The following is a 42,832-nucleotide window of genomic DNA, read 5'->3' as shown; positions in this document are numbered from 1 at the left end:
GCCCGCAGCGTCTGGCGCGTCAACACCGCCCACTCACCAAGAAACCGATTCCGCGCCAGACCGAGGACGGACACCCCCGTCCCGGCCCCGACCCCACCGCAGGCACCCCACCCACCGCCGGAGCCACACGCTATGGTCTCCCCCAAGGGACGTTACTGATCGGTAAGGGGATGCGGCATGCAGCTCGGTATCAACCTCGGTTACTGGGGTGCCGGAATGGACGCGGACAATCTCGCCGTGGCCAAGGAGGCCGACCGCCTCGGCTACGCGGTCTGCTGGGCCGCCGAGGCCTACGGCTCCGACGCGGCCACCGTCCTCACCTGGGTCGCCGCCCAGACCGACCGCATCGACGTGGGCTCGGCCATCTTCCAGATCCCGGCCCGCCAGCCGGCGATGACCGCGATGACCGCCGCCACCCTCGACTCCCTCTCCGGCGGCCGCTTCCGCCTGGGCCTCGGTGTCTCCGGCCCGCAGGTCTCCGAGGGCTGGTACGGCGTCAAGTTCGACAAGCCGCTCTCCCGCACCCGCGAGTACGTGGAGATCGTCCGCAAGGCGATGACCCGCGAGCGCCTCTCCTACGAGGGCGCGCACTGGACCCTCCCCCTCCCCGACGGCCCCGGCAAGCCCCTCAAGCTCACCGTGCACCCGGAGCGCGAGCACATCCCGCTGTACATCGCCGCCATCGGCCCGAAGAACCTTGAGCAGACCGGCGAGATCGCCGACGGCGCCCTGCTCATTTTCCCCTCCGCCGACCACATCGAGGACACGGCGATCAAGTACCTGCGGGCCGGCCGGGAGAAGGCCGGGAAGACCCTGGAAGGCTTCGACGTGTGCCCGACCCTGCCGCTCGCCCTCGGCGACGACAAGGACGTCAGTACGCTCGCCGACACCTTCCGCCCGTACACCGCGCTGTACGTCGGCGGCATGGGCAGCCGCAAGCAGAACTTCTACAACCAGCTCGCCCAGCGCATGGGCTACGAGAAGGAGGCCGCCGAGATCCAGGACAAGTACCTGGCCGGCGACAAGCAGGGCGCGGCGGCCGCGATTCCGCACGACCTGATCGACAAAACGACCCTGCTGGGCTCCGTGGACCGCATCGCGGACCGGATGAAGGCCTACGCCGAGGCCGGTGTCACCACCCTCACCCTGGCTCCCGCGGGTTTCTCACTCGACGAGCGGCTCGCCGCACTCCGCGCCGGAACCGAGGCCCTGGAACACGCCGGACTCGCGTGACACCCGCACGCACCTGAACCGGCGCAACCACCGGAGGTTTCCGCAGCCGTGGTGGGGGCTCGGGGGCCCACCCCGCCACGGCCGTCACGGGGGACAACGCGCCGAAGCCCGCGCGGTTACGCTCCCCACGCGACCCCCGGGTCCTCCTTTCGGCGCATTTGTCGGACACAGCTGTTGCCGCACCTCTCGTACCGCACTTGACTCGTTCTTTGCGGGAACCCTGCAGAGAGGTGCCTTCGATGCTTTCGGCCAAGAGTCTGTTCAAGGAGATCGTCGACAACGACGAGTCGTTCCGACTGTTCTGCTCCATCGCCGCCAGCGGGGAATCGCAGGGCGGTTGGGAGAACGCCCGCATCGCGGCGCTCGTGCCGGAGAGCGAGCGCGCTCTCGCCCCCAAGATCACCCGGCACGGAGCGGACGAGGACAAGCACGGGCGAATCTTCGACGCCCTGCTGAGGAAGCGCGGCCTGCGGCACACCGAGGTCCCGTCCGAGACCGACTACACGATGCTCCTGGAGAGGCACGGCATCGGTCTGGCGCACGCGAGGCTCAAGGCCGACCAGCCGCTCACTGTGGACGACGTCATCACGTACCTGGCGCACAGCCGGGTCACGGAGCAGCGTGCCGCCGACCAGATGGTGATGCTCCGGAAGCACTTCGGGGACCACCCCGAGGTCGGCAAGGCGGTCCGGATGATCTCAACCGACGAGGACAACCATCTCGCGTACACCCACGAGGAGTTGCTGCGCTTCGCCGCCGCCGGGCACGGCCGGTTCATCCAGCGCACGCTGCGCGAGTGCGCCCTAGCCGAGATCGCCGTCTACCGGGACGTCAGCCTGGCGGTCATGGCCCACATGGGCCGCGTCCTCGGCTGGTCGAAGGGCAAGTCGGCGCTCCTCGCGGTGGGTATCCACGCGGTGTACGTGTACGAGCGGCTGGGCGGCTGGCGCCGCATGGTGTCGCTGAGGATGCCGGAACGCCGGAACGCGCTGGGCGGCCCCGCGACGCCCGAGTTCGCCTGACCCCCCAGCACCTCCACCCTGACTTCCCAGCACCTCCACCCTGACTTCCCAGCACCTCCACCCTGACCCCCCAGCACCTCCACCCTGACTTCCCAGCACCTCCACCCTGACTTCCCAGCACCTCCACCCTGACTTCCCAGCACCTCCACCCTGACTTCCCAGCACCTCTACCCTGACTTCCCAGCACCTCTACCCTGACCCCCCAGCACCTCCACCCTGACCCCCAGCACCTCCACCCTGACCCCCAGCACCTCCACCCTGACCCCCAGCACCTCCACCCCAAACGCGTACAGCACCCCCGCCCCCGAACCCCCCTACAACTACAACCACCCCCGGCGCTTGAACAGCCGGTACAGCAGCACCTCGAGGCCGGCCATCAGCGCGATCACCGCCGGATACGACCACACCCAGCGCAACTCCGGCATGTGCTCGAAGTTCATGCCGTAGATCCCCGCGATCATCGTGGGGATCGCCGCCATGGCCGCCCACGCGGAGATCTTCCGCATGTCGTCGTTCTGCCGGACGCTCATCTGCGCGAGATGCGCGGACAGGATGTCCGAGACCAGCCGGTCCAGGCCCTCAACGGACTCGTTCACGCGCGTGAGGTGGTCGTTGACGTCACGGAAGAAGGGCCGTGCCTTCTCGTTGACGAAGGGCACCGCCCCGCCGAACTGCCCCACGTCGGCGAGCCGGGTCAGCGGCACCGCCAGCGGGCCGCAGGCCCGGCGGAACTCCAGCACCTGCCGCTTGAAGGTGTAGATCCGGGAGGCGGTGTGCCGCGAGCCCCCGCTGTCCGGCGAGAACACCTCCGCCTCCAGCTCCTCAAGGTCGGTCTGCAACTCGGTGGCCACGTCGAGGTAGTGGTCGACGACGGCGTCGGCGACCGCGTACAGCACAGCCGTGGGGCCCTTGCCCAACAGTTCGGGCTCGTGCTCCAGCCGTTGCCGGACGGTGCCCAGCGGGGAGCCCTCACCGTGCCGGACGGTCACCACGAAGCAGTCGCCGAGGAAGAGCATCACCTCGCCGGTGGAGACGGCGTCGCTCTCAGGCTCGTACACCACGGGCTTGAGGACCACGAAGAGCGAGTCGTCGTAGACCTCCAACTTGGGCCGCTGGTGGGCATTCAGGGCGTCCTCGACCGCCAGGGGGTGCAGTCCGAACTCCTGGGTGACGTGGTCGAACTCCTTCTCGGACGGTTCGTGCAGTCCGATCCAGACGAACCCGTGTGCCGACCGGGCCTCGGCAAGGGCGTCGGACAGGTCCTCGGGCCCCTCCGTCCGGTGCCCGTCACGGTAGATGGCGCAGTCGACGATCACGGAGCGTATTCTCCCGTCGTCCGCGGCCCGCCGCACACCGGCGTATGCCTACGCTGGGCCGCATGCCCACGCTGATCCTTGTCCGGCACGGACGATCCACCGCCAACACCGAGGGCCTGCTCGCCGGCTGGACGCCCGGCGTCGCCCTGGACGAACGCGGCGCCACGCAGGCCGCCGCGCTGCCGGGGCGGCTCGCCGAGCTGCCGCTCTCCGAGGTCGTCACCAGCCCGCTGCAGCGCTGCGAGGAGACGATCCGGCCGCTGCTTGAGACCCGGCCCGGTCTCACCGCGCACACCGACGAACGGATCGGGGAGTGCCACTACGGGGACTGGTCCGGACGCAAACTCGCCGAGCTCAGCGGGGAGCCGCTGATGGAGGTCGTGCAGGCGCACCCCTCGGCGGCCGCGTTCCCCGGCGGCGAGTCGATGCGGGCGATGCAGACCCGTGCCGCCGAGGCGGTTCGCGAGTGGAACGCGCGGGTGGAGCGCGATCACGGAGCCGACGCTGTCTATCTGATGTGCTCTCACGGCGACGTCATCAAGTCGCTCGTGGCGGACGCACTCGGACTTCATCTCGACCTCTTCCAGCGGATTTCTGTTGAACCGTGTTCCATCACCGCGATCCGTTACACCCGTCTGAGGCCATTTCTCGTCCGCCTCGGCGACACCGGTGACTTCGCGTCTCTGGCGCCGCACGAGGAACCTCCGGCCGGCGATGCCACGGTGGGGGGTGGTGCGGGCGCACCGTGATCGTCGGGCGCAGTAGGGTGAAGCGGTCCACGCACACGGACGTTCCGCACTCACGACCCGCAATCACGACCACGTACTCACGATTTCAATGGAGACAGGACGTGTCCCGTCAGGTGTTCCTCTACGACCCCCCGGACCGCTTCGTGGCCGGTACGGTCGGACTGCCCGGACGCCGTACGTTCTTCCTCCAGGCCACGGCCGGCCCCCGGGTGACCAGCGTGGCGCTGGAGAAGACCCAGGTCGCGGCGCTCGCCGAGCGGATGGACGAGCTGTTGGACGAGGTCGTACGCCGTAGCGGCGGCAGCGCCCCCGTCCCGGCCGTGCCACCCACCGAAGTCGCCGACACCGACCCTCTGGGCGCCCCTGTCGAGGAGGAGTTCCGGGTCGGCACCATGGCCCTCGCCTGGGACGGCGACGAGCAGCGCATGATCGTCGAGGCGCAGGCTCTCGTGGAACTCGACGCCGACTCCGAGGAGGACCTCGCCGAGGCCGAGGAGCGGTTGCTCCAGGACGAGGAGAACGGCCCCCCGATGCTGAGGGTCCGGCTCACCGGCGCGCAGGCGAGAGCCTTCGCCAAGCGTGCCCTGGACGTCGTCAACGCCGGGCGGCCGCCGTGTCCGCTGTGCAGCCTCCCGCTGGACCCGGAAGGACACGTATGTCCGCGCCAGAACGGATACCGGCGCGACGCGTGAGCGCCGGGGCGATGTCGGCCGAGTTGCTCGCCGAGGGCGAGCTGACCGTGCGCGGCCGCATTCGGGAGGCGTCCAACGCGGCGCTGTACTGCACGGTCTCCCACCAGGGCCGGGAGGCCGCCTGCATCTACAAGCCGGTGGCCGGGGAGCGGCCCCTGTGGGACTTCCCCGACGGGACCCTCGCACAGCGCGAGGTCGCCGCGTACGCGGTCTCCGAGGCGACCGGCTGGGGGCTCGTACCGCCCACCGTGCTGCGCGACGGGCCGTACGGCGAGGGCATGTGCCAGCTGTGGATCGAGGTGACGCCCGAGAGCGAACTGCTCGCGCTCGTCGACGCGGAGGAACCGGAGCCCGGCTGGAAGGCGATCGGCTTCGCCGAGGTCGGTGAGGGACGGACCGCGCTGCTCGTACACGCCGACGACGAGCGGCTGCGCCGGATGTCGGTGCTCGACGCCGTGATCAACAACGCGGACCGCAAGGGCGGTCATCTGCTGCCGGCCGCCGAGGGGCGGCTGTACGGCATCGACCACGGGGTCACCTTCAACGCCGAGAACAAGCTGCGGACGCTGCTGTGGGGATGGGCCGGGGAGCCCCTGACGGGCGAGGCGGTCGACGTGCTCAAGGGGCTCAAGGAGTCGCTCGTGGAGTCCGGCACGCTGGCCGCGACACTGACCGCGCTGATCACCGCCGCCGAGCTCGACGCCGTACGCGCGCGTGTCGACGCGCTGCTGTCCTCCGCCAAGCACCCGGAGCCGAGCGGGGAGTGGCCGTCGATCCCCTGGCCGCCGGTCTGAAAGGGTGCTGAGGATCTTGGCCGGGCTCCCGACGCCCGGCACGCACATCTGCCAAGCACAAGTGCCAAGAACGCGCAAGAACGCCCTACCGGCCATCCGACCGGTCCGGTTCGTATACGGATCATCCGTCCGGTTAGGCTCATGACATGCATGCCTGGCCCGCTTCCGAGGTCCCCGCCCTGCCTGGTCAGGGCCGCGACCTGAGGATCCACGACACCGCGACCGGCGGTCTGGTCTCCCTCGACCCCGGTCCCGTCGCCCGTATCTACGTCTGCGGCATCACGCCGTACGACGCCACCCACATAGGTCACGCGGCGACGTACAACGCGTTCGACCTCGTCCAGCGCGTGTGGCTCGACACCAAGCGGCAGGTCCACTACGTCCAGAACGTCACCGATGTCGACGACCCGCTGCTGGAGCGCGCGCAGCGGGACGGTATCGACTGGGTCGCCCTGGCCGAGAAGGAGACCACCCTCTTCCGCGAGGACATGACCGCCCTGCGCATGCTGCCCCCGCGGCACTACATTGGCGCGGTCGAGGCGATACCCGGCATCGTGCCGCTCGTCGAACGCCTGCGGGACGCGGGCGCCGCCTACGAACTCGAGGGGGACGTCTACTTCTCCGTCGAGTCCGACCCGAACTTCGGCAAGGTGTCCAACCTGGACGTCGCCGCCATGCGGCTGCTGTCCGCCGAGCGCGGCGGCGACCCGGAACGGCCGGGCAAGAAGAACCCGCTCGACCCGATGCTGTGGATGACCGCCCGTGAGGGCGAGCCCAGTTGGGACGGCGCCTCGCTCGGACGCGGTCGCCCCGGCTGGCACATCGAGTGCGTGGCCATCGCCCTGGACCACCTCGGGATGGGCTTCGACGTGCAGGGCGGCGGCTCCGACCTCGCCTTCCCGCACCACGAGATGGGCGCCTCGCACGCCCAGGCCCTCACCGGCGAGTTCCCCATGGCCAAGGCGTACGTCCACGCCGGCATGGTCGCTCTCGACGGCGAGAAGATGTCCAAGTCCAAGGGCAACCTGGTCTTCGTGTCGAAGCTGCGGCACGACGGCGTCGACCCGGCCGCCATACGGCTGGCGCTCCTCGCCCACCACTACCGGGCCGACTGGGAGTGGACCGACCAGGTCCTCCAGGACGCCGTGGACCGGCTAGGCCGTTGGCGTGCCGCCGTCTCCCGCCCCGACGGCCCGCCCGCCGAGGCGCTCGTCGACGAGATGCGCGAGGCCCTCGCCGCCGATCTGGACGCCCCGGCCGCCCTGGCCGCCGTGGACCGGTGGGCGGCGCTCCAGGACGAGCGGGGCGGTACGGACGAGGGCGCGCCCGGTGTCGTGTCGCGCGCGGTGGACGCGCTGCTGGGCGTGGCGCTGTAGCCACGGGAGTTCACGGAAGAGGGGCGCTTCCTCCCTGCGGGGGAAGCGCCCCTCTCGTTCTCACCGGTTCAGTCCCGCGAACTGATTCAGTCCTCCGACGACGAGTCCTCGTCGTCCGCCTCAGGTTTCGGCGGTTTCGGCGGCTTGGGACGCCCGCCGGGGTTGTCCCGCAGATAGGACGTGCTGTCGCTGCCGTCCGCCGTGGCGTGCCCGCCGGAGCCGCCCGGACCGGACCCGTCCCGGCGCCGCAGATACCGCTCGAACTCGCGGGCGATCGCCTCGCCCGACGCCTCCGGCAGCTCCGCGGTGTCCCGGGCCTCCTCCAGCGACTGGACGTACTCGGCGACCTCGCTGTCCTCGGCGGCCAACTGGTCCACACCCACCTGCCAGGCGCGCGCGTCCTCCGGCAACTCGCCCAGCGGGATACGGACGTCGATCAGGTCCTCCAGACGGTTCAGGAGAGCCAGCGTCGCCTTCGGGTTCGGCGGCTGCGACACATAATGCGGTACGGCCGCCCACAGCGACACCGCCGGGACCCCCGCGTGCGTGCACGCCTCCTGGAGGATGCCGACGATGCCCGTGGGGCCCTCGTACTTGGTCTCCTCCAGATCCATCCGCTGCGCCAGGTCCGGGTCGGAGGTGACCCCGCTGACCGGGACCGGACGGGTGTGCGGGGTGTCGCCGAGCAGGGCGCCCAGGACCACCACCAGCTCCACGCCCAGCTCGTGGGCGAAGCCCAGCAACTCGTTGCAGAACGAGCGCCACCGCATCGACGGTTCGATACCTCGGACAAGGACCAGGTCGCGGGGCTTGTCACCGCCCACCCGGACCACGGACAATCTGGTCGTCGGCCATGTGATCTTTCGTACGCCGTCGTCCAGCCACACCGTGGGGCGATTCACCTGGAAGTCGTAGTAGTCCTCGGCGTCCAGCGCCGCGAACACCTCGCCCTTCCACTCCCTGTCCAGGTGCGCGACCGCGGTTGAGGCGGCGTCGCCGGCGTCGTTCCAGCCCTCGAACGCGGCCACCATGACCGGGTCGATCAGCTCGGGAACCCCCTCGAGCTCGATCACCCAGCGCCTCCTTCCGACGTGCCCTCGCTTAACGAGCCAACCTTACGGCGTGCGGCGGGGGCGCCCGCAGCCCCCTTGCACGGGGGAGTGAACGGATCACTGCCCCGTTCGCCACCCCCGGACACCCCGCCCCGCCGTCCTCACAGGCTCGACCGCAGCCACTGCTCCACGCTCGCGATGTGCACGGTCGCCCAGGACCGGGCCGCCTCCGCGTCCCGGTCGCGCAGCGCCGCCAGGATCGCCCGGTGTTCACGCAGGGTGCCCACGACCGCGTCCTCCTGGGTGAGTCCGCGCCAGATCCGGGCCCGGGTGGTGGGGCCGGACAGGCCGTCGAGGAGGGAACACAGCACCGAGTTCCCGGAGCTCTGCACGATGCCCCGGTGGAAGTCCAGATCGCAGGCGACGAGCTCCTCCACCGACGGGCTGTCACCGAGCTTGTCCAACTGGGCGGAGAGCGCGTCCAGCTGTTGCTCGCTGATGCGCAGGGCCGCCATCGCGGTCGCGGCCGGCTCCAGGATGCGACGCACCGCGAGGAACTCCAGGACCGTGTCGTCGCGGTGGAAGTCCACGATGAAGCTGAGCGCCTCCAGCAACAGTTGGGGATCCAGGCTGGTGACGTACGTGCCGTCGCCCTGGCGTACGTCCAGGATCCGGATCAGGGACAGGGCACGCACGGCCTCCCGCAGCGAATTGCGGGACAGCCCCAGCTCGGCGGCGAGCTCGCTCTCCTTGGGGAGCCGGTCGCCGGGGCGCAGCGCGCCGGAGACGATCATGCCCTTGATCTTCTCGATCGCCTCGTCGGTGACTGCCATGACCTGGCCTCCCTGTCGTACTCATGCTGTGCCTCATGCTGCTCCGAGACATCGGATGTCTCAGCACATTATGGGGGCAGTTCAGATGAGCGCCTCCAGATCGGGAGAGGGGCGGCTCCATCGGCGTGGAGCCGCCCCTCTCCAGGTCCGGCCCCGGTACGGACGGGACCGTGGGTGCTACTCCTTGTCGAGCAGGTCCTGCACCTTCGCGCGGACGTCGTCCGTGGCCAGGCCCCGGATCGTCAGCGTGGTACGGCGGCGCAGCACGTCGTCCGGAGTCTCGGCCCACTCGTTGTCCCGGGCGTAGACGACCTGCGCCCAGATCTCCGGGGCGTCCGGGTGGACCCGCTCGCCGAGCTCCGGGTTCTCGTTGGCCAGCCGGGCGATGTCGAAGGCCAGCGAACCGTAGTGCGTGGCCAGGTGCCTGGCGGTGTCGGCGGTCATCCGCGGGCCGGCCGCCGGGTGGTCGACCAGCAGACGGTGCGCGACCGCGCGCGGGTTGGCGACACCGGGCAGCGGCAGCTTCTTCGGCAGTGAGGAGATCGGCTCGAAGTTGTCGCCCAGCGGGTGCCCCGGCAGCGCCTCCAGCTTCTGCATGACCGTACGGCCGATGTGCCGGAACGTCGTCCACTTGCCGCCCGCGACGGACAGCATGCCGCCCCTGCCCTCGGTCACCACTGTTTCGCGCTTGGCCTTGGCGGTGCTGCCGGGCCCTCCCGGCAGCACCCGCAGACCCGCGAACGAGTAGGTGATCAGGTCACGGTCGAGCTGCTGGTCGCGGATGGAGAACGCGGCCTCGTCGAGTATCTGGGCGGTGTCCTTCTCGGTGACCGAGACGTCCGCCGGGTCGCCCTCGAACTCCTCGTCGGTCGTGCCGAGCAGCAGCATGTCCTCCCAGGGGAGGGCGAAGGTGATCCGGTACTTGTCGATGGGCGTCGCCAGCGCGGCCTTCCACGGGGAGGTGCGCTTCAGGACCAGGTGCGCGCCCTTGGACAGGCGGATGGACGGAGCCGCGTTCGGGTCCTCCATCTTGCGCAGGTGGTCGACCCAGGGGCCGGTCGCGTTCAGCACCAGCCGGGCGCTCACGCCGAACTCGTCCCCCGAGGTCCGGTCGCGCAGGTCCGCGCCCGTGACTCGGCCCTTGGTGAAGCGCAGGCCGGTGACCTCGGCGTGGTTCAGGACCACCGCGCCCGCCTCGACGGCCCCGCGGACCGTCATCAGCGCCATGCGCGCGTCGTTCATCTGGTCGTCGCCGTACACGGCCACGGCCTTGAGGTTCTCGGTGCGCAGCTCGGGCACGTCCCGCTGCGCCTTCGCCGGGGACAGCAGGTGTCCCACGCCGTCGCCGAACGCCGACAGCATCGAGTACGCGAAGACACCGGCTCCGAGCTTCGCCGCGCCGTGCGGCCCGCCCTTGTACACGGGGAGGTAGAACGTGAGCGGGTTCGCCAGGTGGGGGGCCACCTGGCGGGAGACCGCACGGCGCTCGAAGTGGTTCTCCGCCACCAGCTTCACCGCGCCGGTCTGCAGGTAGCGCAGACCGCCGTGGAGCAGCTTGGAGGAGGCGGAGGAGGTGGCACCGGCGAAGTCGCCGGCGTCGACCAGGGCCACCCTGAGCCCGGACTGCGCGGCGTGCCAGGCGGTGGAGATGCCCAGGATGCCGCCGCCGATCACGAGAAGGTCGTACGACGCCTTGGAAAGCTGCTCCCGGGTCTCGGCTCGGCTCGGGTTCGAGCCGGACGCCGGGCGCGTCCCCAGGGCAGGCACGGACTGCAGGGTGGACTGAGTGGTCATGCGGTTTCTTACTCCTCGTCCTCGAGCCAGCCCATGGTCCGCTCGACGGCCTTGAGCCAGCTCTTGTACTCACGGTCGCGGGTGTCCGCGTCCATGCGGGGGGTCCACTCGGCGGCCCGGCGCCAGTTGGCGCGCAGGTCGTCGGTGCTGGTCCAGAAGCCGACGGCGAGGCCGGCGGCGTAGGCGGCACCGAGGCAGGTCGTCTCGGCGACCATCGGGCGCACCACGGGGGCGTCCACGAAGTCCGAGAGGGTCTGCATCAGCAGGTTGTTGGAGGTCATACCGCCGTCGACCTTGATCGCCGCGAGCTCGACGCCGGAGTCCTTGGTCATGGCGTCGGTGATCTCACGGGTCTGCCAGGCCGTGGCCTCCAGGACGGCGCGCGCGAGGTGCGCCTTGGTGACGTACCGGGTCAGACCGGCGATGACACCACGGGCGTCGGAGCGCCAGTACGGGGCGAACAGGCCGGAGAAGGCCGGCACGAAGTACGCGCCGCCGTTGTCCTCGACCGAGAGCGCGAGCGTCTCGATCTCGGCGGCCGTGGAGATCAGGCCCATCTGGTCGCGCATCCACTGCACCAGCGAACCGGTGACCGCGATCGAGCCCTCGAGGGCGTAGACCGGCTTGGCGTCGCCGATGCGGTAGCCGACCGTGGTCAGCAGGCCGTTGTACGAGTTGACCGGCTTCTCGCCGGTGTTCATCAGCAGGAAGGTGCCGGTGCCGTACGTCGACTTGGCCTCGCCCTCGGCGAAACAGGTCTGGCCGAACAGGGCCGCCTGCTGGTCGCCGAGCGCGGACGCGACGGGGATGCCGCCGAGGATGTCGCCGAGCTTGCCGCCGGTGACCGCCCCGTACACCTCGGCGGAGGAGCGGATCTCGGGCAGCATCGCCAGCGGCACGCCGATCGACTCGGCGATCTTCGTGTCCCACTCCATGGTGTGCAGGTTCATCAGCATGGTGCGGGAGGCGTTGGTGACGTCGGTGACGTGCGTGCCGCCGTTGACACCGCCGGTCAGGTTCCAGATGACCCAGCTGTCCATGGTGCCGAAGAGGATGTCGCCGGCCTCGGCGCGCTCGCGCAGGCCCTCGACGTTGTCCAGCAGCCAGCGGGCCTTGGGGCCGGCGAAGTAGCTGGCCAGCGGCAGGCCGGTCTCGCGGCGGAAGCGGTCCTGGCCGACGTTGCGGCCGAGTTCCTTACAGAGGGCGTCGGTGCGGGTGTCCTGCCAGACGATGGCGTTGTGGACGGGCTCACCGGTGTTCTTGTCCCAGAGGAGAGTCGTCTCGCGCTGGTTGGTGATGCCGATGGCCTTGATGTCGTCGCGGGTGATGCCGGCCTTCTTGATGGCCCCGGCGACGACCTCCTCGACGTTGGTCCAGATCTCGTTGGCGTTGTGCTCGACCCAGCCCGGCTTCGGGAAGATCTGCTCGTGTTCCTTCTGGTCGACGGAGACGATACGGCCGTCCCGGTCGAAGACGATGCAGCGGCTGGAGGTGGTGCCCTGGTCGATCGCGGCGATGAAGGGGCCGGCGGTGTGGGCGTCGGTCACTGTGTGCTCCTGGGAGGTTCCGTGAGTGTGGGACTGGTTCTACTGCTGCTCAGTGCTTCGAAGTCCTGTTTCTAAGCAAAAGCGACGTTGTAGATGCCTGCCGCGATGGCGCCGCCGATCAGCGGACCCACCACCGGGATCCAGGCGTAGCCCCAGTCGGAGCCGCCCTTGTTGGGCAGGGGCAGGAGGGCGTGCACGATGCGCGGGCCGAGGTCACGGGCCGGGTTGATCGCGTAGCCGGTCGGGCCGCCGAGGGACAGACCGATCGAGACGACCACGAGAGCGGTGATCAGAGCACCGAGGGTGCCGAGCCCCTTGCCGCTGTCGTTCAGGCCCTGCGTGAGGACGGCGAGCACCAGCACGGTCGTGCCGATGATCTCCGTGGCGAGGTTCTGCCACACGACCCGGACCTCGGGACCGGTGGAGAAGACACCCAGGACCGGGCCGGCGCCCTTTTCCTGGGCCTCTACGGCCTTGACCCTCGTGTCCTGTGCGCCCGGACCGCCGACGATCTCCTTGTCGGTGAGGTGCGCGTGGAACTGGCCGTAGTAGGCCACCCAGACCAGTGCCGCGCCGATCGCGGCGCCGAGCATCTGGCCGCCCCAGTAGACCGGGACGTTGCTCCAGTCGTCGTCCTTGATGGCGAGCGCGAGCGTCACTGCCGGGTTGAGGTGGGCGCCGGAGAGCGGCGCCGAGGTGTATACGGCCGTCAGAACGGCGAAACCCCACCCGAAGGTGATGGCGAGCCAGCCGGCGTTGCGTGCCTTGGAGGCCTTCAGCGTGACGGCGGCGCACACGCCACCGCCGAGCAGGATGAGTATGGCGGTACCGATGGTCTCGCCGATGAAGATGTCGGAGCTGGACACCCGCGACTCCTTTGTCCTTCGTCCAGGGGAAGAGCTGCCGGCCCTTGGCGTCGTTTTACTGTAACGCCTATTGCCGGTCGGTGTTCGACAATGTCGACCGATGGACGGGAGTCTTGCTCTGGGGTTACGGGCACGTCAAGGGTTCTGTTATCGAAAATACGATCGTTACTGATTGCCGCGTGCTGTCGATCTTGTGACGATCTCGTGCCCGCCCGAGAAACTCGGGGCAGATCGACACACGGCGAGAACCGGAACGTCCTCGCCGTCCCGGTCCTCTCGCGTCCCGCCTCGCTCAGAAGCGCCCGGCGCCCAGGTCCCGCGACACCGCTCGGGCGCAGTCCCGCACCGCCGCGATCAGTTCGGGGCGCAGCTCGCCGTCCCGGCCCAGCCGCTCCACGGCCCCGGTGACGCCGACGGCGCCCACCGGCATGCGACGCCGGTCGTGGATGGGCGCGGCGATGGACGCGACGCCCTCCCAGGTCTCCTCGACGTCGGCGGCGTACCCACGCGCGCGCGTGATGTCCAGGACGTGCTCGAAATCGTCGAGGTCGCAGACGGTCCGGTCGGTGAACGACTTCCGGTCGCTCTCCAGGGCCTCGCTGTGCGCCACCGGGTCGTACGCCGACAGCACCTTGCCCAGGGCGGTGGAGTGCAGCGGTTGCATGGCCCCGATCTCCAGGACCTGCCGGCTGTCGTCGGGCCTGAAGACGTGGTGCACGATCAGCACGCCCTGCTGGTGCAGGACACCCAGGTGGACGCTCTCCCCGCTGGAGCGGGCCAGGTCGTCGGTCCACACCAGGGCGCGTGCCCTGAGCTCGTGCACGTCGAGATAGGTGGTGCCCAGGCGCAGCAGTTCGGCGCCGAGCTGATAGCGCCCGGAGGCGTCGTCCTGCTCGACGAAGCCCTCATGCTGGAGGGTGCGCAGGATGCCGTGCGCGGTGCCTTTGGCGAGGCCCAGTGACGAGGCGATGTCGGAGAGACCGAGTCTCCGCTCGCCGCCCGCGAGAAGCCGCAGCATCGCGGCCGCTCGTTCCAGCGACTGGATGTTCCGTGCCATCGCCGTCCTGCCTCCGTCCCCTTCGACCGTCGACCCGCGACGCCGCTGCCGCCGTTCGGCAATGTCGAACACTACCGGTGCATGCCGACCTCCCGCTAATAGTCGGCGCACATCAGTTGCGCCCTCTCCGTCCCGGAGGCAGCCTGTCGCCATCGTCGTCCGTCCCGTGGACGTTCTGACCACCGGGACCGGGTCCCGGTTACCCTGGCGTGGTGCGCCGAGCGCGGAACGTCGCGCGGGCGCCGCCAAAGCCGACAGCCGTCGCACCTAAGGGAGCCCCTTCATGGCCTCGTTGCCACCGACCCCTTCCGCCGACAGCCGGGCCCGTGTGTCCGCGCTCCGCGAGGCGCTCGCCACCCGAGTGGTGGTAGCCGACGGAGCGATGGGCACGATGCTCCAGGCTCAGGATCCGACCCTGGAGGACTTCGAGAATCTCGAAGGCTGCAACGAGATCCTCAACCTGACCCGCCCCGACATCGTCCGCTCCGTCCATGACGCGTACTTCGCCGTGGGCGTCGACTGCGTGGAGACGAACACCTTCGGGGCCAATCACACGGCCGCGGCGGAGTACGACATCGCCGACCGGGTGCACGAGCTGTCCGAGGCCGGCGCCCGCATCGCCCGAGAGGTGGCCGACGAGTACGCGGCCCGCGACGGCCGCCCCCGCTGGGTCCTCGGCTCCGTCGGCCCCGGCACCAAGCTGCCCACCCTCGGCCACATCGACTTCGCCACGATCCGCGACGGCTACCAGGCCAACGCCGAGGGACTGCTCGCCGGCGGCGCCGACACCCTGATCGTCGAGACCACCCAGGACCTGCTCCAGACGAAGGCCTCCGTCCTGGGCGCCCGCCGCGCTATCGAGGCGACTGGCGCCGATGTGCCGCTGGTGGTCTCGATGGCGTTCGAGACGACCGGCACGATGCTCCTCGGCTCCGAGATCGGCGCCGCGCTGACCGCGCTGGAACCCCTCGGCGTCGACATGATCGGCCTGAACTGCTCCACCGGCCCCGCGGAGATGAGCGAGCACCTGCGCTACCTCACCCGGCACTCCCGCATCCCGCTGCTGTGCATGCCGAACGCGGGCCTGCCGATCCTCACCAAGGACGGCGCGCACTTCCCGCTCGACCCCCAGGGACTGGCCGACGCGCAGGAGAACTTCGTCCGCGACTACGGCCTCTCCCTGATCGGCGGCTGCTGCGGCACCACCCCCGAACACCTGCGTCAGGTCGTCGAACGCGTCCGCGATCTCACTCCCGGCGAGCGCAGCCCCCGCCCGGAGCCGGGTGCCGCCTCCCTCTACCAGACGGTCTCGTTCCGGCAGGACACCTCGTACCTCGCCATCGGTGAGCGCACCAACGCCAACGGCTCGAAGAAGTTCCGCGAGGCCATGCTGGAGGGCCGCTGGGACGACTGTGTGGAGATGGTCCGCGACCAGATCCGCGAGGGCGCCCACATGCTGGACCTGTGTGTGGACTACGTCGGCCGGGACGGCGTCGCCGACATGAAGGAGCTGGCCGGCCGCTTCGCCACCGCCTCCACCCTGCCGATCGTGCTCGACTCCACCGAAGTGCCCGTCATCGAGGCCGGCCTGGAGAAGCTCGGCGGCCGCGCGGTCATCAACTCGGTCAACTACGAGGACGGCGACGGCCCCGAGTCCCGGTTCGCGAAGGTCACCAAGCTGGCGCGGGAGCACGGCGCCGCGCTGATCGCGCTGACCATCGACGAGGAGGGCCAGGCCCGCACGCCGGAGAAGAAGGTCGAGATCGCCGAACGGCTCATCGACGACCTGACCGGCAACTGGGGCATCCACGAGTCGGACATCCTCATCGACACCCTGACCTTCACCATCTGCACCGGTCAGGAGGAGTCCCGCAAGGACGGCGTCGCCACCATCGAGGCGATCCGTGAACTCAAGCGCCGTCACCCCGACGTACAGACCACGCTGGGTCTGTCGAACATCTCCTTCGGTCTCAACCCGGCCGCCCGCATCCTGCTCAACTCCGTCTTCCTGGACGAGTGCGTGAAGGCGGGCCTGGACTCGGCGATCGTGCACGCGTCGAAGATCCTGCCGATCGCCCGCTTCACCGAGGAGGAGGTCCAGACCGCTCTCGACCTCGTCCACGACCGCCGCGCCGAGGGCTACGACCCGCTGCAGAAGCTGATGGCCCTGTTCGAGGGCGCCACCACCAAGTCCCTCAAGGCGGGCCGGGCCGAGGAACTGGCCGCCCTGCCCCTGAACGAGCGCCTCAAGCGGCGCATCATCGACGGCGAGAAGAACGGCCTGGAGGCCGACCTGGCCGCGGCGCTGGAAGAGCGCCCCGCCCTCGACATCGTCAACGAGACACTCCTGGACGGCATGAAGGTCGTCGGCGAACTGTTCGGCTCCGGCCAGATGCAGCTGCCGTTCGTCCTGCAGTCCGCCGAGGTCATGAAGACGGCCGTCGCCTACCTCGAACCGCACATGGAGAAGACCGACGACGACGGCAAGGGCACCATCGTCCTCGCGACCGTCCGCGGCGACGTGCACGACATCGGCAAGAACCTCGTCGACATCATCCTGTCCAACAACGGCTACAACGTCGTCAACCTCGGCATCAAGCAGCCGGTCTCCGCGATCCTGGACGCCGCCACCGAGCACCGCGCCGACGTCATCGGCATGTCCGGCCTCCTGGTCAAATCCACGGTGATCATGAAGGAGAACCTGGAGGAGCTCAACCAGCGCGGCCTGTCCGTCGACTACCCGGTCATCCTCGGCGGCGCGGCCCTGACCCGGGCGTACGTCGAGCAGGACCTGCACGAGATCTACCAGGGCGAGGTCCGCTACGCCCGCGACGCGTTCGAGGGCCTGCGCCTCATGGACGCCCTCATCGGCGTCAAGCGCGGTGTGCCCGGGGCGAAGCTGCCGGAACTCAAGCAGCGCCGGGTCCGCGCTACCGCCGCCGTAGAGGTCGAGGAGCGCCCCGAGGAGGGGCACGTCCGCTCCGACGTCGCCACCGACACCCCGGTCCCCGCCCCGCCGTTCTGGGGCACCCGCGTCATCAAGGGCATCCAGACCAAGGAGTACGCCAACTGGCTCGACGAAGGCGCCCTGTTCAAGGGCCAGTGGGGTCTCAAGCAGGCCCGCACCGGCGAGGGACCGTCGTACGAGGAACTGGTCGAGACCGAGGGCAGGCCCCGGCTGCGCGGCCTGCTGGACATGCTGCAGACCGAGAACCTGCTGGAAGCGGGCGTCGTCTACGGCTACTTCCCGTGCGTGTCCAAGGACGACGACCTGATCATCCTGGACGAGCAGGGCAACGAGCGCACCCGCTTCACGTTCCCGCGCCAGCGCCGCGGCCGCCGGCTGTGTCTGGCCGACTTCTTCCGCCCCGAGGAGTCCGGTGAGAGGGACGTCGTCGGCCTCCAGGTCGTCACCGTCGGCTCCCGGATCGGCGAGGAGACCGCGAAGCTCTTCGCGGCCAACTCCTACCGCGACTACCTCGAACTGCACGGCCTGTCCGTGCAGTTGGCGGAGGCGCTCGCCGAGTACTGGCACGCACGCGTGCGTTCGGAGCTGGGCTACGCGGGCGAGGACCCGAACGACATCGAGGACATGTTCGCCCTGAAATACCGGGGCGCCCGCTTCTCCCTCGGCTACGGCGCCTGCCCGAACCTGGAGGACCGCGCCAAGATCGCCGAACTGCTCCAGCCCGAGCGCATCGGCGTCCAGCTGTCCGAGGAGTTCCAGCTGCACCCGGAGCAGTCCACCGACGCCATCGTGATCCACCACCCGGAGGCGAAGTACTTCAACGCCCGGTGAAGCACGCGCCACCAGGCCGCATCCGCTTCCCCTCCCGGTGCGGCGCGTCTCACCCGGCGCGCTGATCGGATAAGTCGTAGACTGGTCGGTCCACTGCAGGCCGGTTCCCCCAGCGGGAGCCGGCCTGGTCGTCCCTCAAGGAGGTACGTGGATGACCAGCACGATTCCCGCACCAGTGACCCGTACGGCCGAAGGCTCCGCGCTGCAGGCCGTGCTCCTCGACATGGACGGCACCCTGGTGGACACCGAGGGCTTCTGGTGGGACGTCGAGGCCGAGGTCTTCGCCCGTCTCGGACACACCCTCGACGAGTCCTGGCGCCATGTCGTCGTCGGCGGCCCCATGACCCGCAGCGCCGGCTTCCTGATCGAGGCCACCGGCGCCGACATCACCCTCGCCGAACTCACGGTGCTGCTCAACCAGGGCTTCGAGGACCGCATCGACCGGGCACTGCCGGTGATGCCGGGAGCCGCCCGGCTGCTGGCCGAACTGGCCGCGCACGAGATCCCCACGGCGCTGGTCTCCGCCTCGCACCGGCGCATCATCGACCGGGTCCTCACCTCGCTCGGCCCCCAGTACTTCGCGCTCACCGTCGCCGGCGACGAGGTGGGGCGCACCAAGCCGCACCCCGACCCGTATCTGTTCGCCGCCGCCGGACTCGGCGCGGAGCCAGCCAGGTGCGCGGTCGTCGAGGACACCGCGACCGGCGTCGCCGCGGCCGAAGCGGCCGGCTGCCAGGTGGTGGCGGTGCCCTCCGTCGCGCCCATCGCCCCGGCCGCCCGGCGCACCGTCGTGACCTCGCTCGAAGAGGTGGACCTGGCATTTCTGCGCGGTCTGATGCCGCTCTGACGGCGCTTGATGACGGAAATGCGCCGGGGCGTTCACCCAGCGTACGGACCCGATAGCGCGGGAATTCCACGCACTGTGTCCGAAGGAATTCGAACCGCACCGGATGGCTGAATTCCGGTGCCACTCCACACCACTGAGTATGTGACGTTCCCCACGCCGTTCGGGCTCGACAGCGTGATCGAGGTGTGCAGCTCACCCCCGTTTCAGGGGTGCAGGCGCGTCCTTGTGTCCCGATTGGTGAGAGCCTGCACGAATCCTTCCCCCCTCGGGTTTTCGGTCCGTCCACAGCTGGTTTCGCTGCGTGATGACTCCTCAACTACGGTCGCCGCGAACCCTCGTGCTGGTGCGGACTAATCTCCTGATGAGAACATCACCCTTACCCCGTGATCCGCATCGACACCCCTGCATGCCGGGTACACGGACTCGACAGCTCTGGAGAACTTCGAGCATGAACCGCAAGACTTTGGTGCTGCCGGCCGTGATCGGCTTGCTGGTGCCGGTGCTCGCAGCCTGCGGTGGGTCCGACAGCGGGAGCGACAGTGACGGCGCGATCGTCGTCGGCACCACAGACCGGTTCACCGCCACGAAGGACGCCCCGGCGCCGCTCGACCCCGCCTACGCCTACGACGTCGGCACCTGGAACATCCTGCGCCAGACCGTGCAGACCCTGATGATCATGCCGAAGGGCGACGGCGACCCGGTGCCCGAGGCCGCCGAGAAGTGCGGCTTCACCGACAGCGGCAACGAACGCTACGCCTGCACCCTGCGCGACGGCCTCAAGTTCGCCAACGGCGACGCCGTCACGGCGAAGGACGTGAAGTACTCCATCGACCGCGCCCTCGAGCTGAAGGCCGACAGCGGTGTCTTCGCCCTGCTGTCCACGGTCGACACCGTCGAGACCCAGGGCGACAGCGAGGTGATCTTCCACCTCAAGACGGCCGACGCGACCTTCCCGTACAAGCTGTCGACCCCGGTCGCGGGCATCGTCAACCCCGACGACTACGCCGAGGACAAGCTGCGCGACGGCTTCGACGTGGATGGCTCAGGCCCGTACACGCTGCAGGCCAACGTCAAGAACGACGAGCTCGTCGACGTCGTGTTCACCAAGAACCCCAACTACACGGGGACGCTGACGGTGAACAACGACAAGGTCGAGATGCGCTCCTACGCGGACGCCGAGGCCATGGGCGCCGCGCTCGACAAGGGCGACCTCGACCTGATGACCCGCACCATGTCGCCGGAGCAGATCGACAAGCTCGCCGACGGAACGGACAGCAACGTCGACCTGGTCGAGCTCCCCGGCCTGGAGATCCGCTACCTCGGCTTCAACACCGACGCGCCGTCCGTGAAGTCGAAGGCGGTCCGCGAGGCGATGGCCCAGATCATCAACCGCAGCGAACTCGTCGCCAAGGTGTACGGCTCGCAGGCCGAGCCGCTGTTCTCGATGGTCCCGGCCAGCATCACCGGCCACTCCAACTCGTTCTTCAACACCTACGGCGAACCGAACACCGCCAAGGCCAAGTCCGCGCTGAGCCAGGCGAACATCACCACCCCGGTGAAGTTGACCCTGCACTACACGACCGACCACTACGGTCCGGCCACCAAGCAGGAGTTCGAGGTTCTGCAGAAGCAGCTCAACGACACCGGCCTGTTCGACGTCGACATCAAGGGCACGCCCTGGGAGACCTTCCGCCCGGCCGAGCAGAAGGGCGCGTACGACGTCTACGGCATGGGCTGGTTCCCCGACTTCCCGGACGCCGACAACTACCTGGCGCCGTTCCTCGACAAGGACAACACCATCGGTTCGCCCTACGAGAACAGCGTCATCCGCAACACGCTGATCCCGGAGTCGCGCCGCGAGTCGGACCGGCTCACCGCCGCCGACAGCCTGACGGACATCCAGGACATCGTCGCCGACGAGGTCCCCGTCCTGCCGCTGTGGCAGGGCAAGCAGTACGTCGCCGCCCGCGACGACGTCACGGGGACCGCGTACGTGCTCAACTCCTCCTCCACGCTTCAGCTGTGGGAGCTCAGCCGCGGTGTGAGCGACGACTGACACAGCCCGCCCTGTCCGGGGGCCCGGGAGGGCGGCCCGGGGTCCGACGACGACAAGGCACCACGTGAACCTGCGCACCCAGTGGCCGGTCCTGCCCATCCTGGCAGGGCTGGCCTCCGGCCTGTTGACCGCCTGTGGAACGGAGTCCGGTGACTCCGGGGACAGCGGCTCGTCCGTGGTCATGGGGATGTCCGACGACGTCCTGGCCACCGACCCCGCCTCCGGCTACGACCCGGGCTCCTGGCTGTTGTTCAACAACGTGTTCCAGTCGCTGCTCAGCTTCCCCAAGGGGAGCACCGAACCACAGCCGGAGGCCGCCAAGCGCTGCGCCTTCACGGACGAGGCGACCAAGGTCTACGAGTGCACCCTGAAGGACGGCCTCAAGTTCAGCAACGGTGACGCGCTCACCTCGCAGGACGTGAAGTTCTCCTTCGACCGCATGCTGAAGATCAACGACGACGCGGGCCCGGCGATCATGTTCCCCATGCTCTCCAAGGTCGAGACGCCGGACGAGAAGACGGTGGTCTTCCACCTCAACACACCCGACGCCACCTTCCCCAGCAAGATCGCCTCGGGCGCGGGTTCCCTCGTCGACCACACCCAGTACGACGCCGACGGACTGCGCGAGGACGGCGAGGCGGTCGGCTCCGGCCCCTACCAGCTGGACTCCTTCAGCGAGGACGAGGCCGTCTTCTCGGTCAACGAGAACTACAAGGGCACCGCCGACGTCCACAACGACGGCGTGACACTGAAGCTCTTCCACGGCGACCAGTCCGCGCTCAGGCAGGAACTGCTCGACAACAAGATCGACATCGCCTACCGAGGCCTCGGCGCGAGCGACATCGCGGACATCGAGCAGGGCGACGACCAGAAGGTCGAACTCGTCGAGGGCACCAGCGCCGAGGTCCAGCACCTGGTCTTCAACATGGACGACCCGGTCGCCGGACAACTCGGCGTACGCAAGGCCATGGCCTACCTGATCGACCGCGACGCCCTCATCAACGACGTCTACCAGGGCACGGCCACCCCGCTGTACTCGATCATCCCGGCCGGTATCGCCGGCCACAACACGGCCTTCTTCGACACCTACGGCGCCCGCCCCTCCAAGGCCAGGGCCGCCGCCGCGCTGGACGCCGACGGCATCGCCGGCAAGGTGAAGCTGACCCTGTGGTCGACCCCGTCCCGCTACGGTCCGGCCACCGGCTCCCTGCTGAAGGCGATCGCCGCACAGCTCAACGCCAGCGGCCTGTTCGATGCCGACGTGCAGTCCGTCGCCTTCGACCAGTACGAGAAGGACATCGAGGCCGGCAAGTACGGCGTCTATGTGAAGGGCTGGGTCCCCGACTACCCGGACGCCGACAACTTCACGGCCCCCTTCTTCGGCAAGGGCAACGTGCTGGGCAACAACTACAGCAACAACACCATCACCGGCACGCTCATCCCGCGGACCGCCGCCCAGAGCGACCGTTCCGCCACCGACGCGGACTACGGCAAGCTCCAGGACATCGTCGCCGACGAGTTGCCCGTGCTCCCGGTCTGGCAGGCCAAGCAGTACGCCGTCACCCGCGAGGGCGTCTACGGCCTGGAGTACTGCCTCGACGCCTCGACCGTCTTCCGTTTCTGGGAACTCAGCAAGGGCTGACACACGGCCGCACACACATGGCGGGCGCCCCCTGTTCACAGGGAGCGCCCGCCACGTCGTAGGACCGCCGACCGCGATCGCGCACCACCTACTGCGCGCCGGGGCGCACCAGCCCGCTCTCGTAGGCGTACACCGCGGCCTGCACCCGGTCACGCAGCCCCAACTTGGTGAGGACATGGCCGACGTGCGTCTTGACGGTGGTCTCGCTGACGAAGAGATCCGCCGCGATCTCGGCGTTCGACAGCCCCCGCGCCACCAGCTTCAGCACCTCCACCTCACGGTCGGTGAGCGTGTGCAGGGTGTCCGGAACCGGCTCGTCACCGGACGGCAGATGCGTGGCGTACTTGTCGAGCAGCCGACGCGTGATGCTCGGCGCGAGCATCGCCTCACCGGACGCCACCACGCGGATGGCCTGCACCAGCTCATTGGCCGGGGCATCCTTCAACAGGAAGCCACTGGCACCCGCCCGCAGCGCCTCCACCACATACTCGTCGAGGTCGAAGGTGGTCAGCACCAGCACCTTGGCCGGGCCGTCCCGACCCGGTCCGGTGATCTGCCGGGTCGCCTCCACACCGTCCATCCGCGGCATGCGGATGTCCATGAGGACCACGTCGGGCTGCAGCGCCCGCACCTGGTCCAGAGCCTGGAGGCCGTCTCCGGCCTCGCCGACGACCGCGAGGTCCTGCTCGGCCTCCAGGATCATCCGGAAGCCGGTGCGCAGCAGGGGCTGGTCATCGACCAGTAGGACGCGGATGGCCACGTAAGTCTCCTTCGCTAGTCCGGCCCCATTCTGCCCTGCGCCCCGGCCTCGGACTCGGCCGCCCTCACTGCGAGCGGATACGGCGGGGGAGTACCGCCGAACTCCGGACAGTGCGCCTGGTGGTCGCACCAGCCACACAGCTTGGTCGGACGCGGCCGCCAGTCCCCGGACTCCGTGGCCTGCCGGATCGCTTCCCACAGAGAGTGCAGCTTGCGCTCGACGCGCTCCAGGTCGGCGACGACCGGGTCGTACGTCACGACGTCACCGCTGCCCAGATAGACCAGCTGCAGCCGACGCGGGACGACGTTCTTCAGCCGCCACACCACCAGGGCGTAGAACTTCATCTGGAACAGCGCACCCTCGGCGTACTCGGGGCGGGGCGCCTTTCCCGTCTTGTAGTCGACGATCCGCACCTCGCCGGTGGGCGCCACGTCGACCCGGTCGATGATCCCGCGCAGTCTCAGCCCCGAGTCCAGCTCCGTCTCGACGAACAGCTCACGCTCGACCGGTTCGAGCCGCGTCGGGTCCTCCAGCGTGAACCACCGCTCCACGAGCCGCTCCGCCTCGCCGAGCCAGCGCGTCAGCCGCTCGCCCTCCGGATCGTCGGCGAACAACTCGACGACCTCCGGCCGAGTCTCCCGCAGCCGATCCCACTGACCGGGGACGAGCGACTTGGCACGAGGCGCCGTCCGTTCGGTCGCCGGGGCATCGAAGAGCCGCTCCAGGACCGCGTGCACCAGCGTGCCGCGCGTCGCCGCCTCGCTCGGCTTCTCGGGCAGCCGGTCGATCACCCGGAACCGGTACAGCAGCGGACACTGCATGAAGTCGCCGGCACGCGAGGGGGACAGCGAGGACGGCGCTTTGGCCGACGGCCCGACCGGGGCTCTCTCGTCCTCCGCCACCGCTGTGTCCGCGCTCGCCGTGATCACTGCCGTCGCCGTGTCCGCCCCGATGACCACGACGGGCCCCGCCGCCGCGTCGTCGCCGGGCCCGGCCACCGTCGCGGTCGCCGCCGCCTCGGCCGTGACCGGCGGGGCCGTCTGCGCGGTGCCTCGGTCGGCGGAATCCGCCACGCCCTCCGTGCTCGTCTCCATGACCACAGACCATACGGCCCACCACTGACAGTGACCCAGCCCAGGCCTCCACCGGCGCGACGACCGGGGAAACGCAGGGGGTGCCGGGGCGGAACGCGTCCCGACGGCCGCATACCATCGACCCGAGACCATCCCGTCCGGCAGGCGCGGGAGACGCTTCGAGCGAGGGGACACCGTGGACGAGAGCGGCGGGAGCGGGCAGCCGCGGTCCGGTAACGACGAGCCGACCGAGCGCCCCGCAACACCTGCGACCCCGGCCACCGGCCCCGCACACCCCGGCAAGCCCCCCCAGGGCACCGACACCGGCGAGGCCCCACCACCCGACGAACCCACCATGGTCGTACGTCGGTTGGACCCGCCGCTACAGCCCCCGCATGACGACGACGCAACCGACAAGACCACCGAGGACGCTGCAGCCAAGAAGAGGGCCGAGACCGAGAACAGGGACGGGGACGGGACCGAGAACGGGGACGAGAACGGGGACAAGGCCACCGACAAGGCCCCCGCGAACGACACCACGGCCCACCACCCCCACACCGGCGACGACGACCGGACCCTCGCCCGCGCCGGTGTCACCAAGGGCCGCCCGCCCCGCCGCGAGCGCGGCCCCGGAGGCGGACTGCTGATGGGGCGGCCGTTCGGCGTGCCCGTGTACGTCGCCCCCAGCTGGTTCCTCGTCGCCGCCCTGATCACCTGGGTGTTCGGCGGACAACTCGACCGCGTGCTGCCCGAACTCGGCGCCGCCCGCTACCTGGTCTCCCTCTTCTTCGCGGTCGCCTTCTACGCCTCCGTCCTCATCCACGAACTCGCCCACACCGTCGCGGCCCTCCGCTTCAAACTCCCGGTCCGCCGCATCCAGCTCCAGTTCTTCGGCGGCGTCTCCGAGATCGAGAAAGAGGCCGAGACCCCCGGTCGCGAGTTCGTCCTGGCCTTCGTCGGCCCCCTGCTCTCCCTCGTCCTCGCCGGCCTGTTCTACCTCGCCATGCTGCCCGTCGAACCCGGCACCGTCCCCGGCGTCCTGCTGGCCGGTCTGATGATCTCCAACCTGATCGTCGCCGCCTTCAACCTGCTGCCCGGCCTGCCCCTCGACGGCGGCCGGATGCTCCGCGCGGTCGTCTGGAAGATCACCGGCAGGCCCATGACCGGCACCGTCGCCGCCGCCTGGGTCGGCCGCGTCCTCGCCGTCTCCGTCCTCATCGGCCTGCCCCTGCTCACCCAGTCCGGGGCACTCGGCTCCAACGCCGAGGACAACGTCGGCATGGACACCGTCATGGACGCCCTGCTCGCCGCCATCCTCGCCGCCATCATCTGGACCGGCGCCGGCAACAGCCTGCGCGTGGCCCGACTGCGCGAACACCTGCCCCACCTGCGCGCCCGCACCCTCACCCGCCGCGCCGTCCCCGTGGAGACCCACACCCCCCTCTCCGAGGCCCTGCGCCGCGCCAACGCCGCCGGAGCCCGCGCCCTCGTCGTCGTCGACACCGACGGACACCCCCTCTCCCTCGTCCGCGAGGCCGCCATCGTCGGCGTACCCGAACACCGCCGCCCCTGGGTCGCCGTCAGCGGCCTCGCCCAGGACCTCACCGACGGCATGCGCGTCTCCGCGGAACTGGCCGGAGAAGACCTCCTGGACGCCCTGCGCACCACCCCCGCCACCGAGTACCTGGTCGTCGAGGAGACCGGCGAGATCTACGGAGTCCTCTCCGCCGCCGACGTGGAACGCGCCTTCGTGAAGGCGATGGCCAGGCCCTCCTAGCGCCCGCCCCGATGGTCGGCGGCCCCCGCCGGGACCGGTACTCTGTTCACATGTCCGAACCGACCGGTGCCGCCCGCCGTCGCGGGCCCTTCAAGGTCGGGGACCAGGTTCAGCTGACCGACCCCAAGGGCCGCCACTACACGTTCACGCTCGAAGCCGGGAAGAACTTCCACACCCACAAGGGTTCCTTCCCGCACGACGAACTGATCGGTGCTCCCGAGGGCAGCGTTGTCCGCACCACCGGGAACGTCGCCTACCTCGCGCTGCGCCCCCTGCTCCCCGACTACGTCCTGTCCATGCCCCGCGGCGCCGCCGTGGTCTACCCCAAGGACGCGGGGCAGATCCTGGCCTTCGCCGACATCTTCCCCGGCGCACGCGTCGTAGAGGCCGGCGTCGGCTCCGGCTCGCTCAGCAGCTTCCTGCTGCGCGCCATCGGCGACCAGGGCATGCTGCACAGCTACGAACGCCGCGAGGACTTCGCCGACATCGCCCGGCAGAACGTGGAGCGCTACTTCGGCGCCCCCCACCCCGCCTGGCAGCTCACCGTCGGTGACCTCCAGGACAACCTGTCCGACGCCGACGTCGACCGCGTCATCCTCGACATGCTCGCCCCGTGGGAGTGCCTGGAGGCCGTCTCCAAGGCCCTCGTGCCCGGCGGCATCCTGTGCTGCTACGTGGCCACCACCACGCAGCTCGCCCGGACCGTCGAGTCCATCCGGGAGATCGGCTGCTTCAACGAGCCGACCTCCTGGGAGTCGATGATCCGCAACTGGCACGTCGAGGGCCTGGCCGTCCGCCCGGACCACCGGATGATCGGCCACACCGGCTTCCTCCTCACCGCCCGCCGCCTCGCCGACGGCGTCGAACCCCCCATGCGCCGCCGCCGCCCCGCCAAGGGCGCCTACGGCGAGGACTACTCCGGCCCCAACGCCGACGGCGGCGCCACCCGCTGAGGCGGCCCGCAAGAGAGACAACGCACCAACACCCTGGACAACGCACAATCACCCTGGCCCAGTTCCCACGACACCCCGGGAACTGGGCCACGCCGTACCGGTGTTGACACGGCACCAGAATCCGTAACACCCCGGCGGGCCGAACCCCACCCCGCCGTTCCCCCCGGACTGTGACGTGTGGCACCATGCAGGCCACCCCCACCGGCACAGCCCTCAGGAGACGCTCCTAGTGCAGCAATCCGCCGTCCCGGAACTGGCAGCCACCCACACCCGACCGATCCACTGGGTCGCCACCGCGACGGCGGTCGCCGGCGTGGTGGCCCTCTCTTCGGTCCTACAACCCAACCCGGCCACCGCGGCCCAGGCAGCCGGCCCCCAGACCAGAACCGCCCCCTCCGGCATCACGCCCCCCGACCCCGCGGACGCCGACTTCCCGATCGAATGCGGACCGGTCAAGGCAATCGTGGTGAAAAAGGCTCACGAAGACCTTGACGGCGACGGCAGGCCGGAAACGGTCGCCGTGGTGCACTGCGACGCCCCCATGGGCACCCCGCCCGACGGCGTGTATGTACTCACCCGGTCCACGGACACCGGCAAACCCCGAGTGGTCGCCACCCTGGTCGACCCCAAGGACCGGCAGACCGTCACCGACTTCGCCCTGCGGGACCACGCCGTCGTCGCCACGCTCCTCGGCTACTCCACCGCCGACGTGCCCAGTTGCTGCCCGGACGTGAAGGACAGCGCGAAGTGGCAGTGGAAGAACGGCGCGTTCGTCCGCTCGACACCCGCCGGCTCACACACCGTCTGACCCGTGACACCAGCACATGTGAGAAATCAGACAGCGATCACAACAGGTGTCAGTACGGTCACTCCGCGTCGGGCCCGTACACCTCGACCAGGTCCGAAACCCGACGCACATGGATGCAGGCGCCCGGGCACTCCTTCGCGGAGTCCACGACATCCGTGAGAAGCGGCAACGGTACGGGCGTTGTGGCACCCCTGTCCTGCAACAGCTCCTCGCCCGTACCCTTGACATAGGCCAGTCCGTCGATGTCCAGCTCGAACACCTCCGGCGCGTACTGGGCACAGATGCCGTCACCGGTACAGAGATCCTGATCGATCCAGACCTCCAGCCCTTCGACACCGGCCCCGGCCTCCTGATGCACGTCCATCTCTCCTTGCCGTTTCTGTGCCGACCCGACCGGGAATCCGGCCAGCTCTGACGGGTGTTGAACACTTCGACCCTACCTCCGTCGGCTTCCCAACCATGTTCGGTGGGTATTCCCCTGGCGTGAGGGAGAGCGCAAGGGTGAAGATCGGACACACCCCGACCGTCTTTGTGATCTAGGGGTTTCAATCGACACCCACCCAGGTAGGGTCTGGAAGCGTCCAGCTCCCCTTGGAGGAGGTGAGGACCGTGGCAGCCCACGACGACGACATGAACCGCGGCATCCGCCCGGGACGAGGGTCCGAAGACCCCGCCGGGCAGATTGCCTACCTTGAGCAGGAGATCGCCGTCCTGCGACGCAAGCTCGCCGACTCTCCGCGACACACGAGGATTCTCGAAGAGCGGATCGTCGAACTGCAGACCAACCTGGCCGGCGTGTCCGCCCAGAACGAGCGACTCGCGAACACGCTCCGTGAGGCCCGCGACCAGATCGTGGCCCTCAAGGAAGAAGTCGACCGGCTCGCACAGCCGCCGGCCGGCTTCGGTGTCTTCCTCGTGGCGAACGAGGACGGCACGGCCGACATCTTCACCGGCGGCCGCAAACTCCGGGTGAACGTCAGCCCAAGCGTGGAACTCGACGACCTCCGGCGCGGCCAGGAGGTGATGCTCAACGAAGCACTCAACGTGGTCGAGGCCATGGAGTACGAGAGCGTCGGCGACATCGTCACCCTCAAGGAGATCCTCGAGGACGGCGAGCGAGCCCTCGTGGTCGGGCACACCGACGAGGAACGGGTGGTACGGCTCGCCGAGCCGCTGATGGACGTCACCATCCGTCCCGGAGACGCCCTGCTGCTCGAACCCCGCTCCGGCTATGTGTACGAGGTCGTACCGAAGAGCGAGGTCGAGGAACTCGTCCTCGAAGAGGTCCCGGACATCGGCTACGAGCAGATCGGCGGCCTCGGCGGCCAGATCGAGGCCATCCGCGACGCCGTCGAGCTCCCGTACCTCTACCCCGACCTGTTCAAGGAGCACGAACTGCGGCCGCCCAAGGGCGTCCTGCTGTACGGGCCCCCTGGCTGCGGCAAGACGCTCATCGCCAAGGCCGTCGCCAACTCGCTGGCCAAGAAGGTCGCCGAGGTGACCGGACAGGCCACGGGCAAGAGCTTCTTCCTCAACATCAAGGGCCCCGAGCTCCTGAACAAGTACGTCGGCGAGACCGAGCGGCAGATCCGCCTCGTCTTCCAGCGTGCTCGAGAGAAGGCCAGCGAGGGCACCCCCGTCATCGTCTTCTTCGACGAGATGGAATCCCTCTTCCGCACCCGAGGCTCGGGTGTCAGCTCGGACGTGGAGAACACCATCGTCCCGCAGCTGCTCGCCGAGATCGACGGCGTGGAGGGCCTGCAGAACGTGGTCGTGATCGGCGCCTCCAACCGCGAGGACATGATCGACCCCGCCATCCTGCGGCCCGGCCGACTCGACGTGAAGATCAAGATCGAACGTCCGGACGCCGAAGCGGCCAAGGACATCTTCGGCAAGTACCTCACCGAGCGCCTCCCGCTGCACTCCGACGACGTCGGCGAGCACGGCGGCAGCAAGGCGACCACCGTCGGAAGCATGATCCAGACGGCAGTCGAACACATGTATGCCGAATCCGAGGAAAACCGCTTCCTGGAAGTCACCTACGCCAATGGCGACAAGGAAGTCCTCTACTTCAAGGACTTCAACTCCGGCGCCATGATCGAGAACATCGTGGGCCGCGCCAAGAAAATGGCGATCAAGGACTTCCTCGAGCACAGTCAGAAGGGTCTCCGCGTCTCCCATCTCCTCCAGGCCTGCGTGGACGAGTTCAAGGAGAACGAGGACCTGCCGAACACCACCAACCCGGACGACTGGGCCCGCATCTCCGGGAAGAAGGGCGAACGGATCGTCTACATCCGTACCCTCATCACCGGAAAGCAGGGCGCGGACACCGGACGCTCCATCGACACGGTGGCGAACACCGGTCAGTACCTGTAAAACACAGGGCGGCTGCGGGTGCCCTCACCGGGTACCCGCAGCCGACTGTTTTCCAGGCGACGGCCGTGACAAGAGGCGTGCAAGGCAATGACGCAAATGATCTCCCCACCAGCGCAGAGGCGTTCTAGGCTCTTCGGTACCGCCGAGTCGCGCAGTGCGGGGACGGGCACCGCACACGCACCGGAGCGCCAGCGGTACGTGAGCGGCGTCCCCGACCGAGGACGCCGCCGGGCAAGGAGGGCCGCATGACCGTACGGCGAGTAATGGGCATCGAGACGGAGTACGGGATCTCCGTCCCCGGCCACCCCAACGCCAATGCCATGCTCACCTCATCCCAGATCGTCAACGCCTACGCGGCGGCGATGCACCGGGCCCGACGGGCCCGCTGGGACTTCGAGGAAGAGAACCCGCTACGGGACGCGCGAGGCTTCGACCTCGCCCGCGAGTCCGCCGACTCCAGCCAGCTCACCGACGAGGACATCGGCCTCGCCAACGTGATCCTCACCAACGGCGCGCGGCTCTACGTCGACCACGCGCACCCCGAATACAGCTCCCCCGAGGTCACCAACCCCCGGGACGCCGTCCTCTGGGACAAGGCCGGCGAACGCATCATGGCCGAGGCCGCGGAACGGGCCGCGCAGCTCCCGGGCGCCCAGCCGATCCACCTCTACAAGAACAACACCGACAACAAGGGCGCCTCCTACGGCACGCACGAGAACTACCTGATGAAGCGGGAAACCCCCTTCTCGGACATCGTGCGCCACCTCACGCCGTTCTTCGTCTCCCGTCAGGTCTTCGCCGGAGCGGGCCGCGTCGGCATCGGCCAGGACGGACACGAGCACGGCTTCCAGCTCAGTCAGCGCGCCGACTACTTCGAGGTCGAGGTGGGCCTGGAAACCACCCTCAAGCGCCCCATCATCAACACCCGGGACGAACCGCACGCCGACGCCGAGAAACACCGCCGCCTCCACGTGATCATCGGCGACGCGAACCTCTCGGAGATCTCCACCTATCTGAAACTGGGCACGACAGCGCTCGTGCTGTCCATGATCGAGGACGGCTTCATCGCCGTCGACCTGGCCGTGGACCAGCCCGTCCGCACGCTCCACCAGGTCTCCCACGACCCGACACTCAAGCGCCTGGTCACACTCCGCAGCGGCCGGACACTCACCGCGGTCCAGCTGCAGATGGAGTACTTCGAACTGTCACGCAAGTACGTGGAGGAGCGGTTCGGCGCGGACGCCGACGACCAGACCAAGGACGTGCTGGCCCGCTGGGAGGACACCCTCAACCGCCTGGAGAACGACCCGATGAGCCTGGCCGGCGAACTGGACTGGGTCGCCAAGCGGGAACTCATGGAGGGCTACCGACGCCGGGACGACCTCGACTGGGACGCCGCCCGGCTCCACCTGGTGGACCTCCAGTACGCCGACGTACGCCCCGACAAGGGCCTCTACAACCGGCTGGCGGCCCGTGGCCGGATGAAGCGCCTGCTGGACGACAACGAGGTCGAGCGGGCCCGCACGAAGCCGCCGGAGGACACCCGCGCGTACTTCCGTGGACGCTGCCTGGAGCAGTACGCGGACGACGTGGCGGCGGCCTCCTGGGACTCGGTGATCTTCGACCTGCCGGGGCGGGACTCGCTCCAGCGGGTCCCAACCCTGGAACCGCTTCGCGGAACGCGTAATCACGTCAAGGAGCTCCTGGACCGCTGTCGTACGGCGGAAGACCTGGTCAGGGTGCTGTCGGGCGGCTGAGGGGGTACTCGGGGCCGACGCGGCCCACAGGGTGGAATGCTCGGCGTCCGGGAATCATCGAGGTGGTCCCCGAACGTTGAGGAAACTGCGGGGCCGATGTCGGACCCTGCTTGTAGGGTCTGATCAAGAACGTCGAACCGAGCGGGGTGAGGGTTATGGCGACCAAGGACACCGGCGGCGGACAGCAGAAGGCGACGCGCAACACCGAGGAGGTCGAGGAGGCGCCCGAGGCGCAGGCATCCGAAGATCTCAAGGAGCGCCAGGAGAAGCTGAGCGACGACGTGGACTCCGTCCTGGACGAAATCGATGATGTGCTCGAGGAGAATGCCGAGGACTTCGTTCGAAGTTTCGTTCAGAAGGGCGGCGAGTAGCCTTCGAATCGAAGGCCTCGGGGATTCTCGAGTTGGCAAGCGAAGACGGTGTGAAGTGCTGCTCGCGGTGCAAGGAGTCGAAGCCACGGGCAGCCTTCGCCAGTAACAAGACGGCCCGGGATGGATTGCAGGCCTACTGCCGGGAGTGCTGGGCCGCCTATCACCAGGCCCGGCAACTGGCGAAGGGCAGGAACGTGCGGCCGCGCGTGGAGACGCCTGAGGGGCACAAGTTCTGCCGGAGCTGTGAGGAGATCAAGCCGCACAGCGAGTGGCACCGCAATGCAACGGCGTCTGACGGCCTCTCGACGAGCTGCAAGGCCTGTCGGGCAAGGAAAGGGCGCGTAGGACACCTGAAGCGCCACTACGGCATCACCGAAGCCGAGCGTGACGAGATGGTCGCCTCTCAAATGGGGCTCTGCGTGATCTGCCTGAAAGCTCCCGCCGTACATGTGGATCACTGCCATAAGACGGGTAGGGTCCGAGGCGTACTGTGCTTCAACTGCAATTCGGCCATCGGCAAGTTGGGAGACGACCCCGACGCCGTCCGTCGGGCCGCCGCTTACTTGGAAGGAATCGCGTGGAAGCCAACACTCGTAGCACCGGGCGTCTACCAGCTGCCTTCCTGACGCCTGGGTCGTCCTCCTTCATGGACTTCCTGTCGGAGCACCAGCCGGCGATCCTGCCCGGCAACCGGCAGCTGCCGCCCACCCAGGGTGTGATCGAGGCGCCGCACGGCACCACGATCGTGGGCGCGACGTTCCCGGGTGGTGTCGTGCTCGCCGGTGACCGTCGCGCCACGATGGGCAATGTCATCGCGCAGCGGGACATCGAGAAGGTGTTCCCGGCCGACGAGTACTCGGCTGTCGGTATCGCCGGCACCGCGGGTCTGGCCGTCGAGATGGTGAAGCTGTTCCAGCTGGAGCTGGAGCACTTCGAGAAGGTCGAGGGGGCGCAGTTGTCCCTGGAGGGCAAGGCGAACCGGCTGTCGACCATGATCCGCTCCAACCTCGGCATGGCCATGCAGGGTCTGGCCGTGGTCCCGTTGTTCGCCGGGTTCGATGTGGACCGGGACAAGGGCCGTATCTTCTCGTACGACGTGACCGGTGGTCGTTCGGAGGAGCACAACTTCGCCGCGACCGGTTCAGGGTCGATCTTCGCGCGGGGTGCCATGAAGAAGCTCTACCGTGACGACCTGAGCGAGGCCGAGGCCACGACTCTTGTGGTGCAGGCTCTGTATGACGCGGCAGACGACGACTCGGCGACCGGTGGTCCCGATGTCGCTCGCCGGATCTACCCGATCGTCACTGTGATCACTGAGGACGGCTTCCGTCGGCTTGCCGATGACGAGTCCTCCGAGATCGCCCGTTCGATCCTGCAGCGGCGGCTGGAGCAGCCCGACGGTCCGCGCGCCGCGCTTTTGTAGTCGGCGGGTTCGGTTTTCTTGCCAGGTGGTCCAGTGACTTCGACAGAAAGGGACGGATAACCGGTGTCGACGCCGTTCTATGTCTCCCCCCAGCAGGCGATGGCCGACCGGGCGGAGTACGCCCGTAAGGGCATCGCTCGTGGTCGCAGCCTCGTCGTGCTGCAGTATGCCGACGGCATTGTGTTCGTCGGTGAGAACCCGTCCCGTGCGCTGCACAAGTTCAGTGAGATCTATGACCGGATCGGTTTCGCGGCCGCCGGCAAGTACAACGAGTACGAGAATCTGCGGATCGGTGGTGTGCGTTACGCGGATCTGCGTGGTTACACCTATGACCGGGACGATGTGACCGCTCGTGGTCTGGCGAACGTCTATGCCCAGACGCTGGGCACGATCTTCTCCAGTGCGGCCGAGAAGCCGTACGAGGTGGAGTTGGTGGTCGCCGAGGTCGGGGAGACGCCGGAGGGTGACCAGATCTATCGGTTGCCGCATGACGGTTCGATCGTGGACGAGCATGGTTCGGTCGCTGTCGGCGGTAATGCCGAGCAGATCAGTGGTTATCTGGACCAGCGTCATCAGGACGGTATGAGTCTGGCGGGGGCGCTCGAGCTCGCTGTGCAGGCGTTGTCCCGCGATACGAACGGCAGTGAGCGGGAGATTCCCGCGGAGCGTCTGGAGGTCGCGGTGCTGGACCGTACGCGGCCGCAGAAGCGTAAGTTCAAGCGGATCGTCGGCCGTCAGCTCGGTCGGTTGCTGGAGGCGGGTGGGGCGACCACGGAGGCGGAGAGCTCCGAGGAGGAGTGACGTCTCGCGTCTCGTCTGTTGGACGTCTTGTGTGCCCCGGTCGACCACTCGGCCGGGGCACAGGTCGTTTCAGGAGGCCCTGGGGGGTGCTGTGGAGCCCCGGACGACCAGCTCGACGGGAATGTCCCCTGCGTCCGGTGTACGGCCCTCCAGGACCGCCAGGAGGGCCCGCATTCCGCGTTCGCCGAAGAGCTCGGAGTCGAGGCGTACGGTCGTGAGCTCGGGGTCGATGGCGGTGGCGAGGGCGAGGTCGTCGAGGCCGGTGACGGAGATGTCGTCGGGGATGCGCAGGCCGAGGCGGCGCAGGGCCTTGTAGGCGCCGGCGGCGAGTTTGTCGTCGTCGCAGACCACGGCGGTGGGCGGGGGGCCGGGGGCGGAGAGCGCGGTCTGGGTGGCGGCCGTGGCGTCTTCGATGGACAGGGGTGCGCGGATCGTGCGGACGGTGGTGCCGGGGACCGTGGCGGTGCGGGTGGCGAGTTCGCGGGCGCGGATCTCGAAGGTCCAGGAGGGCACGTCCGCCGCGAGGTGGAGGAAGTGGCGGTGGCCCAGGTCCAGGAGGTGTTCGGTGACCTGTCGTACTCCGTCGGTGATGTCGAGGTTGACGGTGGCGGCGCCGAGGCTTCCGGAGGGGTCGCTGTCCAGCATCACGAGGGGGAGTTGGTCGCCGCGGATGGCGGTGAGGGCGTCGGCGGCCATGGAGGAGGCGATGACGCCGTCGAGGGCGGCCTGGGCGGAGGCGAAGGGGTCGCGGGCGGGGCCGATGCCTTCGGGGGAGGGGTACAGGACGACGCCGAAGCCGTGTTCGGCGGCGACGCGGGCGGCGCCCGTGTAGACGCCGGCGAAGAACTCGGTGGTGAGGGCGGGTACCACGAGGAGGACGGTGCGGGTGCGGCCGAGGCGGAGGTTGCGGGCTGCCAGGTTGGGCCGGTAGCCGAGTTCGCGTGCGGCTTCGCGGACGCGTTCGGCGGTGGTCTCCGATACTCGGCCGCGCCATTTGTCGCCGAGGACCAGGGAGACCGCGGCCTGGGAGACGCCGGCGGCCTGGGCGACGTCTCGGCTGGTGGGGCGGGTGCTGCCTCGGGCCACCGGCTGCCTGCGCTTTCGTCTGGACGGGTGAACAGCGCACATGGTACGTATGACCGGGGACGTTATACGTAAAACCCCATGCGTCACCGGCGCACCGGGCGAACAAAGGGTGGGACATGGCCGCGGGATACCTGGACCTCCTCAGGGCGAGGCATGCCGTCCGGCTGCTCGTCGGGACGCTGGTGGGGCGGTTGCCGAACGCCACCGCCGCGATCGCGATCATGCTGTTCGTGCGTGCGGAGGGCGGTTCGTACACCCTGGCCGGCGGACTGGTGGCCGCGTACGGTGTGGCCAACGCCGTGGGGCAGCCGGTGCTGGGGCGGCTGGTGGACCTGCACGGCCAGCCGCGTGTCCAGCTCTCGGCGGCGATCCTGTCGGGCCTGGCGATGGCCGTCTTCGCCGTCTCGGGTATCGGGCCGCTGCCGCTCGCCTATGCCGCGGTGGCCGCCGCCGGGCTCTTCACGCCGCCTCTGGAGGGCGGCCTGCGGGCGCTGTGGCCCTCCGTCCTCGGCAGGGAGGACAAGGTGCACACGGCGTACGCCATGGACGCCATAGCGCAGGAGGTGATGTTCACCGTCGGGCCGCTGCTCGTCACGCTGTGTGTGTCGCTGTGGTCGGAAATGGCGGCGCTGCTCGCCCTGAACGTCGTCGGGGTGCTGGGCGCGCTCTCCGTGGTCGTGTCGCCGCCCTCGCGCGCGTGGCGTTCGGCGCCGCGCGAGGCGCACTGGCTCGGTGCGTTGCGCTCGAGCGGACTGCTCGCCCTGCTCGGTGCGCTTCTGTTCGTCGGTATCGCGCTCGGTTCCATCACGGTGGCGGGGGTGTCGTACGCGGACGACCACGGCGGTGGCGCGGTGTACGGCTGGCTGATGGCGGGCATCGGGCTGGGTGCGCTGATCGGCGGTCTGTTCTACGGGGCGCGGCGGTGGACCGGTGAGCCGGCGCGGCGACTGCGGGCCCTCGTGGCGTTTCTGGCGGTGTGTTATCTGCCGCTGACGCTGATGCCGGGTGTGGTCGCGATGACGTTGCTGACGGTCCTTGCCGGTGTCTTTCTGGCGCCTGTCATCGCGTGTGCCTTCGTGTTGGTCGACCGGCATGCTCCGCGGGGGACGGTCACCGAGGCGTTCTCCTGGCTTGTGACGACGTTCACCGTGGGTACGTCCGTCGGGACGGGGCTTGCGGGGCCGGTCGTCGAGGCGGGCGGGGGCGCTGTGGGGTTTCGCCGTGCCGGGTGCGGCGGGGGCCGTGTCGCTGGTGGTTCTGCTGGCCACGGGGAGGGTACTCGCAGGTGTTGGTGCGGGCGCGGTGGTTGCGTCTTCACCGGAAAATGATCCAAACCGTGCTGCCGAACCCCGTTTCAGCTCGGGGGATCGGGCGTAATGTTCACTCATGGACCGCCGCATTTTCGGGCTGGAGAACGAGTACGGCGTCACGTGTACGTTCAGGGGACAGCGACGCCTGTCTCCCGACGAGGTGGCGCGGTACCTCTTCCGCCGTGTCGTGTCATGGGGCCGTAGCAGCAATGTCTTTCTGCGAAACGGCGCCCGCCTCTATCTCGATGTCGGGTCACATCCGGAATACGCGACACCCGAATGTGACAACGTGACCGAACTGGTCACGCACGACAAAGCGGGCGAGCGCATTCTCGAAGGACTCCTGGTGGACGCCGAACGACGCCTGCACGAGGAGGGAATCGCGGGCGACGTCTACCTCTTCAAGAACAACACAGACTCTGCGGGCAACTCGTACGGATGCCACGAGAACTATCTGGTGGCGCGGCATGGCGAGTTCTCCCGACTCGCGGACATTCTCATTCCGTTCCTCGTCACCCGTCAGCTTCTGTGCGGGGCGGGCAAGGTGCTGCAGACCCCGCGTGGCGCGGTGTACTGCGTCAGCCAGCGGGCTGAGCACATCTGGGAGGGTGTCTCCTCGGCGACAACCCGTTCCCGGCCGATCATCAACACCCGCGACGAACCGCACGCGGACGCCGAGCGCTATCGGCGTCTGCATGTCATCGTGGGCGACTCGAACATGTCCGAGACGACGATGCTGCTGAAGGTCGGCGCCACCGACCTGGTGCTGCGCATGATCGAGGCGGGCACCGTGATGCGGGACCTGACCCTGGAGAACCCGATCCGGGCGATCCGCGAGGTCAGTCACGACATCACCGGGCGGCGCAAGGTGCGTCTGGCGAGCGGCCGGGAGGCCTCCGCGCTGGACGTGCAGCGTGAGTACTACGAGAAGGCCGTGGACTTCTGTGAGCGCCGCGGTATCCGCACCGGCACCGTCGAGCAGGTCCTGGAGTTGTGGGGCCGCACGCTGGACTCGATCGAGGCCGAGGACCTCGACCGGATCGGCACCGAGATCGACTGGGTCATGAAGTACAAGCTCATCGAGCGGTACCGGGCCAAGCACAACATGACCATGTCCCACCCGCGGGTCGCGCAGATAGACCTCGCGTACCACGACATCCATCGTCGTCGTGGCCTGTACTACCTGTTGGAGAAGAAGGGGCAAGCCGCCAGGATCTGCAACGACTTGAAGATCTTCGAGGGCAAGTCGGTTCCGCCGCAGACCACTCGGGCGCGGCTGCGTGGCGACTTCATCCGGCGGGCGCAGGAACAGCGCCGTGACTTCACGGTCGACTGGGTGCACCTCAAGCTCAACGACCAGGCGCAGCGCACCGTGTTGTGCAAGGACCCGTTCCGTTCGGTGGACGACAGGGTGGAGAAGCTCATCGCCGGAATGTGAGCAGCGCGTTCCGGAGTATCACGCGGAACGCAACACGGGCGCCGTACGTTTCGCGTACGGCGCCCTTCTCACGTCGTAGAGTTGCGCGCACTCCATCAACAAGATCGACCGATTACGAGGCCCCCACTGTGCGCCGACGCTCACTGCTCATCGCCGTACCCACCGGACTGGTCACGCTCGCCGCATGCAGCGACGACAAGTCCGACACGAGTAAGGCGAGCGACAGCGCGTCGCCTGCGGCGTCGGAGTCGGCCTCGGCTTCGGCCGCGCCCCCGCCCAAGATCGTCGACGGGCCGTTGCCGGCGATCACCAAGGGCACCAAGTTCGGTGAGAAGCCGACCGTCGCCAAGGGCAGCGGCGACCCGTCGAAGCAGCTGGCGGTGAAGACGGTCGTCGCGGGTGGCGGGAAGGCCGTTGCGGAGGGCGACTTCATCCTGGCGAACTACCTGGGGCAGCTCTGGGACACCGCGAAGGTCCTCGACAACTCCTACGACCGTAAGGCGCCGTTGCTGACCCAGATCGCCCAGGGCAGCACCATGGAGGGCTGGCGGTACGCGTTGACGGGCAAGAAGACCGGCAGCCGGGTGGAGTTCTCGGTGCCGCCGACCTGGGGGTTCGGGAAGACGGGTAACGCGCAGGTGGGTGTCAAGGGCACCGACACGCTGGTGTTCGTGTTCGACATCGAGGACACGTTCGGCGCCAAGAGTTCCGCCAAGGGCAAGGACGTGGCCCAGGACGACGCCGACCTGCCGAAGGTGGGGACCAACACCGACGGCAAGGCGCCCTCGATCGACGTCCCCAAGGCCGACGCGCCGACGAAGCTGGTGGCGAACTACGTCATCGAGGGTGACGGCGACAAGCTGGGCGCGCAGGACACCGTGCTGGTGCAGTACAAGGGCGTGATCTGGGAGACCGGCAAGGAGTTCGACTCGACGTACAGCAGCGGCAAGCTGACGTCGTTCTCGCTCCAGCAGGTCGTCAAGGGGTGGGCGCAGGGCCTGACCGGCAAGAAGGTCGGCAGCCGCGTCCTGATCGTCATCCCGCCGAAGCTGGGCTACGCGGACAGCCCGCCGGCGGGCAGCGGTATCGAGAAGGACTCCACGCTGGTCTTCTCGGTCGACATCCTGGCCAAGATGTAGTCGACGTCCTGGCCGGGCTGTAACCGCGCCGAGATGCAAGACTGTGTTTGTTGCCTTTCCGTACACAAGCAGGAGCTAGAGACGTGAGCATCGACAAGCCCGAGATCGACTTCCCGGGCGGCGAGCCCCCGGCGGACCTGGAGATCAAGGAGATCTGGGAGGGTGACGGCGCGGTGGCGCAGGCGGGCCAGACCGTCACCGTCCACTACGTGGGTGTCTCCTTCAGCACGGGCGAGGAATTCGACGCCAGCTGGAACCGTGGTGCGCCGTTCCGTTTCCCGCTGGGCGGCGGCAGGGTCATCCAGGGCTGGGACCAGGGTGTGCAGGGCATGAAGGTCGGCGGTCGCCGTCAGCTGACCATTCCGGCGCACCTCGCCTACGGCAACCAGAGCCCGAGCCCGGCGATCAAGCCCGGCGAGACGCTGATCTTCGTGGTCGACCTCCTCGGGGTCTGATCGTCGTACGACCGGTCTCGACCACCTGGGGCCCATGCCTGTCCGGGCATGGGCCCTCGGCTTTTGCCGCGCCACTGCGGGGCGGTACGGTCATCGTCCGTAAGCACCATAGGGAGGCGAAGGGCGTCGATGGCCATTGCCAAGGCCGAGCGGCTGATGAACCTGGCGCTGTGTCTGCTCGGGACCCGGCGGCCGCTCAGCAAGCGCGAGCTGCGTGAGTCCATCGAGGCCTACCTCGAAGCGGGGTCCGACGACTCCTTCAACCGGATGTTCGAGCGCGACAAGGACGATCTGCGCGAACTCGGTCTGGTCATCGAAACGGTCGAGAACCTCGACGGTGAGGTCGGCTACCTGGCCCGTCGTGACAGCAACCGCCTCCCGCCCATCACCCTCGACGCCGAGGAGGCCGCGGCCCTGGGCCTGGCGGCCAAGGTGTGGCAGCAGGCCCGGTTGGCCGGCGCGGCCAGCGGCGCCCTGCAGAAGCTGCGCGCGGCGGGCCTTCCGGAGGACGTCGACCCGTATGAGGCGCACAGCGCGCTGGAGCCCCGGATCCCGGTGCACGAGGCCGCGTTCGAACCGTTGATGCTCGCCTGCCGCGACCGGCGTCCGGTGATGTTCGACTACCGCAAGGCCAACGCCGCCCATCCCGAACCCCGCCATGTCGAGCCGTGGGCGCTGGAGTGCTGGCGCGGCCACTGGTACCTGGCCGGCTTCGACCGTGACCGGGGCGCCGAGCGGGTCTTCAGGCTGTCCCGGATCACCGGCCGGGTGCGCTCCCGGGGTACGAGCTTCACCGCCCCGGTGCCGGACGTCGTCACCGTGCGCGAGACCGTCGCGAGCTGGGCGGGGGAGAACGCCGAACGCTCCGCGCTGATCCGGCTGCGAACCGGCGCGGGGTACCCGCTGCGGGCCAGGGCCACCTCCGTGCGGGAACTGGGCGACGGCTGGGACGAGTTGGAGATCCCGTACGGTCATGGCCTGGACGCCTGGCTGGTGGAGTTCGGGCCGGACGTGATGGTCCTGGAGCCCGCCGAGCTGCGGGCCGATGTGGTGGACCGGCTGCGCGCCGTGGCCAAGGGCTGAGGGGGACGTAAGAACGTGGTGGGAAAACCGGCCAGGCCCGGCAACGCCATCGACCAGACCCGGCGGATGCTGTCCCTGGTGACGTATCTGAGGGAGCGGCCCGGGGCCCGGGTCGAGGACGTGGCCCGTGCCTTCGGGATCACCGAGGACGAACTGGTCTCCGACCTCGACATCCTGCCCATGTGCGGCACCAGTTTCCGGGGCGGTGACCTGCTTGACATCGACACCGACGGTGAGCGGATCTGGTGGCACAATCCCGCCGCTCTCGGGGCGGAGGCGGCCGAGCCGCTGAGGCTCGCCGCCGACGAGGCGACCGCGCTGCTGGTCGCCGCCCGCGCGGTGTCCACGCTGCCGGGCCTGCGGGAGAGCGACCGGCAGGCGCTGCTGCGTGCGACCGCCAAGGTGGAGGCCGCGGCCGGTGAGCAGGCGGGCGCCAGCTCCCGGCTGTCCGTCACCTTCGAGGCCGAGGGCGGGGTCTTCGCGGACGTCGACCGGGCGATCTCCGAGCGGCGCCGCCTGTGGATCCGCTACTACTCGCCCGCCCGTGACGAGGTCACCGAGCGCGAGATCGACCCGATCCGGCTGGTCAGTGTCGGGCACACCTATGTGGAGGCCTGGTGCCGGCGCTCCGAGGCGCGCCGCACCTTCCGGCTCGACCGGGTCGCCGAGATCAAGATCCTCGACGAGCCGTCCGCCCCGCCCGAGATCGAGCTGCGGGACCTGTCCGAGGCGCTGGTGCAGCCGGCCGCGGAGGACCCGGAGGTCGTCGTCGAGGTCGGCCCGGGCGGCCGCTGGGTGGCCGAGTACTACCCGCACGACAGTGCGGATGAGCTTGCGGACGGTGGGCTGCGTATCACCCTGCGGACCCCGGATCCGACGTCCCTCAGGCGGCTGGCGCTGCGCCTCGGGCGCGACGGCCGGATCGTCTCGCCGCGTGACCTCGCCGACAGCGCCCGCGAGGCGGCCCGCGGGGCGTTGGCGGCGTACGACGGGGCCGAGGCGCACGGGATGGATGACGGGCAGTACGACCGGCGGAAGTGAGCCGCGGGGCGTGCCGGTTTCGCGGGGAGACCGCTTGGCGGCTCGACGGGCTGAGCACGCTCTCCCTCCGCGGAACCGGTTGTGGCGCCCCGGTGGCGAACGCCCAGAAGAAGAGGAGCAGGGGCTTTGAGCGAGTCGTCGACGTCCGGTGCGGAAATGACGGTGGCCTCCGCGTTCGCCGGGATGAGAAGCGTGACGCCGGTGACGTTCAAGGCGGGCTGCCCGGACTGCCGGGGTCGCTTCGAGCTCGCCGCGAGCGCCCTGCGCCTGGCCATCGGTGCCAGCAGCCGCACCACGTTCTACTCCTTCACCTGCCCCGAGTGCGGTGCCTCGGTCCGTAAGCCCGCCGGCGAGCGGATCGTGGAGCTCCTCACCGGGGGCGGGGTCAGCACGCTGCGGCTGCAATCCCCGTAGGGCCTGTCGTTTGGATCACGCCGCAGACGCGGGGTGTGGCACGCACATCTGCCGCGTTGTCGTCGGTTGCCGACTCCCCCACTCTCGGCTTC

36 protein-coding genes and 1 pseudogene are annotated in these 42,832 nt (G+C 69.0%); 26 read left to right on the top strand and 11 right to left on the bottom strand.

Annotation, left to right across the window (positions count from 1 at the left end; genetic code table 11):
• Nucleotides 1–177: 177 nt before the first annotated feature.
• Both AB0H86_RS42995 and AB0H86_RS42990 read left to right on the top strand, forming a co-directional pair.
• Nucleotides 178–1,233 (top strand): LLM class F420-dependent oxidoreductase, encoded by a 1,056-nt coding sequence (locus AB0H86_RS42995; RefSeq protein ID WP_362451620.1) that lies wholly within the window; start codon nucleotides 178–180, stop codon nucleotides 1,231–1,233.
• A gap of 239 nt (nucleotides 1,234–1,472) precedes the next feature.
• Nucleotides 1,473–2,255: a ferritin-like domain-containing protein gene (locus AB0H86_RS42990; RefSeq protein WP_362451618.1), complete on the top strand. Its 783-nt coding sequence runs from the start codon at nucleotides 1,473–1,475 to the stop codon at nucleotides 2,253–2,255.
• 320 nt (nucleotides 2,256–2,575) lie between these two features.
• Here AB0H86_RS42990 and corA read toward each other — a convergent pair whose 3' ends face one another.
• Entirely contained in the window at nucleotides 2,576–3,571 is a 996-nt protein-coding gene (corA, locus tag AB0H86_RS42985; protein WP_362451616.1) for a magnesium/cobalt transporter CorA, read from the bottom strand.
• A 62-nt stretch (nucleotides 3,572–3,633) separates the two neighbouring features.
• Here corA and AB0H86_RS42980 point away from each other — a divergent pair, with 62 nt between their 5' ends.
• The 4 genes from AB0H86_RS42980 (at nucleotide 3,634) to mshC (ending at nucleotide 7,182) form a co-directional block, all read left to right on the top strand.
• Nucleotides 3,634–4,320: a histidine phosphatase family protein gene (locus AB0H86_RS42980; RefSeq protein ID WP_362451614.1), complete on the top strand. Its 687-nt coding sequence runs from the start codon at nucleotides 3,634–3,636 to the stop codon at nucleotides 4,318–4,320.
• Nucleotides 4,321–4,421: 101 nt separating this feature from the next.
• Nucleotides 4,422–5,012 (top strand): DUF3090 domain-containing protein, encoded by a 591-nt coding sequence (locus tag AB0H86_RS42975; protein ID WP_362451612.1) that lies wholly within the window; start codon nucleotides 4,422–4,424, stop codon nucleotides 5,010–5,012.
• Nucleotides 4,976–5,806 (top strand): SCO1664 family protein, encoded by an 831-nt coding sequence (locus AB0H86_RS42970; protein WP_362451609.1) that lies wholly within the window; start codon nucleotides 4,976–4,978, stop codon nucleotides 5,804–5,806. Before AB0H86_RS42975 ends, AB0H86_RS42970 begins: the two co-directional genes overlap by 37 nt.
• Nucleotides 5,807–5,952: 146 nt before the next feature.
• Nucleotides 5,953–7,182, top strand: coding sequence for a cysteine--1-D-myo-inosityl 2-amino-2-deoxy-alpha-D-glucopyranoside ligase (gene mshC / locus AB0H86_RS42965; protein ID WP_362451607.1), 1,230 nt, complete (start codon nucleotides 5,953–5,955; stop codon nucleotides 7,180–7,182).
• 86 nt (nucleotides 7,183–7,268) lie between these two features.
• Here mshC and AB0H86_RS42960 read toward each other — a convergent pair whose 3' ends face one another.
• The 6 genes from AB0H86_RS42960 to AB0H86_RS42935 form a co-directional block, all read right to left on the bottom strand.
• A complete protein-coding gene (locus AB0H86_RS42960) occupies nucleotides 7,269–8,255 on the bottom strand; it encodes a PAC2 family protein (protein ID WP_362451605.1) in 987 nt (328 codons plus the stop codon).
• Nucleotides 8,256–8,395: 140 nt separating this feature from the next.
• Nucleotides 8,396–9,067 (bottom strand): FadR/GntR family transcriptional regulator, encoded by a 672-nt coding sequence (locus AB0H86_RS42955; protein ID WP_362451603.1) that lies wholly within the window; start codon nucleotides 9,065–9,067, stop codon nucleotides 8,396–8,398.
• 177 nt (nucleotides 9,068–9,244) lie between these two features.
• Complete coding sequence (locus AB0H86_RS42950; RefSeq protein WP_362451601.1) at nucleotides 9,245–10,861, bottom strand: glycerol-3-phosphate dehydrogenase/oxidase; 1,617 nt, start codon at nucleotides 10,859–10,861, stop codon at nucleotides 9,245–9,247.
• 8 nt (nucleotides 10,862–10,869) lie between these two features.
• The gene (glpK, locus tag AB0H86_RS42945) at nucleotides 10,870–12,408 is read right to left on the bottom strand and encodes a glycerol kinase GlpK (RefSeq protein WP_362451598.1); all 1,539 of its coding nucleotides are present in this window, start codon (nucleotides 12,406–12,408) and stop codon (nucleotides 10,870–10,872) included.
• 71 nt (nucleotides 12,409–12,479) lie between these two features.
• Entirely contained in the window at nucleotides 12,480–13,274 is a 795-nt protein-coding gene (locus AB0H86_RS42940; RefSeq protein ID WP_362451596.1) for an MIP/aquaporin family protein, read from the bottom strand.
• Between the two features lie 292 nt (nucleotides 13,275–13,566).
• Nucleotides 13,567–14,331 (bottom strand): IclR family transcriptional regulator, encoded by a 765-nt coding sequence (locus AB0H86_RS42935; protein WP_362451594.1) that lies wholly within the window; start codon nucleotides 14,329–14,331, stop codon nucleotides 13,567–13,569.
• 283 nt (nucleotides 14,332–14,614) lie between these two features.
• Between AB0H86_RS42935 and metH the strand changes: the two genes are divergently transcribed.
• The 4 genes from metH to AB0H86_RS42915 all read left to right on the top strand — a co-directional run bounded on the left by metH (nucleotide 14,615) and on the right by AB0H86_RS42915 (nucleotide 22,675).
• Nucleotides 14,615–18,130: a methionine synthase gene (metH, locus tag AB0H86_RS42930; RefSeq protein WP_362451591.1), complete on the top strand. Its 3,516-nt coding sequence runs from the start codon at nucleotides 14,615–14,617 to the stop codon at nucleotides 18,128–18,130.
• Between the two features lie 151 nt (nucleotides 18,131–18,281).
• Nucleotides 18,282–18,977: an HAD family phosphatase gene (locus tag AB0H86_RS42925; RefSeq protein WP_362451590.1), complete on the top strand. Its 696-nt coding sequence runs from the start codon at nucleotides 18,282–18,284 to the stop codon at nucleotides 18,975–18,977.
• 448 nt (nucleotides 18,978–19,425) lie between these two features.
• Nucleotides 19,426–21,033, top strand: a complete 1,608-nt coding sequence (locus AB0H86_RS42920; RefSeq protein WP_362451587.1) for an ABC transporter substrate-binding protein — start codon at nucleotides 19,426–19,428, stop codon at nucleotides 21,031–21,033.
• 64 nt (nucleotides 21,034–21,097) lie between these two features.
• Nucleotides 21,098–22,675, top strand: coding sequence for an ABC transporter substrate-binding protein (locus AB0H86_RS42915; protein ID WP_362451585.1), 1,578 nt, complete (start codon nucleotides 21,098–21,100; stop codon nucleotides 22,673–22,675).
• Between the two features lie 88 nt (nucleotides 22,676–22,763).
• On the opposite strand, the gene AB0H86_RS42910 is transcribed toward AB0H86_RS42915, so the two are convergent.
• Both AB0H86_RS42910 and AB0H86_RS42905 read right to left on the bottom strand, forming a co-directional pair.
• A complete protein-coding gene (locus AB0H86_RS42910; protein WP_362451583.1) occupies nucleotides 22,764–23,435 on the bottom strand; it encodes a response regulator transcription factor in 672 nt (223 codons plus the stop codon).
• Between the two features lie 14 nt (nucleotides 23,436–23,449).
• A complete protein-coding gene (locus AB0H86_RS42905; protein ID WP_362451581.1) occupies nucleotides 23,450–24,529 on the bottom strand; it encodes a RecB family exonuclease in 1,080 nt (359 codons plus the stop codon).
• Between the two features lie 175 nt (nucleotides 24,530–24,704).
• Between AB0H86_RS42905 and AB0H86_RS42900 the strand changes: the two genes are divergently transcribed.
• The 3 genes from AB0H86_RS42900 to AB0H86_RS42890 all read left to right on the top strand — a co-directional run bounded on the left by AB0H86_RS42900 (nucleotide 24,705) and on the right by AB0H86_RS42890 (nucleotide 28,046).
• Nucleotides 24,705–26,285 (top strand): site-2 protease family protein, encoded by a 1,581-nt coding sequence (locus tag AB0H86_RS42900; RefSeq protein ID WP_362451579.1) that lies wholly within the window; start codon nucleotides 24,705–24,707, stop codon nucleotides 26,283–26,285.
• Nucleotides 26,286–26,335: 50 nt separating this feature from the next.
• A complete protein-coding gene (locus tag AB0H86_RS42895) occupies nucleotides 26,336–27,238 on the top strand; it encodes a tRNA (adenine-N1)-methyltransferase (protein WP_362451578.1) in 903 nt (300 codons plus the stop codon).
• 229 nt (nucleotides 27,239–27,467) lie between these two features.
• Nucleotides 27,468–28,046 (top strand): hypothetical protein, encoded by a 579-nt coding sequence (locus AB0H86_RS42890; protein WP_362451577.1) that lies wholly within the window; start codon nucleotides 27,468–27,470, stop codon nucleotides 28,044–28,046.
• A gap of 58 nt (nucleotides 28,047–28,104) precedes the next feature.
• Here AB0H86_RS42890 and AB0H86_RS42885 read toward each other — a convergent pair whose 3' ends face one another.
• Nucleotides 28,105–28,410, bottom strand: coding sequence for a ferredoxin (locus tag AB0H86_RS42885; RefSeq protein WP_362451575.1), 306 nt, complete (start codon nucleotides 28,408–28,410; stop codon nucleotides 28,105–28,107).
• 245 nt (nucleotides 28,411–28,655) lie between these two features.
• Here AB0H86_RS42885 and arc point away from each other — a divergent pair, with 245 nt between their 5' ends.
• From arc to prcA, 6 genes are all read left to right on the top strand, one after another.
• On the top strand, nucleotides 28,656–30,422 hold the full coding sequence (gene arc, locus AB0H86_RS42880) for a proteasome ATPase (protein WP_362451573.1): 1,767 nt from the start codon (nucleotides 28,656–28,658) through the stop codon (nucleotides 30,420–30,422).
• Nucleotides 30,423–30,667: 245 nt separating this feature from the next.
• Nucleotides 30,668–32,179, top strand: a complete 1,512-nt coding sequence (gene dop / locus AB0H86_RS42875; RefSeq protein ID WP_362451571.1) for a depupylase/deamidase Dop — start codon at nucleotides 30,668–30,670, stop codon at nucleotides 32,177–32,179.
• A 155-nt stretch (nucleotides 32,180–32,334) separates the two neighbouring features.
• A complete protein-coding gene (locus AB0H86_RS42870; RefSeq protein ID WP_030932625.1) occupies nucleotides 32,335–32,550 on the top strand; it encodes a ubiquitin-like protein Pup in 216 nt (71 codons plus the stop codon).
• A gap of 32 nt (nucleotides 32,551–32,582) precedes the next feature.
• The gene (locus AB0H86_RS42865; RefSeq protein WP_362451569.1) at nucleotides 32,583–33,176 is read left to right on the top strand and encodes an endonuclease VII domain-containing protein; all 594 of its coding nucleotides are present in this window, start codon (nucleotides 32,583–32,585) and stop codon (nucleotides 33,174–33,176) included.
• Entirely contained in the window at nucleotides 33,128–33,973 is an 846-nt protein-coding gene (gene prcB / locus AB0H86_RS42860) for a proteasome subunit beta (protein ID WP_362451567.1), read from the top strand. Before AB0H86_RS42865 ends, prcB begins: the two co-directional genes overlap by 49 nt.
• A gap of 63 nt (nucleotides 33,974–34,036) precedes the next feature.
• The gene (prcA, locus tag AB0H86_RS42855; protein WP_356771717.1) at nucleotides 34,037–34,774 is read left to right on the top strand and encodes a proteasome subunit alpha; all 738 of its coding nucleotides are present in this window, start codon (nucleotides 34,037–34,039) and stop codon (nucleotides 34,772–34,774) included.
• A gap of 69 nt (nucleotides 34,775–34,843) precedes the next feature.
• Here the strand turns inward: prcA and AB0H86_RS42850 are convergent, their stop codons facing one another.
• Nucleotides 34,844–35,860: a LacI family DNA-binding transcriptional regulator gene (locus AB0H86_RS42850; RefSeq protein WP_362451565.1), complete on the bottom strand. Its 1,017-nt coding sequence runs from the start codon at nucleotides 35,858–35,860 to the stop codon at nucleotides 34,844–34,846.
• A 116-nt stretch (nucleotides 35,861–35,976) separates the two neighbouring features.
• Between AB0H86_RS42850 and AB0H86_RS42845 the strand changes: the two are divergent.
• The 7 genes and pseudogenes from AB0H86_RS42845 to AB0H86_RS42815 all read left to right on the top strand — a co-directional run bounded on the left by AB0H86_RS42845 (nucleotide 35,977) and on the right by AB0H86_RS42815 (nucleotide 42,740).
• Nucleotides 35,977–37,237, top strand: a pseudogene (locus tag AB0H86_RS42845) (MFS transporter).
• 9 nt (nucleotides 37,238–37,246) lie between these two features.
• Nucleotides 37,247–38,608: a Pup--protein ligase gene (gene pafA / locus AB0H86_RS42840; RefSeq protein WP_362451563.1), complete on the top strand. Its 1,362-nt coding sequence runs from the start codon at nucleotides 37,247–37,249 to the stop codon at nucleotides 38,606–38,608.
• Nucleotides 38,609–38,736: 128 nt separating this feature from the next.
• Entirely contained in the window at nucleotides 38,737–39,747 is a 1,011-nt protein-coding gene (locus AB0H86_RS42835) for an FKBP-type peptidyl-prolyl cis-trans isomerase (protein ID WP_362451561.1), read from the top strand.
• A gap of 83 nt (nucleotides 39,748–39,830) precedes the next feature.
• The gene (locus AB0H86_RS42830) at nucleotides 39,831–40,202 is read left to right on the top strand and encodes an FKBP-type peptidyl-prolyl cis-trans isomerase (RefSeq protein ID WP_362451559.1); all 372 of its coding nucleotides are present in this window, start codon (nucleotides 39,831–39,833) and stop codon (nucleotides 40,200–40,202) included.
• A 129-nt stretch (nucleotides 40,203–40,331) separates the two neighbouring features.
• Complete coding sequence (locus AB0H86_RS42825; RefSeq protein ID WP_362451557.1) at nucleotides 40,332–41,285, top strand: WYL domain-containing protein; 954 nt, start codon at nucleotides 40,332–40,334, stop codon at nucleotides 41,283–41,285.
• Between the two features lie 15 nt (nucleotides 41,286–41,300).
• Entirely contained in the window at nucleotides 41,301–42,326 is a 1,026-nt protein-coding gene (locus AB0H86_RS42820) for a WYL domain-containing protein (protein WP_362451556.1), read from the top strand.
• A gap of 156 nt (nucleotides 42,327–42,482) precedes the next feature.
• Nucleotides 42,483–42,740 carry a hypothetical protein gene (locus AB0H86_RS42815; protein ID WP_362451622.1) on the top strand — a complete coding sequence of 86 codons (258 nt, stop codon included), beginning with the start codon at nucleotides 42,483–42,485 and terminating at the stop codon, nucleotides 42,738–42,740.
• The last annotated feature ends 92 nt before the right edge of the window (nucleotides 42,741–42,832 follow it).

This window comes from Streptomyces sp. NPDC050997, from assembly GCF_040660135.1.
Classification (GTDB): Bacteria; Actinomycetota; Actinomycetes; order Streptomycetales; family Streptomycetaceae; genus Streptomyces.
This window is presented reverse-complemented; position numbering and strand designations above follow the sequence as displayed.

Excerpts from the sequence above, each read along its gene's own strand:
- AB0H86_RS42995 (WP_362451620.1), top strand. The coding sequence starts at position 178 with ATGCAGCTCGGTATCAACCTCGGTTACTGGGGTGCCGGAATGGACGCG.
- AB0H86_RS42990 (WP_362451618.1), top strand. The coding sequence starts at position 1,473 with ATGCTTTCGGCCAAGAGTCTGTTCAAGGAGATCGTCGACAACGACGAG.
- AB0H86_RS42980 (WP_362451614.1), top strand. The coding sequence starts at position 3,634 with ATGCCCACGCTGATCCTTGTCCGGCACGGACGATCCACCGCCAACACC.
- AB0H86_RS42970 (WP_362451609.1), top strand. The coding sequence starts at position 4,976 with ATGTCCGCGCCAGAACGGATACCGGCGCGACGCGTGAGCGCCGGGGCG.
- mshC (WP_362451607.1), top strand. The coding sequence starts at position 5,953 with ATGCATGCCTGGCCCGCTTCCGAGGTCCCCGCCCTGCCTGGTCAGGGC.
- AB0H86_RS42955 (WP_362451603.1), bottom strand. The coding sequence starts at position 9,067 with ATGGCAGTCACCGACGAGGCGATCGAGAAGATCAAGGGCATGATCGTC.
- AB0H86_RS42950 (WP_362451601.1), bottom strand. The coding sequence starts at position 10,861 with ATGACCACTCAGTCCACCCTGCAGTCCGTGCCTGCCCTGGGGACGCGC.
- AB0H86_RS42935 (WP_362451594.1), bottom strand. The coding sequence starts at position 14,331 with ATGGCACGGAACATCCAGTCGCTGGAACGAGCGGCCGCGATGCTGCGG.
- metH (WP_362451591.1), top strand. The coding sequence starts at position 14,615 with ATGGCCTCGTTGCCACCGACCCCTTCCGCCGACAGCCGGGCCCGTGTG.
- AB0H86_RS42925 (WP_362451590.1), top strand. The coding sequence starts at position 18,282 with ATGACCAGCACGATTCCCGCACCAGTGACCCGTACGGCCGAAGGCTCC.
- AB0H86_RS42920 (WP_362451587.1), top strand. The coding sequence starts at position 19,426 with ATGAACCGCAAGACTTTGGTGCTGCCGGCCGTGATCGGCTTGCTGGTG.
- AB0H86_RS42905 (WP_362451581.1), bottom strand. The coding sequence starts at position 24,529 with ATGGAGACGAGCACGGAGGGCGTGGCGGATTCCGCCGACCGAGGCACC.
- AB0H86_RS42895 (WP_362451578.1), top strand. The coding sequence starts at position 26,336 with ATGTCCGAACCGACCGGTGCCGCCCGCCGTCGCGGGCCCTTCAAGGTC.
- AB0H86_RS42885 (WP_362451575.1), bottom strand. The coding sequence starts at position 28,410 with ATGGACGTGCATCAGGAGGCCGGGGCCGGTGTCGAAGGGCTGGAGGTC.
- dop (WP_362451571.1), top strand. The coding sequence starts at position 30,668 with ATGACCGTACGGCGAGTAATGGGCATCGAGACGGAGTACGGGATCTCC.
- AB0H86_RS42870 (WP_030932625.1), top strand. The coding sequence starts at position 32,335 with ATGGCGACCAAGGACACCGGCGGCGGACAGCAGAAGGCGACGCGCAAC.
- pafA (WP_362451563.1), top strand. The coding sequence starts at position 37,247 with ATGGACCGCCGCATTTTCGGGCTGGAGAACGAGTACGGCGTCACGTGT.
- AB0H86_RS42825 (WP_362451557.1), top strand. The coding sequence starts at position 40,332 with ATGGCCATTGCCAAGGCCGAGCGGCTGATGAACCTGGCGCTGTGTCTG.
- AB0H86_RS42815 (WP_362451622.1), top strand. The coding sequence starts at position 42,483 with ATGACGGTGGCCTCCGCGTTCGCCGGGATGAGAAGCGTGACGCCGGTG.